Raw genomic sequence first — 45,708 nt, forward strand, 5'->3', positions numbered from 1 at the left:
GGATCAATCACTGGTCGAACGGGCCTTTCCGCTCGATGAATTACAGGAACGATATGAACGGTTCATTGCTGAGTACAGCCGACGTTACATCGTCCATCAAAGCCGGATCCAGCTCGGTGAAATGGATGAGGAACAGTGTTTTGTCGAACGGACGACACTCGTCCATGAATACCGGAAGTTTTTATTTACGGATCCCGGACTGCCGCAGGAGCTGTTGCCGGATGAGTGGAGCGGTCATCACGCGGCCTTGTTGTTTGAACAATACTACCGGCTGCTCGCAGAACCGGCGAGCCGGTTTTTTGAATCCATTTTTCGTGAAACCCACGATGTGACGCAAAAAAGTGCCGATTATGATGCTTCGGAACATCCGTTGTTCGCAGAACGCTAAAACAAAAACGCTCATCCCGAAGAAACGAGATGAGCGTTTTCGTGCCGATCATCAATTGTCAGCAAGCTGTTTTCGGAAGGCATACCCTTTATCGACGTAGGAATCGATCGATTCCTGAATCATCTCAAGATCGGCTGCCGTGAGTTCACGGACGACTTTACCCGGTGACCCGATAATGAGCGAACGGGGCGGGAATTTTTTGCCGGACGGGATTAAGGTATTGGCACCGATGATACATTCTTCCCCGATATCGGCATGATCGAGAACCGTCGCCCCCATCCCGACGATTGAGCGCCGGCCGATTTTACAACCGTGTAAAATGGCATTGTGTCCGACCGTCACTTCATCTTCGACGATGACCGGGGCTCCTTCGTAGAGGTGGATGGTCGCATTGTCCTGAATGCTGCAACGTTTGCCGATCGTGATCGGACCTTCATCGCCGCGGAGGACGGCATTAAACCAAATCGTCGACTCTTCCCCGACGGTCACATCGCCGATCAAAAAAGCGCCGGGAGCGACAAAGACATTTGTGGCGAGCTGCGGAGAACTATCACGGTACGGAATCTTCATGAAAACGCCTCTTTTCTAAAAAATGAATTAAAATTCAATCTTACTTAGTATACCATTCCTGACAACGGAAACGGAGGGAGACCATGTCTCGTCTATGCAGCAAATTAAAGATTGATGTCCCGATTATTCAAGGCGGGATGGGGAATATCAGCCATGCCGAACTGACCGCAGCCGTCTCAAATGCCGGAGGGCTTGGAACGATCGGATGCGGGACGATGACACTTGCTGAAGTCAGACAGTTAATCGAAGCAACACGCCGTTTGACATCACGTCCGTTTGCCCTCAACATCGCGATCCGCGTCTCGCCCCATGCCGAACAGTTGGTTGAGTTGGCGATTGAGGAACGGATTCCGGTCGTATCCTTGTCGGCCGGTAATCCGGCTCCTTTTTTGTCCAAGTTAAAGCAGGCGGGGATCCAGACGATCGGAGTCGTTGCTTCGGTCAAACAGGCGATTAAAGCTGAACAGGCAGGGATTGATGTACTGGTGGCGGAAGGCGTCGAAGCGGCGGGCATCAATTCACCGCTTGAGTTGACGACGATGACCTTGATTCCGCAAATTGCGGATCATGTCACGATTCCTGTCCTTGCCGCCGGCGGCATCGGCGACGGGCGTGGTCTTGCCGCTGCCTGGATGCTCGGAGCAGAAGGTGTGCAGCTCGGCACTCGATTGATTGCGACACAGGAATCCCGTGTGCATGAGCAGTATAAACAACATCTTGTGCAGGCGGACGATCTGGAAACACGAATCATCGGTCGTGAAGTCGGACAGGTTCGGCGGGTGTTGAACGGACCGTATGTCGAGGCACTGCAGCCGACGTCACTCACGGCTTTTCAGGAACAGACAAACGAATCGTTTCATATCAAAGGAGCCCTTGAGGGGGACGAGACGGCAGGATACGTCAATGCAGGTCTGATTTCCGGTTTGATTGACGATGTTCCGACCGTCGCGGAGCTGTTTAACCGGATGATGGATGATGCGTTCGGACGGATCGAACGCATGTACCGGACACTCCAGTAGCGTACAAGAAAAAGAAGCCGACCGATCTGGTCTGCTTCTTTTTCTTGTGGTTCAGGACATTTGTCCTTTCAAATGAGTGTAAAATACGTTCTACTCATAATTAGAGAAAAAGGAGGATGAAGATGCAAGGAATCGTTTTTGCTTTATTCAGCGGATTGTTCATCGCATTGCAAGGGATCTTTAATGCCCGGCTCGGTGACGCGGTAGGGCCATGGATCTCCGTGACGATCGTCCATTTCGTCGGTCTGATCGGCTGTTTATTAATTTACGGATTTGTCCGCGACCGAAAAATCGGCGGTTTCCGCACTTTGCCGCTGATTTACGCAAGCGGCGGATTGCTTGGTGTCCTGGTCGTCGTGACGGAACTAACGTCGATTCAATTGCTCGGGATGACATGGGCAATGTCGCTGTTGCTTGTCGCCCAGATTTTGTGTGCCTTTGTGATTGATTTGAACGGCTGGTTTGGAGTCATTAAAAAAAGCAGTAATACCGGGCAGTGGGTCGGTGTCGGCTTGATGTTGACCGGCGTCTTGATTTTTTCATTTGCCTGAATGGAATAGGAGGAATTAGAATGGGACTCGGAATGTTTTGTGCCATCGTCGCAGGAATGATGATCAGTTTACAGACCGTTTTAAATGCACGGATGAGTCATGCCTTCGGTGCTTGGGCGACGACGACATTAGTCTTTTTTGTCGGACTGCTCGGGTCGTTGCTCGCATTGATCTTCTTTCGGGGTGGAACGCTTGCGGGGCTGGCCGAAGTCGAACCGCTTTATCTGTTTGGCGGTTTCGTTGGTGTCGGGGTTGTCTTTTGTGTCATGCGGGGAATTCAGTTGCTCGGACCGTCGATTGCGATTTCCGTCGTCCTGATTTCGCAACTCAGTTTTGCGCTCTGTGTCGACGTCTTTGGCTGGTTCGGTTTACCGAAAGTCGAGTTGTCGTTCGGTCAAATCATCGGTCTGGCCGTCATGCTCAGCGGCATTTTTGTCCTGAAACGGTATCAGGTCGCAGAGGATACAGAAGAAGTGGAAGATGTTAAAGTCATTTCCTGAAGAAAAAAAGATATAAAAAAAGAGATCATTTCTTTCACGCCACTTCTACTGGTAAAGTGCGTGAAAGGGTGATCTCTTTTTGAAGCTGAATCAGACAGTGACTTCTTCTTTCCAGGCGACATCGATAAAGGCATCGCGACCGGATGCTTTCCGGTCTTTTTTGTAGTGCGTCGGATTTTTTTTGTGGAAGTCCTGATGGTATTCTTCCGCCGGATAGAAGGCGTGTGCCGGTTCGATCCGGGTGACGATTGGTTGTTTAAAACGGTTTGTCGCCGCTAAGGCGTCACGCGAAGCAATTGCTGCAAGGCGTTGTTCTTCCGTATGATAAAAAATCGCCGGAGCATACTGTGTCCCGCGGTCCTGGAATTGTCCGCCGGCATCGGTCGGATCCGTTTGCGGCCAGTACAGTTCGAGTAACCGTTCGTATGAGAACAGCGCCGGGTCAAATGTAATTTCGACGACTTCGGAATGTCCGGTCGTTCCGGTTTTGACTTGCTCGTATGTCGGATTGTCGACATGTCCTCCTGTATAGCCGGATACGATACTGTGAATCCCCGGCAGTTCCTCAAATGGTGTCACCATGCACCAGAAACATCCTCCTGCAAATGTTGCTTTTTCCATGTCATCTCTCCCTTTCCCTTGGCTTCTTGAGCCTTAATCCTGTCATGTCTGACAGTGAGAAAACGAAAACGACTCCTTTGCTTGGTTGCAAAAGGAGTCGCCGCTTTTTATCAACCAAAGCTTTCGCTTTGCTGGTCGTAGCACCTTGCTGTACGCAGGTTGCTGGGACGTCATCGATCCAGATCTCTCGGTCCACTCTTGATAAGTGTTATATGAAGTTGATGTAAGTTCGTTATCATTGGGATGATAATACCATTCATAAAAGTGGAAAGTCAATCCTTATGTTTGTAAGGCACGAAGAACGGTCGCTCCTAACGTTTTCGCTCCAATCAGCAGAGCCCGCTCATCAATTTCATATTTCGGATGGTGTTGCGGATAAATCGTCCGCCCATCCGTTTTTGCAGAGCCCGTGAAGAAATAACTGCCCGGTACTTTTTCGAGGTAATAGGCAAAGTCATCCGCTGCCATCATCGGTTTCATCTCGCGAACCTGTGCTTCCGGTAAAAAACCGGCGGCTTCCTGGACGAGCTGTGTTTCATCCGGATGATTCCAAAGCGACGGATAACCGGTCGTGAAATCGATCGAATAATCAGCGCCGACTCCGGTGCAGGTCGTCCGGGCGACGAGGTCCACCTGTTGACGTAACTGGTGCCGGAGTTGTTCATTGAACGTCCGGATTTCTCCGACGATCCGGGCTTCACCGGTGACGATGTTCGGAGCCGTTCCGGCGTGGAACGAACCGATCGCAACGATAGCCGGCTCAAACGGATCAACCCGCCGGCTGACGAGATGCTGGAGATTGCAGACAAGCTGGGCACCGGCGACGAGCGCATCCTGTGTCCGGTGCGGGGCCTGGGCATGACCGCCTTGACCATGAACAACGATTTCAAATTCATCGATCGCACATAACGTATGACCGCTGTGATAGCCGATTGATCCGACCGGAAGATCATTTTCGAGGTGGGTGCCGAAGATGGCATCGACACCGTCGAGACAACCGTCCTCAATCATCTGGATGGCACCGCCGGGGAACACTTCTTCACCGTGTTGATGAATGAAGACGACAGTACCTGCCAGTTCATCCTGTATGGCATGAAAAGCAGCGGCCAGTCCGAGAACAATCGCCGTATGACCGTCGTGTCCGCAGGCATGCATGACACCGGGACGAATCGAACGGAACGATAACTCGGTTTCTTCCTGCAACGGTAACGCATCAAAATCGGCCCGGATGGCGATTGTTTTCCCGGGACGTGTTCCTGTCAGCGTCGCGACGATTCCGCTGCCGCCGACGTTCGCCCGGTAAGGAATACCGAGGGCGTCATAAAAAGCGGCGATTTTAGCGGGAGTCCGGACTTCCTGAAACGATAATTCCGGATGGCGGTGAAAGTCGCGGCGTAAACGAATCATCTCTGATTCATACTCAGTTAAGTAGGTGAATAAATTTTCTTGCATCGAAATCATCCTTTTCGGTATGTCTTGAGTAAAAACGGGTACAGATAGAGGTAATCAATCAGAGGAGGAATCAACATATGGGTGAAATCATCGTCAATGCCGTTCTTACAGTCAAAGCAGGATTAGCCGATCAAGTCTTTCCGATTTTAAGCACAGTCTACAAAGCAGCACAAAATGAACCGGGTTGCTTGCGTTATACATTACATCAATCGATTGAAAATGAACATCAGTTCATGCTTTATGAAGTGTACCGGGACGAAGAGGCTCTAGAAGCGCATATCGCATCTGATCATTATAAAGCATACCGGGAACAAATCGAGTTATACCTGGAGGATCGTCAAGTGACGAAGTACGTCGAGATGACATTCTAAATCAAGGAAAGAAGGGCGCATGGATCCGAAAGGGGCCATACGCCTTTTTCGTTGTTACATCGATTTAAAGCCGAGGAAATGTTCCTGCCAACGTGGTTCGTAAATCGAATTGATTTGCAGTTGTGAGCCGCCGGCATGAATGAAATATTCATTATCGAGCATGATACCGATGTGTGACGGTCCATCCGTGTACGTATTTTCGAAGAAGACGATATCCGACCGTTTCCCGCTGCTGATTGTCGTCCGTCGATTCGTAAAGAACGCCCCGTACCAGTAGCCGCTGACGTTCGTCCGGCCACCGTATTTCCCGGCTTCATTCGTCGCGTAATGAATCAGTCCGGAACAATCAAACCCACCGTTGGCTGCTGTTTGCGAACCCCATGTATATGGTGTTCCCAAGTGTTTGGCGGCTGCCTGAATCAACTTTTCACCGCGCGATGTATTTTTCTGTGCAATCCGTGTATCCGTCTTGACCGTGACGGCACTGACCGGCAGATAAACAGGGGACCAGCCGGACTGGATGACATAAAAATTACCGACCCGGTACCGGGGATAAACACGTTTTCCCTGTTCCACCAATCCGGCACTTTTCGGACTGACCGGTGTCGCAAAATAAGACGATGTTGCTTTGACCGTATAGATTTTTTGACGGTTAATCGCTTGTTGGGTGTAACGCATATCCGGTTTTGTTGTTCCGATGTACGGATTGATGACATAACCGGTTGTTCCGTTCGGCAAGCGGACTTGCCAAAAGTCATCGTCGATTGCTTTCAGACCAATCAACTTTGTGCCTTTACTCAAATAACCGGCAGGGCGGCTGTAAGCGACATCGGCTGAGAAGAGCGGCGTCTGATCAAAGTGGACATAAAAGACGGTGCCGACTTTCGGGCGCGCGACCGGTTTGTTTAAGCCAAGTCTGCTCGAGTCGACGAAGCCAAATGTCGTTCCAATTTTGACCCGTGTGTAGTAGCCGCTTGTACCGTAAATCGACAGTTGTGCATTTTTCTTCAGAGTGCCGATTTTTCCTGTCAGACTGGCTTTTGGATGAACGACGACTTTATCATCGAGAACGTAACGGATTCCGGTGACATCATACAAATCCGGTTTTTTCGTCACGAGATCGGCTGTCTTGACGTAAGCGTAGACGGAACCAAGCTTAACGCGTGTGTAGGAACCGCTTGTGCCATAAATGTCAATCTGTTCTGCGCGCTTCATTGTACGGATAATCGTTTTTGCCGTCGTGTCTTTAAAAATCGCTGTTGATTTGCTCGCATACCGGAGACCTGTCTTGGCATAGACTTTTGTCGGAGCAAGCGTACTCGTTAAGACGTAGGCGTATTGTTCGCGGAACAGAATCCGGCTGTAGGCACCGCTTGTTCCGTAGACCGTTAACAGCGTGTTCATCTGATGCTGCTTGAGGACGGGACTGGATGCATTAGGTGCGGAACGGATTGCCGTCGGTGTCTGGACGTATAAACGAGCTGTTTTGGCATAGACTTTTAAAGGAGCAAGTGCGCTCGTCAGGACATAGGCATACTGTCCGTTGAATAAAATCCGGCTGTAGGCACCGCTTGTGCCATATACCGTCAGCAAGGTATTTGTCTGGTGTTCTTTTAAGACGGGACTCGATGCGTTAGGTGCTTGGCGGATTGGAGTAGGTGACTGGACATAAAGTCGGGCTGTCTGCGCAAAAAACTCCAGATCGCCTAACTGAGCTGTCAGGACAAATCCATAGACGCCGTTTAAGCGGACGCGTGTATAGGCACCGGATACGCCGTAGATGTCGACGAGTTGATTTTGGGACAATATGCCGAGTGGTGTCCCTGTCGTTGCGGCGGTTGGATAAACGTTGGCAGTTTGTTGGCTGTACTTTTTACCGGTTGCTTCATAGGAGACGACTGGTTTCGTCCCGAGGTGAGCCGTTAAGACGAAAGCATATGTACCGTTCCACTCAATCCGGGTAACATTCCCTGACGTCCCGAATGTCTTGATGGAATCATTTTGTTTCAACGTGGTGAGAGGTGTTCCAACCGTATCAGCTGTTGGATAAACCGACGTTTTCTGTTGGACGAACCGTTCTCCTGTCGCCGAATAGACAGGGGTTGTACTTAAATCCGCCGTCAGGACGAACAGATAATCGGCATCCTGTTTGACGCGGGTGAAGAGACCGACCTGACCATATGTATCGATTTTGCTGTTTGGCGCAAATGTCTGAGCGGTTGCTGCCGACGAATCTGCCGATGAATACAGGGCTGTCACTTTATTTGTATACTGACTGTCAATTTTCGGATACGTCGGAGTATCCGCCAGTTGGTCTGTCTTCACAAAACGGTAGACACCATCGAGTTTAATGCGGGTAAAGAGACCTTCGACTCCGAACGTCTCGACTTCAGTAGCGGCAGGCAGGGTGCTGACTGCGGCTGTACTTTCCGTTGTTTCAAAGACCGGGGTAGCAGTCTGGGTAAACTGTTTACCGGTCGCCACTTCTGTTTGCTCGTCGACAACGGCGGCTGAATCATTTCCTTCTGCCAGCGGACTGATCGGGAAAGAACTGAACAGCATGACGGAAGCAGCGAGTGACGTGAACCATTTTTTTGAAAGAGGCATCGTATATAAAACTCCATTTCTATAGAAAATTAATTTTTACTCCAATTAAAACTAAGTTTACCATGTTCATTTTTAATGGTGTAAAAAGATATCAAAAAAAGTAAATCATCATCCAAATGATACAAGAGACGGTATGACGTTAAAAAAACGGTACCTCGTGTTAAAGAGGCACCGTCTGAATTATGCGGGATCGTCTTCGTGATCGACTTGCCATTCCCAATCGAGCATGCCGTAAATGAGCGAATCGCGCCAATGATCTTCGAGATAGACGGTTTCACGCAGCTGTCCTTCTTTCGTCATCCCAACTTTCTGAAGAACACGTTCTGAAGCGACATTTCGCGGGTCACACGTGGCAGTAATCCGGTGTAACTCCAGTTTTTCGAATCCGAATTCGAGTAAAAATGCCGCAACGGACGTTGCATAGCCGTTTCCCCATTCATCGGGTGACAGGATATAACCAATTTCGGCAATCTTGTGTTCGGTATCGGTGATTACCAGTTCACCGGCTCCGATGACACGGTCGTCCGGGAAGGTGACGGCAAAGACATAACGGCGGCGTGGATTTTCAAGTTCGCTCTCGAGAGCATCATGAATAAACTGTTTACTGTCGCTTTCGGAGTTGGGTCCCCACGATTGATACTGACTGACAATCGGTTTTGAGGCATAGGCATGGACAGCTTCTAAATCTTCTGGAGTGAAACGACGGATTCGCAGTTGCTCGTTGATTTTATAGCGCATGATGGACTCCTCCTCTGTAGTGGACTCTCTATAAGATATTAGCTGTTCAGCCCGATTTTCCTGTTTGACAGGCAAAATCAAGCGTGCTAAAGTCGGTGTATCGAATGAACAGTATAAGTATCCTCTAGGGTTCCGTTCGGCTGGACCAAGGGAGGAACATAAGGGAAACCTTATGCAACGGAGGGATAAAAGCCCGGGAGTAAAGCGTTTTTACGCTTGCTCCCGGGCTTTTTTGTTTGATTCGAACTGAAGGAGGAAATGACATGGCAAAATATTGGTTCAGCATCATTCTGGCATCCTTTTTTGAAGTCGGCTGGGTCATCGGCTTAAAGCACGCTACGACACCACTTGAATGGGCGGCGACTGTGGTCAGTATCATTATCAGTTTCACGGTTTTAATCAAGGTCAGTAATCATCTGCCGGTCGGAACAGTCTATGCCGTTTTCGTCGGACTCGGCACAGCAGGAACGGTCGTGACGGATATCGTCTTGTTTGATCAGTCCGCCTCCGTCATCAAGTTGATCTTGATCGCGGTCTTGCTCGTAGGGGTGATCGGTTTGAAATTAGTCAGCGGGGAGGGGGAACAACAATGAGTTGGTTCTATTTGATTCTGGCCGGATTGTTTGAAATGCTTGGTGTCGTTTTGATCAATACGTACAATCAACAAAAAAACGTTAAAAATCTGTTGCTGATGTTCGCTGGTTTTGGGTTCAGTTTTTTATTCCTGACCTTGGCGATGAATGAGTTGCCGATGGGAACAGCCTATGCGGTCTGGACGGGCATTGGAGCGGCAGGCGGTACGATTCTCAGCATGATTTTTTACAACGAAGCGAAGGACTGGAAACGGATTGTCTGTATCGGTTTGATTCTCAGTGCGACAATCGGCTTGAAGCTTGCAGGCGAATAAACATATCATTTAGATTACTTTTCCTGTTTGAGCCGACTGGGTGGCATATTTTAGCTGAAAAAAGGAAATACTCCTTATAAGACAAGTACGTCATTAAATTCGTGCATAAGGGGATGGATGGATATGAAAACGAAACAGTATATCGGAACGTTTTATAAAGAAGAAGAACTGATTTCAAAAATGGATGAGTTGCATCAGCAAGGTCATCGCGAAGAAGATTTTTATATCATCGTTAAAGAAAAATCGAATCTTCAACTGGTCCGCAGTCAGATGGACGCGGAAATCGCGACGACGAAACCGTCGTGGATTGACCGGATTCGCGGGAATCAGGGACGCGATCAGGAAGTGGACGATCTGTTTGGTTCGCTCGATCTACCGGAAGATCAAGTTGAAGTCCATAAAACGGAAGTCGAAGGCGGCGGGTTCGTACTGTTGCTGGAAGTTCAGGACATTCAGTTCGATCCCCACTTAAATACGGACAATACACATCCGGACGTCAAAGTACGTTACGGCAGTTACGAAGAAACGCATACATCAGACGATGCCAATTCAAATGCACAACTCGGTTCGGGAAATCCGCTTGACGTCGATAAGGATTCGAAAGAGGAGCATGCGGAAATCGATTTGCATCGTGCCGGAACCGACAAGATGCCGCAAGACGAAGAGGCCATTCAGCATGCCAAACTGGACAGTAACCGTGAACCGGACATTGCGATGCGCCGGGACGACGATTTTAAACGTCCGGAGTGGGAAGAACAAAAGGAACGTCATGAGGAACATTCGGATGAGAAAAAAGAACAACTGCACCGTCCGACCCGTTCTGTGGATCACTCCGATGATGTGGCGAAACAGGATCACGGAAACGATTTGGATCGTTAATCTAAAAAAAGAGACTGACGGACGTGTCAGCCTCTTTGCATCAGGCGATGTTCACAGTGATGTGGGCATCGTCTTATTTTTTATGCATCTCGTCCGGATTCGAGCCGGTCCGCTCATTCCGATTGAGCTGATCGATTTGTCGCATGTCATCCGGTGATAACACAAAATCAAAGATGTCCAAGTTTTCCTGAATCCGGCTTGGTGTGACGGATTTCGGGATCGCGATGATGTCATGCTGAAGATGCCAACGGAGAACGACTTGAGCAGGTGTCTTACCGTGACGTGCCGCGATGTCTGTGATGACCGGGTCTGTTAAGGCATCGCGTCCCTTCATCAACGGGCTCCAGGCTTCGACGACAATCCCGTTCTTTTGGCAAAATGCGCGAATCGCTTCCTGACTTAAGAACGGATGCAGTTCGATTTGATTGACGGCAGGGACGACGGTTCCTTCTTCCAATACCCGTGTTAAATGCGGAATGTGGAAATTCGATACTCCGATCGCTTTTGCTTTGCCATCTCGATACAGCTGTTCTAAAGCACGCCACGTATCCATATACAAATCCTCGTCCGGCATCGGCCAATGAATCAAGTATAAATCAACGTAATCAACCCCGAGCTTTTGGAGACTGGTTTCAAACGCGGCCAGTGTCCGTTCATAACCTTGATCCTTATTCCAAACCTTTGTCGTCAAAAAGATATCTTCCCGTGGAATCCCCGAATCCTTTAAGGCGCGACCGACACCGGCCTCGTTTTCATAAATCATTGCCGTATCAATGGAACGGTAGCCGACCCGTAAAGCTTCCCGCACCGCTTCATACACTTCCTGTTCCGGGACTTTAAACACACCGTATCCGAGTTGCGGCATGACCAGCCCATTGTTCAACGTAACGAATTCCATTTGAATTCCCCCTTAAGATAATAATCCTGTCTTACCCAGTTTACGCTTTTCACTTTCGAAAATCGAATCAAAGGAAGGGTTGAATTGGCGCTAGGAAATCCGTATACTGAGCGTTAACAAATAATGGGAGGGATCAGGATGATTCGTCAAGCCGTTTTACAATACATACACGAAGAACAAGCCGTCGATCGGCTTTCAGAATTGTTACGGGGGAGAAAAGCGGTGCTGATTCACGGTGAACAGGCATTAAAATCGTCCGAACAGTATTTGCCGGAATTGCCGAAGCTGCTGTTTTCCGGACATTGTACAGATCAGCAGGTAATAGAGCTTACAGAACAATGTGCCGCGTACGACATCATCATCGCTCTTGGCGGCGGGTCCGTCATTGATACGGCCAAACAAGTGGCCGTCAAACGAAATTGCCCGTTGATTGTCATTCCGACGATCGTCTCGAACTGTGCCCCGTGGACACCCCTTAGTGTCATGTATGATGAACGGGGTCGGTACCTTCGTTTTGACACGATTCCTGTCGTCATTGAAGCATTATTGCTCGACCATCGGATTTTAGCAGCCAGTCCATATGATTATTTTGTTGCCGGACTGGTCGATACATTAGCGAAATGGTACGAAGCCCGGGCGCTGAGCGGATCGACTTCTGACCATCCTGTCGTCGAATCGGCCTTACGGATGGCAGAACACTGTAAACGATTAATTTTGCAGACACCGATCAGTCCAAAACAATTTCAGGAGTATTCGTCCCCGATTCAACATCTGGTGGAGACGGTCATTCCGCTTGCCGGAAGTGTCGGTGGATTCGGTGACGAAGCAACACGTGGGGCGATTGGTCACGGTGTTCATAATGCGTTATCTCCGTTCCCGTCGACGAACCGGATTTTACACGGAAGTAAAGTCGGTTACGGCTTGTTGATTCAGGAGTTATTGTTAGGTGAAACAGTGTCCTATACAGAGTTGCGAAAGTATTTGATTGAAAACAAACAACCGACGACGAGTACAAATCTAGGATTGACGGAAGCGGAGCGAGCCGACTTGGCGCAACGAATTGGTCAGGAACCGCTCTGTCAACTGATTGCGACGGATTGGTCGAAGGCGACCGTTCTTTCGGCCTTAATGAAAAATGACCGGGAAGCAGTACTCATATCTTGATGGAAATATAAGATAAAGCCCCTTTCCTCGAAGCGGAGGAGAGGGGCTTTACGATTACTGTGCTTTTGCCAGTTCTGAGTACGGTGCGGGACGGCCGAGCAGATAACCTTGTCCGAGATCAAATCCAAGTTCGCGGCAGAGATCGAGTTCTTCCTGACGTTCGATGCCTTCCGCAAGAATCTGAATCCCCATCTCTTTTGTTAAATGACGCGCTTTTCGTAAAAAGGCTTCATTTTCTGTTACAGTGTCACAGTTTGAGATGAAGGCACGATCAATTTTGACATAATCCGGTTGGAGTAACGACAACATATCAAGCGTCGAGAAGCCGGCACCGACATCATCGAGTGCTACTTGGATGCCTTGTTTTTTATATTGTTCGAAGACATGTTTCAAGTGATTGACGTCTTCGATTTTTTCCGTCTCGACGACTTCGAACACGAGCCGGCTTGGATCGACGTTATACCGTTCGACGATTTCGAACGTATGACGCAGGCAGTACTCCGGATTGTAGATGGTTGAAGGGAGGAAGTTAATAAAGGTTTTTTGCGTTCCACCGACCAGATGTGTTGCCCGAATCGCTTCTTCACGCGCCCGTTGATCGAGTCGGGAATGAAGCCCCATTTTGGAAGCCGTCGAAAAGAGCAGACCCGGGGACATCGGAATCGTTTGATCGGCGGCCCGAAGCAACGCTTCATTCGCAAAAAGTGAGTTGTCTTGAATGTTGAAGATTGGTTGCAGATGACTCGTCATGATGCCGTTTTGAATGAAATCAATGGCTTGTCGGCTCTTCAACTGTTCGAGCAAAACAGAAGCTGCAAGTACAGGTGTCACGAGACGTGATCCGTTCGCCCGGCAGGAAACCGGAAAATCCCCAATCTGTAACGTAGAGCTAAGGATTTGTTCCAACTGCTCAAATGAACTGTAAGAAAATACTTCTGGCGCAGGCGATTGAATATGTAAAGAACCGGCCTCGATAAAACGGATTGTTGTTGTACATTCGGCGCAAGGATGCCACATGAATGGGTGTCCACCTCTCTTGGTAAAATACGTCTGTAAAAGATGTATTTATTAAATTAGTTAAAGTCTTTACCCGAAGATAATCTATAAATAAACCTGATATCAACTATTTGTCTTTCAATTGACCAAAGTAAAAAAAAGACAGGTACAGTTCATCTTTTGATGAACCATCCTGTCTTTTTTATCGGTTAATCGGTACATAATTTAAAGGATTACGATCGAATCCACAAAATCCAAAGCGTCGCATGCAGTAAAATTGCTAACGGTACAAAGAGTTGGAATTTGGCGGTCCGTGTTTTATGCCGGACGAGTTGCATTGCCAAAAGCGTCCCGAGAGCGCCGCCCAAAAAAGCAATCATCAACAAGGTGGCTTCGGGCGTCCGCCAGGCATGTTGCTGGGCTTTACGTTTATCCCGCCACATCGAGATAAATCCGATAACGGTCATGATGCCGTAAAAGGCAGCGATAGTTGAAAAAATAGTCATGTCTGTTTATTACCTTTCCGCGCCGCCGCCGCCGGAACTTCCGCCGCCACCCCGGCTGCCACCGCCACCACCTCCACCGCCACGCATGATGGCGGAAAAGATATTGATGATGGCAAAGAAGAACATGCCCCCGGTGAACTTCATGTCGAGGAACAGCAAGAGGACAAGACCGGCACCGATCAGGACTTTTGCCCAAGTACTCAAACCGCCGTCCGTACTTTTCTTGACCGGATCCTGCGATTCAAGCGACTGTTCTTTTGACACGACGCTGACGACCGCTTTGTACGTTTCGGATGCTGCTTTGCCATAATCACCTTGATCCCGATACGGAACGGCGTATTTGTCCAGAATCCGTCCCGCTGTGATGTCGGTCAGAATTCCTTCGAGCTTATAGCCGACTTCAATCCGAAAATTCCGGTCTTTTTCGTTTGGTGCCACGACGACGAGAATCCCGTTATCTTTTCCGGCCTGCCCGATGCCTTGAGCCCGAAACGTTTCATTGGCATACGTGCTTAAATCCTGTCCTTTTAAATCCGGCACCGTCTTGAGAACGACCTGTGCTGTCGTGTATTGTTCGAGTTCTTGCCCGAGACGAGCGAGCTCCGCTTCTTCCGACGCGGTCAGCAGCTGTGCATCATCCTGGATGAAGAACGCTGCGCCCGTGCGTTCTGACACGGCTTCGGCAGTCGGAGTCAGAAGGAAGAAGACGAGGAACGCGGTAAAAAGCAGTCGCGTTCGCCGCCAAATCATTTCGAGTCACTATTGAAGTCGACCGTTGGATTTTCACGGTCACTTTCCGAGATTTCATAATATGGTTTTTTCTCGAAACCAAATGCCGAAGCATAAAGCGAAGTCGGGAAGCTGCGACGTTTTTTATTGTAAACGGTCACGGCATCATTATAATCTTTCCGAGCAATACCCAAACGGTTTTCCGTGCCTTCTAGTGTATCCATTAACGATTGGAATCGTTCGCTTGATTTTAATTCCGGATATGTCGTTTGCAACGCAATCAATCCGCGAAGTGAAGACGTGACCTGTTGATCGGCTTCAATCCGTTGTTCCGTCGAAGCGGCACGGGCAAGACCGGCTTGTGCTTCGGCGATATCGCCATAAACTTTTTGTTCCTGACCGGCGACCCCTTTGACGGTTTCGACGAGATTCGGAATTAAATCCGCCCGGCGTTTGATCTGATTATCGACTTGCGACCACTTATTCGAAACATCTTCTTCGACATTGACGAGACTGTTGTACTGTCCGATTGCTAAAAAGGCAATCAGGACGACGACTGCAATCCCGATGATGAGAGGTAACTTGGAACCTCCACGATTTCTACGAGCCATATTGATGACCACTCCTTTTTTCTGTATCTCAACTATCTATACCCTAATCCGCAACAATAAGTTTCAAGAAATAAAAAAACCATCAGCGAAAAGCTGATGATTTTTGGGATTACATATAGACGATAACGGCAAGAACCGCTGCCAGGACAAGACGGTAAATCGCAAACGGAACGAGTTTGATTTTATTGATCAGTTTCAGGAAGAAGCGGATCGACAATAACGCAAAGCCGAACGAAGCGATGAAACCGACTACATAAAATCCAAGATCTCCGACATTGATATATTCCCAGTTCTTGACGAGTGACAAGGCACTTGCCCCGAACATGATCGGAACCGCCATGATGAATGTAAAGTCCGCTGCTGTCCGGTGATTCATTCCGAGGAAAACACCACCGGAAATCGTTGAGCCGGACCGTGAGAATCCAGGCCAAAGCGAGATACATTGGAACAGACCGACGAGTGCTGCCTGACGATACGAAATTTGATCAAGCGACGTTGTCTTCGGTTCTTTTGGTCCGAGTTTATCGGCGGCAATCATCAGGATCGCACCGGCGGCAAGACCGATGATGACTGTATCGATCGAGAAAAGATTTTCGTCGATGAAGTCTTCAAACAACAGACCGAGAACGGCTGCCGGGAGTAAACCAATCAGGACGTGGCGTAATTTTAATTTATGCGTACCCGATGCATCGTGTTCACCTTCGATTTTATAAAGACCGATTAAACTGAACAGCCGTTTCCAAAAGACGACGATGACGGCTAAAATCGAACCGAGTTGGATGACGATTTTAAAGGTGTTCGCCGAGTACTTCCCTAAGAAGTCCGTTGTTTGAAGCCACATGTCATCAACGATGATCATATGTCCGGTCGAGGAGACAGGGGCGAATTCCGTCATTCCTTCGACGAAACCGAGTAAAAGTGCTTTAAGTAATTCAATGATAGTCATGTTATTCTCCTTCTATATTATTCTAAATAAAAACATATCATGTTTTATTCTTCTGAGATAGAACGAATCGAAATATCGGGCGCAGGACTGAGAGAAATCCGGCTTGTTGCAAGCATCAAAAAAGAGTACACTGAACTTATAATCAAACAAACGTTTGAATGAGGTGAGGGAATGGAAGCGAAAACAGAACGTCTGAAAATTACAGGAATTGATTGTGCCAACTGTGCGGCGAAGGTGGAACGGGGTGTCGCGAGCGTGGCAGGCATCGAGCAAGCTGATTTGGATTTTGCCGGTCAGAAACTCTATCTGACATATGAAAAGGGCGCTGCAAGCGACGATACGTATCAGGCAGTCGTCGAACGGATTCAACAACTTGAACCGGATGTCCACCTCGTCCGGACGGCGTCCACAGAAGCCGTCGATCCGCGTGAACACGCGGGACATGACCACAGCCATCCGCACGATCATGGTCCATTTTTGAACCGTACGAAAAAAATACAATACAGTGTCGGTATGATCTCGTTCATCAGTGCTTTTTTTGTTCCGGGATCAATTGACCTTCTATTTTTTGCGGTTGCCTATTTTTTAATCGGTTGGGATGTCCTTCGAACCGCTGTCAGAAATATCCGGCATGGTCAGGTGTTTGACGAGAACTTCTTGATGGTCATTGCGACGGTCGGTGCTTTTTTAATCGGAGAGTATCCGGAAGCCGTCGCGGTCATGTTGTTTTATCAAGTCGGGGAGTTTTTCCAACACCGTGCTGTCGATCAGTCGCGGAAATCGATTGCTGCGCTGATGGATATCCGGCCGGATATTGCGACGCTTGAGGATGGACGGCGTGTGAGTCCGGAACAGGTGAACATCGGTCAACGGATTATTGTCCGGGCAGGGGAGAAGATTCCACTGGATGGGACTGTTCTTGAAGGGGAAGCGTTCATCGATACGACGGCATTGACCGGTGAATCGGTCCCGCGGCGTGTCCGTCCGACCGAACCGATTTTAGCCGGGACGATTAATACCGATGGTCATCTGTTGATTCAGGTCGATCGACGATACAGTGAGTCGACCGTCGCTAAAATTCTCGATTTAGTCGAAAATGCGTCACGCCATAAAGCACCGACGGAAAAATTCATTACACGATTTGCACGGATTTATACACCGATTGTCGTCGTGATTGCAACACTGCTTGCCGTCGTGCCGCCGCTTGTCGTGACGGGAGCGGCTTGGAACGACTGGATTTACCGGGCACTTGTGTTCCTTGTCATCAGTTGTCCCTGTGCGCTCGTGATTTCAATCCCGCTCGGCTTCTTTAGTGGAATCGGTGCTGCTTCGAAACGCGGTATTCTTGTCAAAGGCGGAAATCATCTCGAAGCGTTACAACAACTCGATACGGTCGTCTTCGATAAAACGGGAACGTTGACGGAAGGGGTGTTTGAAGTCGTCGAACTGAAAGCCGTGCATGGATCGGAAGACGAACTGCTTCGCGTCGCAGCGACCGTTGAGCAACATTCCAATCATCCGATTGCTAAATCCATTCAGCGGATGTATGCCCGGCACGCTTCTGTTTCGACCGCTGTTCAAGACTATCAGGAAGTAGCCGGTTCCGGCGTCACCGGACGGTTCGGCACGGATCAGATTCAGGCCGGAAATGCCCGGTGGTTCAAAGAACTCGGCTTGACGCCGCTCGATCAGACCGAAGACGGGACCTACGTACATGTGGCCCGAAATGACAGCTACCTTGGATTTATCCGGATTGCCGACCGTATTAAAGACACGACGGTAGAAGCGTTGGACGGGCTGAAAGCACTCGGAATTCGTCAGACAATCATGTTGACCGGCGACCGCCGGGAAACGGCGGAGCGGATCGGGCGACAAATCGGGATAACGCAAGTGAAGGCGGAACTGTTACCGGATCAAAAAGTGGAACAATTAGAAGCTATCTTGTATCAAGCGAACGGCCGGGTCGCGTTTGTCGGCGACGGAATCAACGATGCTCCCGTGTTGACGCGGGCGGATGTCGGGATTGCGATGGGTGGACTCGGAAGTGATGTCGCAATTGAAGCGGCAGACGTCGTCCTGATGACGGATGAACCGAAACAGCTCGTCGAAGCGATTCGGATTGCCCGGGCGACACGCCGGATCGTTTACCAGAACATTGCATTTGCACTTGGTATCAAAGGCGTGTTCTTATTGCTTGGCGCCTTTGGTGTTGCGACGATGTGGGAAGCTGTTTTTGCCGATGTTGGTGTAACGGTGCTCGCGGTCTTAAACGCGATGCGGATTTTACGAAAATAAGAATGGATGCACAATAAAAACCTCTCCCGCGTAAAGATGGGAGAGGTTTTCTTCGTGTTCCATCAACCGAGAGCGACATCGAGAATCATCATGACCGTGAAACCGACCATCAGACCAAGTGTGGCCAAGTCGGACCCGTTTTCAGCCTGTGATTCAGGAATCAATTCTTCGACGACGACGAAAATCATCGCGCCGGCGGCAAACGCCAAGGCATACGGCAAAAGCGGTTGAATAAAGAAGACGGCAGCAGCACCGACCATGGCAGCAATCGGTTCGACGATTGCCGACAATTGTCCGTAGTTAAAGGCCCGCCGGCGTGACATACCTTCTCCACGGAGCGGAATCGACAAGGCCGCCCCTTCCGGCATGTTTTGAATCCCGATTCCAAGCGCCAGTGTCAAGGCACCGGCAACGGTCGCGCCATCCATGTTCAAAGCGGCAGCACCGAAAGCGACCCCGATCGCGAGTCCTTCCGGGATATTGTGGAGCGTAATCGCGAGAAACAGCAACGTCGTTTTTTTCAGACCGGTCGAAGGACCTTCAGCGGTTTCGAGCGGGGCGGATAAGTGGAGGTGGGGAGTTACGAAGTCCAGCAAGCGGACAAAAAAACCACCTGCGAGGAAACCGATTGCAGCCGGCAACCAGGCAATCCCGCCGTCTTTTTCCGTAAATTCAATTGCCGGGGCAAGCAATGACCAAAACGAAGCCGCAATCATAACACCGGCCGCAAAGCCGAGCATCATATTCATGACCCGTTTTTCAATCGTCGTAAAGACGAAGACAAGTGCGGCCCCGAGTGCCGTTAATCCCCAGGTCATCATGCCGGCAAGCAAAGCTTGCACGACGACCGGAAGTCCGGTAAACCATTCCATCATATCAATCAATCCTTCTTTCAATGCCAATTCTTAAAATAAGTGCGTATCGTACAGCAGCTTCTGTCTCTTCTACCCGTTTTCGATCCGGATGATTCGTCCGAGCGGAATTTCAATCCGTGAGGACCCGCGCAAAACAAGGTACGCGCGCTCACGGTGAACCTGCTCGATGAATCCGGATGTCGTGACATAGCCTCTTTCACTATAATACGTGATTTCGAGCTCGATTCCTTCTATTAATGCTTGTTCGAGTAAGAACTGCCAAGGATACTGCAATTGTTCATCGATGACAGGAAAATCGATTTGATGTGTTTCAAGATAGTAGGCTTTGAGGAGTTGAATGTGTTCCGGCATCAAAAAGGGAAGCCATTTGAGATTTCCGCGGTCACGATAACGTGTCATGTAAATCACCTCCCGGATGTCCGCCGACGAATCGGAGCCGGCGTTTCGCGACACTTGTATCGAGGAATGACACCGCCAAACGGATCGTTCCTTTACCGTAACGTAAATTGACGTGATCGATGGCTTTTAATAACCGTTTTCGGCGCCAGACCTTTGTATTGTCTTCAAACAAGGACAATTGAAGTGTTCCCTGATCCGGGGTGAGTTGTCCAAGAGCGACTGATAGAAAGCGAACCGGTTCACCGTCAAGCCAATTCGGTTCGAACAATTGAAGAATATGACGTAATAACAGCCGTTCATCGGCGGTCGGATAAGGCAATCGGAGCTGTTTTAAAAAGCCGTCACGGGCGACATGTCGAGAGTAGCGGACGCCAAGATGGACCGTCCAACCGACCTGATTGGAAAAACGGACCCGTGCCGCAACATCACTTGCTAATTCGGCGAGAACTAAACGAATCTGTTCGTACTGGTAATAGTCACGCATCAGGGTCACCCCATGTCCGATCGTTCGTTTGGTATCCGGTGCAGTCCGGAACAAGGTCATCGGATCAATGATTGTCGGAGAACCGTCGATTCCCCAGGCATGGTGCCAAAGTTCTGCCCCGATTACGCCGAACCGTTCGTGCAGATCTTCGACCGGGGCTGCTGCCAGGTCCCCAATGGTGTGGATTCCCATTACCGACAAGTGTTGCTCCATCATCCGTCCGACGCCCCACATCTTGCGGACCGGAAAATCATGCAACAACCGAGAGACATCCGCATAACCGCATTGTGCGATACCTTCACGTTTTCCGCGTAAATCGAGGACCAGCTTTGCAATGACGTTGTTCGGACCGATTCCGATCCGGACCGGAATGCCGGTCTGTTGCCAGATTGCCGTCTGAATTTTCCAGGCTGTTTCCGTGTCTGATCCGAAAAGCCGTTCCGTTCCGCTCATGTCGACAAAGTTTTCATCAATTGAATAGATCCGGATTGCGTCGGGCGGCGCAAACTGATGCAAGACGTCCAGCACTTCGATCGATGTTTTCATGTATGCCAGCATCCGTGGTTCGACGAGCACAATCTGTTTCCGCTCACGATAAGGCAACTGCTCAATCTGATAAAGACGACTAGCTGTCTTGATTCCGAGTTGTTTTAAAGCGGGACTGGCCGCAAGGATAACCGATCCGGATCGGGTTAAGTCCGATACGACAGCAAGTTTCGTCGTTAAAGGAGGTAAATTTCGATAACGGCATTCACAACTGGCATAAAAAGAGACACTGTCGACACAAAAAATCCGTCGGTCCGGAAAAGGTAGGATCGGATTCATAGAAAACACTCCTTACTACATAAAAGAACGTTTGTTCTTATTTTTGATTTGACTATATCATGGTCTCAAGCGGTCTCAAATCAAAAAAATAAAAAAAGAGTCAATCTTTGCTACACTGGAAAAGGTGAATGCGATGTAAAGGAAAGAAGGGGAAGTACATGAAAAAACAAATCATTCAATTACCCGAGTTACCGCAACAGTTGACATCGGAAACCTTTGCGGATGTCGAAATCGATGATCCGTATCTGTATCAAACGTTGTATGAGAAAGAGACGTTGCCGGTCGAACTGACGGAACGGCTCGACGTCAATCAAGTCTGTTTTCGGAATGTCTCGTTTGCAGGACTGGTCTTTGAGCGGGCTTCATTTGAAAATGTCCGTTTTGAACAATGTGACCTGACAGGATGTCAGTTTCAGGACAGTCGTTTTCATCGGGTTGTTTTTGAGGATTGCCGCCTGACCGGAATTCATTTTGAGTCGAACACGATCGATCACGTAACAATCAAAGACTGTCAGGCCAATTACGCCCAAGTCATCCGGACGGCGTTGCGTCATGTCACACTGGAACAGACATCGATGCGGGAAAGTCATTTCTTTGAAATGAAGCCAATCGATTTCCGACTGCATGAAGTTGATTTGTCGGAAAGTCAATGGGTCGAGACGGCATTAAAAGGACTGGATTTGCGACAAGCCGACTTATCCGGCATCACGATTGATCCACGCTTTTTGCCGGGGGCCATCGTTACGGAAAGCCAGGCTATCACCTTTGCCCGGTTACTCGGACTCGTCATTCCAAGTCATGGTTAACCAGTAAAAAAAACGAAGTCCACTGTCCCCGTCATATTCGGGAGAGTGGACTTCGTTTCGTTTAAAAGGAAATGGTTTCACCGTCATCCGGGATGAGAAAATGAGCGGACAGATGGTGGGCGGCCAGAAAATCAGCAATCATATCACGGCGCAACAGGCAATGGTTGACCGACTCGAGGTGAGAGACGATGATGGTCGCTTCAGCCGCCGCCTGATGAACAGCCAGCAAATCACGCTGGGACATCGTAATCGGTTCGCCGGTCAAAAATTGTGCCGCGCCGCTGTTGACGATGATGATGTCAGGCGCATGCTGCTCGATTGCCGTCTCAACTTCTTCACACCAAATCGTGTCACCGGCGATGTAAAGTGTCGGTTCGTCCGGGTGCGTCAAGACGAGACCGGAGACGGTGCCCATCCGTTGACCGATTTCCCCGACACCGTGCCGGCCTGACGTATGGTAAACGCGGATATCACCGAGCGCCAGTCCGTTTTCAAACGACGAGACGTTCGTGAATCCGGCTTCGCGGATTGTCGCCGCATCCGCCTGGTTTTGTGCATACAGCGGAATCTGTTTCGGCAGAATTTCTTTTGCTGTCTCATCAAAATGATCGGCATGGAGGTGGGTGACGAAAATCGCATCCGGATCAAGCAGTGTCGAGACATCAACGGGCAAGTCGACGAGCGGATTCGGAACGGCGTTCGGCGTCTCTCCGAACGGCGGAAGAGATCCTTTTTTACCGAGAAACGGATCGATCAAAAATACTTGATTGGCATAGGTGACGACGAGTGTTGCATTACGGATCTGTTGAATATCCACGGGCAGTCTTCCTTTCGGGTTGGGAATGTTTCACTGTTCGTTCATTTCCCATTCAGACGCCGTGTTAATCATATTTGATCGTCGATGGTTTTCGGGAGCAGCTTCTCCATCGCCAGGACGTCCACATAATATCCGTTGAGCATACCTTGTTCCTTAAACGTTCCGACAATCCGGAAGCCGGACCGGATGTACAGTTTTTGACCGATTTTGTTAAAGGGGAACGTAAACAGAATCAACTTATGGAAACCTTGTGTAATCGCGTGTTCTTCGATGACATGTAACAGCTGACGCCCGATGCCCTGTCCGCGATGGGTCCGGGTGATGTAGATCGACAGTTCACCGACGGATTGATAGACGGGACGAGGGTTATAAGGGTCAAGTGAGATGAAGCCAAGAATCGTTGTACCTTCATACGCTACAAAACCGGCATAACGGGGTGTCCGTTCCCGATACCAGTCTTCCATGAAAGACAATTCCTTCGTATCCGTTTCAAGCGTCGCGATCCGGTCTTCGATGCCTTCGTTATAGATGGCAAGGATGTCTTTTAAATCGTCTTCCTTAACAGGGCGAATCATCATACACGTGACCTCCAGTTAAAATAAGTCTTTTCTTCATTATATAGGAGGAAGGGGAAACAAGCGGTATGTTTGTAGGATAGGAATGGGACCGAAAAAACAGACGGCCGGATGATTCGGACCGTCTGTCTTCAGGATATTTTCTTAGTTTGCTGTTTCAATCGGATCCTTCTCATAAATCGGAACCCAGCCGTCCGTTGTCACGAAAATCCGGACCGCCACAACTTTTCGATCCTCTTGGAGCGTGAAGTAATGGCGTGTGTTGACTGGTACGGAAATCAAATCACCCGGGTTCAACTCAATGTTGTAATAGCCGACTTCGTCATCCTGGATCGCAAACACACCGTGCCCGCTGACGATGAACCGGACTTCGTCATCCGTATGGTGATGCTCCTTTTGGAAGTTGACGAGCAACTCATCCAAGTTCGGTGTTGCGTCAGACAGGGAGATGATATCAGCCGTCTGATAACCGCGTCGTTCCGAAACATCGGTGATTTCCGGTTGGAATGTATCAAGGATCGTTTGTTTGTCCGCATCCGTCAACGTGTACGTATCGACCAGTTCTACCGGGAGCTTCGAGACATCCCATTGTTCGTACAGGACACCACGTGAAACGAGAAAAGCAGATACCTCGTTTTGATCCGTATACCGTTCGTTTGTTTTTTGGAAAAGTACTGTTGCCATTGTAAATTCCTCCTTTTAATAAATCGCCTGTCGGCACGTTTGCAGTTTTAAAGTGTAGCTGAACAAAAATTCAAAGGCTTCCAACTGTTTTTTGGCTTCAAAAGCAGTCGGTGCCCAGACCGTGATGCCGTGATTGCGAATCAAAACGGCGCCGCTTTGCGTTTTTACATGGTTGGCAAACACTGCAGCAAGAGTGGGGATATCCGCATGGTTCGGGATAATCGGCACGACGACTTCCGCATCTTCTTCCCAACGGCCGAGTGCCTTGATGATTTCCTGACCGGTAAATCGGATTTCCCCACGGTCTCCGTAGAGTTCCGAAATGACATTGTTGTCGACCGTATGGACGTGAAGCGAGCAGCCGGCCGATGTCCGGTTAAACACTTCGACATGAAGTAAGGTCTCAGCAGACGGACGTCCATTTTGTTCGCCGATCAATTGACCGGTCGCGTCGACATGGACGAAATCGTCCGGCGTGTCCTGGCGTTTATCTTTGCCGCTTGCCGTCACAAGAAATTCCGTCGGACTGCTGTTCGTCCGAATGGCGAGGTTACCGCTCGTACCGGGAAACCAGTCGCGTGCAGCGAACTCCTGCTTGATCGCGCGGAGTTCTTCGTATCGTTTCAAAAATGTCATGCATGCACCCCCGTTGTCTGCAGATGATCCACAATGTCGTAAAACGTTTCAAACGGCGTGTACGGAATACCGTGCTGTTCGCACAGCGTAATCAGATAATCACGGGCGTAGACATGATCAGCCTGTTTCGCCAGTTCAAAATCCGTCACGGAGTCACCAATCGCGATGATCGTGTCACCGTCCTGCTTCAGCTTCCGGGCGATTGACGTTTTACAACAGCCGCATTGATTCGTACAGGCCGCATCACAGGCGTGTGGCCATTCAATCTGCACTATCTCCTCACTGAAGTCACTGCCGTTACAGTAAATCGCTTCATCTGTCAGTAAATCGGCAAGAATCGGTTCGACAAAAAAGTCGATCCCGCCGCTGACGATGGCAAAGTCGATTCCGTTCAATTTAGCAAAAGCGAGTAAGGTCTCAAAGCCGGGACGGATGACAGCCCGATCAATCAAAAAATCAACATAATCTTGTTTTCGATCTGATGGGAGCAACCGGAACATCTGTCCGACCCCGGATTGAATCGACAGCGAGCGGTCGAGCACACCTTCTTTCAACGGTTCAAACGCTGCCGGCGGGGCAAATTCCTTCATCAAGGCGATGATATTATCGTGTTCCGTCACGGTCCCGTCAAAGTCACATAATATCCGGATCGTCATTTCGTAATCCCCCAGGCGTCGAGAGCGACCCGAAGTTCTTCCTGCCGCGTGGCGGCACTCGTCAACGATTCACCGGCAAGTGCTGCGTCGAGGGCTTGGCGGAAAGCGAGGACACCGGCCGCAGCGCCCTGCGGATGACCGTGAACGCCGCCGCCGGCATTGATGACGGAATCAGTCCCGAAATCCCGAACGAGCTGAGCGACGAGACCGGGATGAATACCTGCCGAGGGAACCGGAAGAATCGTCTTCGTTTCTCCGATCCGTGTCGCTTCGACAGCAATTCCGCGCGCCAAGTCTTTGGCGAGGGCGACGTTTCCGTACGGCGACGGGAATAACGTCAAATCGGCACCGGCCAGCCGCGGTAAAGTCCCTAGTAAAACAGGGGCTGCAATGCCGTATTCGGGGCTTGCGATTAAGGCTCCGCTTAAGGCCGGATGATTAAAGATCGGAACGGAAATGTCCGGATCAGCCGCCAATTCGCGCAGGACATCGAGTCCATATGTAAACGTATTGAGCAGGAAAGCGGTCGCACCGGCTTCGATCAAACGTTTCGCCTGATCCTTTAAGCCGAAGACGGGACCACTCAACGTAATCGCGTAAAGCGCCCGTTTGCCGGTTTTTTCGTAATGGGCATTCAGGACTTCACGTCCGATCCGTGCCCGGTCAAGTGCCGGTGTCAACGGATTGTCGTATAGAATCTCATCATCTTTGACGAGATCGATGCCGCCCGCGAGCTGCGCTTCGAGTTGTTCCCGCAAAAAGGTGAGGTCCCGACCGATGACGCCTTTAAAGATGCTCATCAACAGAGGACGGTCGTGGACTTGAATCAATTGACGGACGCCCTCGATGCCGAATTTGGCGCCGGGGAAGTCAGTGGTGAATGAAGCCGGAAGCTGTAAATCTGTTAATTTGATTTGTCCGTCGAGCGACAGTTTGCCGAAGACCGTCGTTAAGATGGCGGAAAAGTCGCGTGAGACGTTGTGTTCCGGATAACGGATCGTGATGTAGCCTTTGCCGTCATGTTCTTCGGTATGAACAACTTGTCCTTTGAACGATTCAAGCTGCTGTTGTTCCAAATGATTTAAATCGGTCCACGAACCAACGGTCAAACCGAGCGCGATTTGTTCTGCCCGTTTTGGTAACTGATCCGTCGTTCCGAGTTGGTAGGTTGCGGTAATATACGTCATATCGACTGTCTCTCCCTTGTTGAAGAATACAAAAATGGTCCCTCGTCAATGACAAGAGACCATGAAAAATTGCGCGTGGACTCTTATCTGTCAGCGTAATAGCTGCAAGAATTAGCACCGTGCCAAGTGGTCGGTTGCTGCGACATCGTAGGGCTCGTCCCTCCGTCTGCTCTTGATAAGAATTGGATGAAATTGTGAAATCTAATTGCAATTTTTACATGAGATTCGTCACTTGTCAAACTATATTTTGAAAATTTATTTTTTTGAAAATACTTCTTCTATAGACGGTTCCGTTTTTGAAGCCACTTCACTAAAAAATGGAATTGACAGACGGCTAGCAACGCACGTAGTATTCAAATCAACATCAATCACACGACAACTACATATGACTCTTATCGTGAGTTGGCAGAGGGAATTGGCCCGAAGACGCCGCAGCAACCGACCATCCGGCACGGTGCTACATCCAACAGACATTCGTCTGAGAGATAAGAGGACGGAATATTCTGCCGCGCCTCTTTTCTTTGACGAAAAGAGGCGTTTTTTCGTGTGATCACCAAGGAGGAAAACAGAATGGGGTATCAAGCATTTACAGTACAGGACGCGATTGAACGGGTCCGGACAATTGGTTTGATCGGCAATGAACCGGTGACGGCAGAAGAAATCGGCGACGGGAATTTAAATCTCGTTTTCCGGATTCAGGCAGGAGAAAAACGACTGATTTTAAAGCAGGCGTTACCATATGCGAAAGTCGTCGGCGAAAGCTGGCCGCTGTCGCTCGAACGGGCCTGGATTGAACAATCGGCCCTAAAAGAATTCGCGAAAGTCGCCGTTCCGTTCGTCCCGCATGTCTACCATGCGAGCAAAGAAGAAGCATTCACAGTGATGGAAGATTTGTCGCACCTGACAATCGTCCGGGGCGGACTGCTTGAAGGGGAGGAGTATCCGTTGCTCGCGGAACACATCGGTTCGTATTTGGCGCGGACGCTGTTTTATACATCGGATTTTGCACTTGGACCGGTCGCAAAAAAACAAGTGGCGCGTAACTACTATAATCCGGATCTCTGTGATATCACGGAAAAATTAATCTTTACGGATCCGTTTTATGACGCGGAAACGAATGCGATTGAAGCAGGACTCGAAGCGGAGGTCGCCCGGATTTGGAACGACGCGGAGCTGAAACGGGAAGTCGCGAAGCTTGAAGCATTGTTCATCACGAAGGGCGATGCGTTATTGCACGGGGACTTACATACCGGAAGTATTTTTGCTTCAGCCGATGAAACAAAAGTCATCGATCCCGAGTTCGCCTTTTACGGACCGTTCGGTTTTGATGTCGGACAATTCATCGCGCATCTCTGCTTTGCCGCGTATCCGAACTATGCCGAGTTGCGGGAAGCACGGGTCAAGGATATCGACACGTTTTGGCTGACCTTTGCTTCGACGTTCAAAGCGTTATGGGAACGGGAAGCCGCCGAACCGTTCCGTTCAGCGGACGGGCTTGTTGACGATGTCCTCAGCACGATTTTACAGGACGCACTTGGCTTTGCCGGTTGTGAATTGATCCGACGGACGATCGGACTCGCACCGGTCGCCGACCTTGAGAGCATCACTGATGAAACAGAGCGACTCGAGCGGAAACGGCATGCGTTACGTCTTGGAGTGGCACTGATCAAACGCCGGACCGAATGCAAGACGTTCACTGATTTACGAAACTTCGATTTGACGGAGGAACTCAGCCGATGAGCCGATTCGTTCAGAGCATCATCTATGAAAACCGGACGGTGACGATTTTGGATCAGACCCGTCTTCCGGAAGAAGAACATTATGAAATCATTCATGACTTGGCGCAGGCGATTGACGCCATCAAACAATTACGGGTCCGCGGCGCACCGGCCATCAGTCTGTTCGGCGGATTCGTCCTCGTTCAGGAAGCGTTTCGGACGACAGGGACGCTGACTGAAGCAAAACAGGGGCTGTTGACGGTGTCGGCACAATTACTTGCGACCCGTCCGACGGCGGTCAATCTACGAAATGTCCTTGATGAGCTGAATCAGCTGATCGTTTCAGCTACGACGCTAAAAGAACTGCCGATACGTCTCGAACAAAAGGCATTGGAACTTTATACGACGGATGCCAAGACATCACGTCAAATCGGGGTTCATGCACTGGAATTGTTCGAGTCCGGTGATCGGGTACTGACGATTTGTAATGCCGGATCAATTGCGACAGCAGCTTACGGAACGGCGCTCGCTCCGTTTTATCTTGCGAAAGAACAGGGGATTCCGCTCGCGGTTTATGCTTCGGAAACGCGGCCTTTGTTGCAGGGTGCACGTTTGACGACATGGGAGTTGCAACGGGCAGGGATTGACGTCACCTTGATCACGGACAATATGGTCGCGCATACGATCAAAGAAAAAAAGATCACGGCAATCATCGTCGGAGCGGACCGGATTACCCGGAACGGCGATACCGCCAATAAGATCGGAACGTTTCAGCTGGCCTTGCTGGCCCGTGCGTTTGGCATTCCGTTTTACGTTGCCGCACCGCTCTCGACGTTCGATTTTACGAGCCTGTCAGGAGACGAGATCGAGATTGAAGAACGCGATGCACGTGAAGTGACACAACTTGCCGGAAAAGCGACGGCACCGGCCGGCGTAGCAGTCTTTAATCCGGCATTTGATGTGACACCGCATGAATTGATCACGGCGATCATTACGGAACTCGGAGTCATCGAGCATCCTTCCGTAGAAACGATTGAACAAATGGTTGGACAGCAAACAAACTAAACAGACAGGGGAGATCGAGATGAAAAAATTAGCATTGGCTGTACTGGCACCAGCGGTCTTACTGGCTGCTTGCGCGAACAGTGAAGCAACACCGATGAAAAAAATCAGCGGTGTACCGGAAGGGGTTCAGGGTGATGTCAAGATTGCCGTTATCCGTAACCTTGCTTCCGACGACCATACAAAACAGTTTTTGGACGGCGCCCGCTCGGAAGGGGAAGCACTTGGTTTTCAAGTCAACACGTTTATCTCGGAAGGGAATGACGTCAAGTTCAAGGAGTTGGTCGCCCAAGCCGTTCAGCAGGATTATGACGGATTGATCATCTCGCACGGCAAAGAGGATTATGCCTATGACATGATCAAACCGGCCATCGACAAAGGCATCAAAGTCGTGACATTTGATACGGTGACGAAGAAAAAAGACCAGACATTAAAAGGTATCACAGAGACATTCCAGGATGACCATAAACTGGCCCAGCTGTCGCTCGATGAAGTGACGAAAGTGAAGGACGACAAGCCGGTCCGTGTCATCAAACTATGGTTTGGTCCGGGATTTGCCCCGCTTGACCGCCGTCAGGAAATCTACAAAACGTATGAAGCGGACGGCAAAATCAAGACGCTTGAAACCGTCGGACCCACGAACTTCCAGGATGTCCAAGGGGATATTGCGACGAAGATGAACGCGATTCTCGCCAAGTACCCGAAGGGCAGCATCGATGCCGTCTGGGGCGCCTGGGATGAAGTCGCCAAAGGAGCTTATAAGTCTTTAAAAGACAACAAGCGTCAGGAAATTCCGCTGATTTCGATCGATGTCTCGAATCAGGACATCAATCTGATGCGTGAAAAGGGCAGTAACTGGGTCTCAACGAGTGCCGTTGATCCGCATTTGATCGGGCAGACGGATATGCGCCTGCTTGCGAAAAAGCTGGCCGGCGAAAAAACACCGGATAGTTTTGATCTCGATGCCAAACTGGTCGAACAAAAAGCACTCAAGGCGGATACGACGATGTACAATCTCGATACCATCATCAAAGGCTGGAGTACATCCGAAAAATTCAATGAGCCTTGGATGGATCAGTTGCGGAAAGCGAATGACGGGAAATGACGCCTCCGGTGAACGAACAACGACTGGAAATGCGGGGGATTTCAATGGAATTCCCCGGTGTCAAGGCGCTGGATGACGTTCACTTTTCCGTGAAACGCGGGGAAATCCACGCGCTTGTCGGAGCGAACGGAGCCGGTAAATCAACGCTGATGAAAGTCTTGGCCGGCGCCTATGCGTCATACGAAGGAACGATTTTGTTCGACGGTGTACCGCTTGCGATTGATTCACCAAATGCCGCGAAACGGGCCGGGATTGAAATCGTCTATCAGGAAGTCGATACGGCACTGGTCGATTATTTGACCGTCGCCGAAAACATCTGTCTCGATATGCTGGCGAGCGGACAGTTGAAAGGAGTCATCCGACGCCGGCGGTATGAAGAAATCGCCGAGCGTGCTTTACAAAAATTGAAAGCATCGATTGATGTCCGCCAACGGGTCAGTGAGTTACGGTTGGCCGAGAAACAACTCGTCCTGATTGCCCGTGCCCTCGTGCAGGAAAGCCGGTTTTTGATTTTGGATGAACCATCCGCTCCACTCAGCGGCCGGGAAACGGAACAACTGTTTCGGATCATTCGCGAGTTGGCGGAGAAGGAACATCTGGGTGTCATCTTCATTTCTCACCGTCTGCAGGAGTTGTTTGAGATTTGTGAATCGATTTCCGTCATGCGCGACGGCAAGCTGGTATCGCGGCAACTTCTTGCCGGACAAACGAAAGAAACGGTCGTCGAACAGATGCTGGGCCGGCGTTTGCAAAAAAGCAGCCGCGAGGCGCGTCCGGCTGGTGCCCCCTCACTTGAGCTTGACCGTATCACGGTCGCGGGACAACTGGACGAGATCTCGTTAACGGTCCGTGCTGGAGAAGTAATCGGGATTGCCGGATTGGTCGGTGCCGGAAAAACAGAACTGTGTAAAACGATTTTCGGATCGATTCCGGTCACTTCGGGATTGATGCGTCTTGCGGGAGAAACACGGCGTATCCGTTCGGCGTATGATGCGGTCCGGCTGGGCATCGGACTCGTGCCGGAAGAACGACGGAAAGAAGGAATTTTGGTCGCGGATCCAATTGAACAAAATATGACGGCGGCCAGCCTCAAACAATTCGTCAACCGATTCGGGTTTGTAGAGAAGAAAAAAGAACGGGCAGCGGCAAACCGGATCGTACAGCAACTGTCGATTAAAGTCAGTGATACCCGACAACGTGCCGCTGAGTTGTCCGGTGGTAACCAGCAAAAAGTTGCCATCGGGAAATGGTTGCTGGCCGACGCTTCCGTCCTCGTATTGGATGAACCGACAAAAGGGGTCGATGTCGGGGCGAAAGCGGAAATTTTCCAAGTGATTGATCAACTGGCAGCAGAACGGAAAGCCGTCATCTATGCCTCGAGTGAACTGGATGAACTGCTGGCAGTGACCGACCGGATTTATGTCATGTATGACGGACAGATCGTATTCGAGGCGACCACTTCGGAAACAACCGAAGAACAATTATTGTGGTATGCAACAGGAGGACAACAACATGAATGATGTATTGCACGAACCGGCTGCACAGCCGGAAGCGCCGCGAACAGCAGCGGGAAAACCGGTGCTGCGTTTCTTGAATGACTGGGGCATCGTCCTCGCGATTCTTGCACTGATCCTGTTTTTTTCCATGACGGCACCGAACTTTTTACAGGGGACGAATCTAGTCAATATTTTACGAAGCATTTCAATTGTGACGATCATCGCCATCGGCTTGACGGTTTCGTTGACAGTCAACGGGTTTGACTTATCCGTCGGTTCGACCGCGACGTTTGCCAGTTCACTAGTCGTCTCGTTTTTTGTCTGGTACAGTCTGCCGCTCGGCGTATCGATTGGTCTGGCTCTCGTGATTGCCTTGGCGGTCGCACTCGTCAACATTCTGTTAATCGTGAAGTTCAAGATTCCGGATTTGTTCGCAACGCTTGCGACGATGTTCATTTTTGAAGGTGTCGCGATGACGTATACCGGCGGCGGCTCGATCAGTGCCGGGATGCCACGTCTTGATGGGACACCAACGGTCGGACTGATCCCGGAATCGTTCTTAAAAATCAGTCAGGCGCCTTGGATCATCCTCATAATGCTTGTCGTCGTAGCGGTGACACATGTCTTTTTGAACCACACACGGCACGGACGTTTTTTGTATATCATCGGTGGAAATCCGGAAGCAGCGCATCTGACGGGAATCCGGGTGAACCGGTATCGCGCAGTCGCGTATCTGATTGCCGGATTACTGGCGGCCGTTGGCGGTATTTTACTGGCGTCACAAGTCGGTTCTTCCCAAATTAACGCCGGATCGGGTTATTTGATGCCGGCTGTCGCAGCAGCCTTCATCGGTTCCTCATTTGCCGGCCAAGGGAAACCGAATGCGCTCGGCACACTCGTCGGTGCCTGTCTCGTCGGAATTCTCGAGAATGGACTCGTCATGTTATCGGTACCATATTATTCCCTAAACATCATCAAAGGCGCCGTCCTGGCGATTGCTTTAGCGTCGACCTATTACCGTTTCAAAAAAAATTAAAAAAAGTGGTTTAAGTTCTAATAGAATCGGTAATATTCAGTATATGAAAGGATGGTGATGCACATGAATGATTATCAATGTATAGGGAACGATCGCATGTCGCTTCGAGAAGAAGAGGATCACCGGACTTGACGGACGCAACATGACAATAGACACGAAGTGATTCGTGTTTTACGTGCAGATTGCACGGCTCAAGAACGGTTTACGATATGTGATCGTTCCTGAAAGCAGGAAGGGGGAGTCGCGAACAGCGGCGCCCCCTTTTGTGCGTATTCAGCTACCCCCATGCCTTTAAAAGCATTGAAAAATATGAGATGATATAAAAAGTCAGAAAATTCAACTACTAAACAGCAAGGGGCCAGACAATGCGAACATATACGAAGGAGATTCAAGCGATCATCGACAACGTAGAAAAAGTCATTATCGGAAAAGAGAATGTCATTACACAATCTTTAGCCGCGTTACTTGCCGGAGGTCACGTCTTACTGGAAGACGTACCGGGTGTCGGGAAAACGATGCTCGTTCGTGCATTCAGCCGTTCGATCGGTTTGACATTTAAGCGTGTCCAATTCACACCTGATCTGCTGCCGTCCGATTTGACGGGGGTTTCGATGTACAACCAGAAGACGAGTCAATTTGAGTATCGCCCGGGTCCTTTGATGGGAAACATTGTCCTGGCAGATGAAATCAACCGGACCTCACCGAAAACACAATCAGCCTTACTCGAAGGGATGGCGGAAGCGAACGTAACGGTGGATGGAGAAATTCACACGCTTCCTAATCCCTTTTTTGTCATGGCGACCCAAAATCCGATTGAACACGAGGGGACCTATCCGCTTCCGGAAGCCCAACTCGACCGGTTTTTAATTAAGGTCAAGATGGGGTATCCCGATTTTCAACAGGAGATGAAGCTGCTGACACGGTTCGAGCGGGATGAACCGATCGAGACGCTGGAGTCCGTCATCACACGCGACGAATTGTTACGGATGAAAGAAGACGTCAAGGCTGTGCATGTCTCGCAACCGGTCAAAAAATATATCGTTCATTTGGTTCAGGCGACCCGGACCCATGCCTCGCTTTATCTCGGAGCCAGTCCACGATCTTCGATTGCCCTGATGAAAGTGGCACAAGCGTGGGCGTATATGGAAGGACGGTCCTTCGTCTTACCGGATGACGTCAAGGAACTGCTGACTCCCGTACTCTCGCACCGTTTGATCTTAACGGCGGATGCCCGCTATCATGGGCAGACGGCAGAACGAATTCTGGAACAAGTGAAAAAAGAAGTCGCCGTGCCGATCCAGCAAGACGTGGAGTCCTTATGACAAAATGGCAAATCGGTTGGCGTTACGCCGTCTTGCTGATTACAGTCACAGCTCTGTGGATCTATGCCCGGATTGACGGCGGAAACGTCGCTTCACTGTTGGTTTATATCATGGCAGGGTTAACCGTCTACTGGACGCTGTTTTTGATCTGGCCGGTCACACAAGCAATCGCGACGCGGGAAGTTTCAAATAAGATGTTGATTGCCGGAACCGATCTTCCGGTTTCACTTCGAGTCCGGCGGAAATATCCGTTTCTCATCGGTGCCGTCGATGTCACGGAAGCCGTACCGGACACACTCAGTGAAGAACCGCTCGATATCCGGCATCCGCTCCGGGCACATTACCGGAAAGTCGAGCACATCGATTATCTGATTCCTTCCATCCGCCGGGGACTGTATCAAATTCCCGGCTGTGTGCTCGAAATCCGTGATCCGTTCGGCTTGTTCATGCGGAAAAAACTCTATCCGGTCGAAACGTATCTGGCCGTCGAACCGGCTCGGTTAGCGGTTCAACTGCCGCATGAGGATGATCGCGGCGACGGCGGGATTTCACCCGTCTCCCTGGATCTCCGGCAATCCTCCTTTACGGTCGTTGGTGTCCGTGAGTACGTCAGCGGAGACCGGATGAATCAGATTGACTGGAAATCGACCGCGAAACGCCAAGGATTGATGACGAAAACGTTTGAGCGGGAACAGGAACGCGAGACGACGATCGTCTTTGACGAAGGAACCGTCAGCGATGAAAACTTTGAAAAAAGTATTTCCATGCTGGCTGCCGCAACGGATCAATTGAATAAACGTCATCTGAATTACCGGATTCATCTCGTCGGACATGGTGTGCAGTCGTTGTCGTTGCCGCTTGAAGGCGCAAAACTGACGCATTACCTGATGACGGCGCAACCGAGCCGGACCCGGTCGTTCATTGAATCCTGGGAATACTCTTCCAAAGCGTTACGACTGAGCGGAAATGTCCTGTTCATCACACCGGACCTTGAATCCAACAATGAAATGTGGATTTCGAAAATCCGGCAGGAAGCAAGCGTTCATGTCTATACACCAGAGAGGAGGACGACCGGATGATGCGACGACTGATTTGGAATCTGCTCGCCGGACTGCTGTTCGCGAGTTTCATGCCGCCGCTGCTTGAGCTGACGACGTTTGAGAGTGTCATTCCGTTTCTGCCGCTTCTGTTGACACCACTTTTGCTGTCGCATGTCCGACGCAGTTGGTTTTTACTCGGCAGTTTACTGGCATTGCTCGTTTCGTTCTACTTGATTTTGATTCCCGGCGAAGCACCGTGGAACCTGTTCCGTGAAATTACCGGCGACATCAACCGTGTCATCAACGGTGAATTACCGGGACGTCCGGCTTTTGCGTTCTCGATCGGACTGATCAGTTTCCTGATCGGCTATCTGGCGCGGCGGACGTTTCCGAACCGCGGATTCGTCTTCGGACTGGCACTTGGCGTCATCGGTTTTATTGCCTATTGCGACACGTGGACGGATTACTCCGGTGAACAGTTCATCATCTATCCGATTGTGCTGGCTCTGTTTTTGTTATATGCGACAGAAGTCAGTGAACGGCCGATGGCGTCTTATGTCCGTCCGTTCAGCGCCTTGCTGATCATCGGAGCGACGGTGGTTGCCGCAGTTCAGAGTCCCGTCATCAATGCAACATGGCAAGACAGCTGGTATGACTGGACTGACGGTTTTGAGAGTGAGGGCACGTCGTCGAGCCAGATTCAAAAAGTCGGATACGGCAACAACGACGAACAGTTGGGCGGTCCGTTCCAGATGGACGACCGGGAAGTCTTTCAGGTCGAAAGTGAAGGCAGCCGTTACTGGCGTGTCGAGACAAAAGACGTCTATACCGGCAAAGGCTGGGTCCTGTCGAAATCGGAACCGGAAGTCGATGCGCGGGGATTTTTCTCGCACTTCGGAGATGATGTCAAGACACGGGAAGAACGGGCGACATTTGAACTGTCACGGGAGCTGCCGTTTGTCCCGTATAACGGGGACAATGTCCGTTTGAGTGTAGATAAGCAACGGCAAAATCTGTTGATTGATCCGGAAAATCAAAAGGTCTCGTACCTTGATGATGCGGAACGCCAGCAAAATTATCAGATTCAATACACGTATCCGTTGTTTACGGAAGAATTGCTCCAGACGGATGAGCCGATTACATTGTCGGAGATGGAGCAGGACCGGTATTTACAGTTACCGGATACGTTACCGAATCGTGTCCGAGATCTCGCGGAAGAGATCGTCGCGGACGAAGACAGTCCGTGGGACAAAGCGAAGGCGATCGAAAGTTATTTTGAGCAGGAAAACTTCGAATACAATACGGAAGAAGTCGCCGTACCGGAAGAAAATCAGGATTATGTCGATCAATTTTTATTTGAGACGAAACTCGGCTACTGTGATAATTTTTCGACGTCCGCGACCGTGTTATTACGCGCTGTCGGTTTGCCGGCCCGCTGGGTAAAAGGATTTACGGGCGGCGAATCGGATGTCATCGGGGCAGCCGTGACGAGTTATACGGTCCGCAATAAAAATGCCCACTCGTGGGTCGAAGTCTATATCGAAGGACCGGGTTGGGTACCGCTCGAACCGACCGTCAGTTTTGACGGAGCCGGACAATATACGATTGATCAGGAAACGAATAATGAGACCGAACAAGCGAATCCGCAACGCGATACGGAGACCGATACGGAAACCGCAACACCGGAACGTCCGCAGGAGAATCTGCTGGATGAAGAACAAACGACGACAGCAGCGCAGACCGAACAACAATCGTTTCCGATTTGGCCGGTTGTCGGTGTAATCGTCGGACTGGTATTCTTGTATCTGTTCCGGAAACCGTTGACCCGGACCGCGGCGATTTTATTTTTCCGCAACCAGCTTCATCGTCCGGAAGGATTCAAGCGGATGTACCGTTTCTTATTGCGCCGTCTCGACAAACAAGGCTTCCACTACAAGGACGGCCGGACACTGACGGAACTTGCGCATGAGGTTGACGGATATTACGAAACGTATGCGATGCGTCCGTTGACGGATGCCTATGAACGGATGGTCTACGGAGGCGAATCGTTATCGGTTGATAAAAAACGTGAATATTTCGAAAATATCATTCGACGTATAGAGGGTTGATATTTTCGAATTGATACAGTTACAATGGGAACAACGTAAATCATACATGCATCTCCTTTGTATATACTCGCGAATATGGCGTGAGAGTCTCTACCGGGTCACCTTAAACGACCTGACTATGAAGGAGCAGACCCTTCGTATACACTTTTTTGTGAAGCGGCCTGCTCTTTTTCCATTTATCTATGGGGGAAGAGTGGGCTTTTTTCATCGGGGTACGCATGAAATTGGAAAGGCGGGAATAGATTTGGAAGCACATTTGGACCAAGAAATGATCCTCGTCCTCGACTTTGGAGGTCAGTACAATCAATTGATCACACGCCGCATTCGTGATCTCGGAGTTTACAGTGAACTGCATTCGCATAAGATCACTGCAGCGGAAGTAAAAGACATCGCACCAGCCGGTATCATCTTCTCCGGGGGACCACGGAGTGTCTACGCAGAAGACGCGTACCGCTGTGATCCAGAAATCTTTGACCTCGGCATTCCGATTTTCGGAATTTGTTACGGTATGCAATTGATGTCGCAACACTTTGGTGGAACGGTTGAACGCGCCGGACACCGCGAGTACGGAAAAGCGACGTTGACACTCAACGATCCATCGCCGATGTATGCGAACCTCCCGCTCGAACAGACGGTTTGGATGAGCCACAGTGACCTCGTCACATCGGTACCAAACGGTTTCGTCGTCGATGGAACAAATGTCTCGTGCCCAATTGCTTCAATCAAAAACGAAGAGCTAAAGATGTACGGCGTCCAGTATCATCCGGAAGTCAACCATACGATGTTCGGTAAAGAACTCTTGAAAAACTTCCTCTTCGAAGTCTGTCAGTGTACGGGCGACTGGTCGATGGAAAACTTCATCGAAATCGAAATCGCAAAAATTAAAGAAGAAGTCGGCGATAAAAAGGTCCTTTGCGCCCTTTCAGGCGGTGTTGATTCATCTGTCGTCGCGGCACTCATTCACGCAGCAATCGGTGACCAGTTGACATGTATGTTCGTCGACCACGGTCTCTTGCGTAAAGGGGAAGCCGAAAGTGTCATGAAAACATTTGCGGATCACTTCCACATGAACGTCATCAAGATTGACGCGCAGGACCGCTTCCTCAACAAGTTAAAAGGCGTTTCGGATCCGGAAGAAAAACGAAAAATCATCGGGAACGAATTCGTTTATGTATTCGACGAAGAAGCGTCGAAGCTGACGGATATGGACTTCCTGGCTCAAGGAACGCTTTATACGGATATCATCGAAAGCGGAACAGATACGGCCCAAACGATTAAATCACACCACAACGTTGGTGGATTGCCGGAAGACATGCAGTTCAAGTTGATCGAACCGATCAACACGCTGTTCAAGGACGAAGTCCGCGAACTCGGAAAAGAACTCGGTTTGTCGGACGAAATCGTCTGGCGTCAGCCGTTCCCGGGACCAGGTCTCGGGATCCGTGTCCTCGGTGAAATCACAGACGAGAAACTTGAAATCGTCCGCGAATCCGATTTCATCCTCCGTGATGAAATCAAAAAAGCCGGTCTTGAACGCGAAATCTGGCAGTACTTCACAGTCTTGCCGCCGCTTCGTTCAGTTGGTGTCATGGGTGACGAGCGGACATACGACTATGCCGTCGGAATCCGTGCCGTTACATCAATCGACGGGATGACATCGGACTGGGCACGCATCCCGTGGGACGTGCTCGAGAAGATTTCTGTCCGGATCGTCAACGAAGTTCAGAACGTCAACCGCGTCCTGTACGATGTGACGTCGAAACCACCTTCAACGATTGAGTGGGAGTAAGAACTAGACTTACTGAGGGGATTTGTCTCATGAAGCCTGTCCTACCAACGTGTTAAAGGACACAGGTGAAAGGAAATCCGTTTCACCTTCAACAATTGTATTTCAAAATGAAGCTCTCTTTTGTTCACATGATTTGTGAATGAAAGGGAGCTTTTTTCGCGACTAAAATCATGGAACTGTTGAGTGACGTCAAACTGAACCAACAAATTCTAAGGAGTAAAATAAGACACACCGAGCTGTGTATCGTACAGTTGATATAATATGAAGTCAGTAATGAAATGGAATAGGTGGCGAACCACTATGATTGATTGGACATGGCCTGAAGTTGATCGATTAGAGCATCAAGAGAATTGGAATGAAGCAAAAGAATATCTTATAAAAGCATGGCAACAAAATCCGACGGACTTAAAAACGACTGTACGACTTGGCTTTTTTTGTTGGTATGTCGTAGTCGAACAAGGGCCGCTTGGGATTACAGATGCAGATATAGATACGGATGAATTAGAGTCTGTGTTGACTGAAGTGACAAATTTCGGTTTGGCTCATTTTATAACGCATGAAGATTTTCTCTGGTGTTTTGGTTATATGATTTCCATGTTTCCTTATTACTTTGGAGACTATGAACAGTGGGAAGAAAAAGGGATTTCCATGTTAAAGCATGCTTATGAATTGTATCCTGAGGAACCTATATATAAATATTCTTACTTAGGATCTTTCACGAATACTTATCGAACACGTCGAACACGTAAGAATGAATTAAAGCGGGTAAAACCTGTTTTAGAAGATCGATTTAGAGGAGAAGGCCTACTGTCTGAGTACTTTAAAAGTATATTTAGCTAACATTCCAGATGATTTTTAATCCTCATTTTTTTGCATGAGATCTGATGTATAAAAAATGTGAAGAAGTATAGAGGGGTTAAGGCGAAATATTAGTTTTTTTGTTGATTAATGCAAAACATGGAATGCCAGAAGAAAGTCTGTTGCTAAACCAGCGCGGACTTTCTTTTAATTAAACATGTGAAAAAAAAGTTTAATTAAAAAAGAAGTAGGGGAAATTCAAAATGTTGGCATTTAAAATTACTTGTAAGCGTTTGATATTTGATTTTAACATTGAATTTTAAACGCTGTTTATCCCAAAGGAGGAGAAGGTCATGAGTAGAAAAGAAAATACATTTATCGACGTGTTTAATACCCAAGCGGAAGTATTAAGTAAAGTGAATGAATTAAAGGCACAGGGTTACAATGAAAGCGATATGTATGTCGTCGCACAAGATAAAGATTCGTTTTCTATGTTAAAAGACCAGACAGACGTCCATGTGGATACTACGGGTGAAGAGCAGCATCAAGGATTCATGGGAAAATTCATGGCCGCCTTCTCTGAAGATTCTTCTACGGAAGCATTCAGTGGTATGGGACTTGATCGTACTGAATCGGAAGAGTACCGTCGTCAAGTACAAAACGGCAAATTAGTATTATATGTAGACAGTGATTATGGGGATTCTTACGAAAAACACAATCAGAGTTACGGTCAAGGGTACGGCGTTGCTTCGGATGTGAACGAGGATGAAAAATACGGCGCAACTTCAGGAGTGGACCGGAATCAAGATTACAATAATTCTTCAGAAATGGATCGGACATCTACTACTTCACCAGATGTCGGGACAGAAGAAGAACGGATTCGCCTGCATGAGGAACGTTTGAATGTTGATAAAGAAAGAGTACAGACTGGAGAAGTAAATGTCAGCAAACGTGTAGTCGAAGATCAGCAATCCATTGAAGTCCCGATTGAGCGTGAAGAAGTGTATGTAGAACGTCGTCCTGTCAATGAAAGTGAAACAAGAACAGATGCGTTTGTAGATGAAAATGACTCGATTCATGTCCCGCTTTCTGAAGAACGCGTTGTCGTTTCAAAACAAGATGTTGTTTCTGAAGAAATTGTTGTTGGTAAACGGAAAGTTCAAGATACTAAAACTGTCTCGGAAACAGTACGTCATGAAGAGGCAGACATCGATGATGGTACGAATACGACAAACAATCTTGATCGGGATAATAATGGAGATGAAAGACTTGAACGAGATAACAATCTTGATCGAAACAACGGACTTGATCAAGGAGATAGAAGATAATTCTATAGCTAATTGCTAAAAAGAGAGTGGCTCATCAGCTACTCTCTTTTTTTTGATCCGATACGATATATCGCGTTTTTATTTCTTTTCTTCAAAAAAACGTGTGTTTAAGTGTAGATTTTAGTAACGTAAAAAAGAGTCCGATGATTAACAGATAGAAAGAGGAGTTGGAAGAAGATGAACGGACGAAATCCGGTTTATGATCACGCCAAATTGACCTTGATTTTTTTGGTGGTTCTGGGTCACTTAATCGAACTTTTTATTGTGAAAAGCCGAATGCTAGAAGGTGTGTTTAATTTTATTTACGTGTTTCATATGCCGGCCTTCATCTTCATTTCCGGTTATTTTTCAAAGGCGGAATTAACCGTCAGAACCGGACTAAAACTTTTTTTTGATTACCTCGTACTGTTCGTACTCATTCAACTGATATTTGTGGCAGTCATGAAGGAAATCGGAATGGATCAATATCAATTTTTGACCTTCCAACCGGCTTATATTTATTGGTATTTGTTTGCGATGTTCGCTTGGAGTTTAATGCTGCCAGCAGTTCTTCAGTTGGCGCGATTTACTAAACTCGGAGTTGGACACATCGTGGTCATCAGTGTTCTGATTGCTTTAGTTGCCGGTTACGTCGAACAGATCGGCTGGATGTTCAGTTTGTCACGGATTTTGGTGTTCTTTCCGTTTTTTGTACTCGGTTATTATTTCAAGAGTCAAGGTTGGAAAATCTATCAAGCATTCCCGAATCGTAAAATAGCTGTAAGTGTCATGATGATCGTTGCTCTGATGATGTGGATTTGGCCGAACCTTTTTCAGTTTGGTTTGCTGAGTGGAGCGAATTCGTATTCCAAGATTGGATTAACCGATACAGGACCAATCGTACGACTTGTTCTGTATATGGTGCAGTGCGTCATGATTGTAGCGTTCTTCACACTAGTGCCGCGAAAACCGTTCTTATTTTCTCATCTTGGAACAAAGACGTTGACCATCTATATTCTTCATGGATTCATCGTCAAAGGACTTGTTGCCGCTGCATATTTTAATGAGCTTACCGTAGAGAGAGTATTACTCCTGCCGTTTTTGGCATTCTTGCTTGTAGTGGTCTTAGGGAGAGTTCCGCTTCGGTTTCAGTTATCACGGATTATTTTTAAGAACGACAAGCATAATCAAAAAAACTTAGGAAATGTCAGCTGATCGAAAAAACGCTTCCAAAACCGAACGTTCGGTTTATTTAAACGACTAAATTTCGCTTTTATGGTTGACCGGTGATTTAGAGCGTGCTACGATGTGTCTGTTCTTATCTTAATCATCCACTAAAAAAACAAAAAATAATGCCGTATAATTCTGGGGATATGGCCCGGAAGTCTCTACAGGAACACCTTAAAGGTTCCTACTACGGCGTGCACTGATTTCCGGTGTGCGCTTAAAGAAACGGCTTTTACCGCTTAGGTAACTGCCGTTTTTTTCGTTTCTTGAGACGGCTTATTTGGAAAGAGGGCAACCATGAGCACACAGATGAAACCGCAACAACCAAAACAAAAGGAGAATGCGATTGCGCGTTACTTCGACTTTAATGGACTCGGTACGAATATGCGGACAGAGTTCATCGCCGGTATGACGACGTTCTTCGCGATGGCTTACATCTTGTTCGTCAATCCGAACACACTCGCAGAAGCGGGAATGGATGCCGGAGCGGTCTTCGGTGCAACAGCACTCGTTGCGATCATCGGTTCGGTCACGATGGGCTTACTCGCCAATTATCCGATTGCCCTGGCACCCGGTATGGGACTAAACGCGTTCTTCGCTTACAGCGTCGTTATCGGAATGGGTATCCCGTGGCAAACAGCTTTATCCGGTGTTTTAGTATCCGGTCTGGTTTTCATGGTGTTAACAGCGTCTGGGATTCGGGAAACCATCATCAATGCAATTCCTGAACCTCTTAAAATGGCAGTAGCTGCCGGAATCGGTTTATTCATTGCTTTCATCGGTTTAAAAACGGGTGGCATCGTCGTCGCCAACGAAGCGACACTCGTCTCACTCGGTAACCTCGGTCAGGGGACAACATTACTTGCTGTCTTCGGCTTAGTCATCTCAGCTATCTTAATGACACGTGGCATTAAAGGGGCGATCTTCTTCGGAATGATCATCACAGCAATCGCCGGTATGATCTTTGGTTTAATTCCGGTGCCGTCAAGTCTCGGTGAAATCGTCTCAGCTCCGCCAAGTATCGCCCCGACATTCGGTCAAGCGTTCTTACACTTTAACGAAATCTTTACGGTTCAAATGGCAGTCGTCATCTTAACGTTCTTCTTCGTTGATTTCTTCGATACAGCAGGAACACTAGTTGCGGTCGCTAACCAAGCAGGACTGATTAAAGAAAATAAAGTCCCGCGTGCCGGTCGTGCCTTGATTGCGGATTCAACAGCAACAGTTGCCGGTTCGATTCTCGGAACGTCAACGACAGTCTCTTACATTGAATCAAGTGCCGGTGTTGCAGCAGGTGGTCGCTCAGGTATGACGGCGATCGTGACAGGATTATTCTTCGGACTTGCTTTGTTCTTCTCACCGTTGCTCGCGATTATCACAGCACCGGTCACGGCGCCAGCGTTAATCATCGTCGGTGTGTTGATGGCTTCATCACTTCTCCAGATCGACTGGAAGAAGTTCGAATATGCAGTGCCGGCTTTCTTGACAGTCATCATGATGCCGCTGACGTATTCGATCGCAACCGGGATTGCTTTCGGATTCCTGTTCTATCCGATCACGATGATTGCAAAAGGACGCGCGAAAGAAGTCCATCCGATCATGTACGCCATGTCACTCGGATTCCTGGCTTACTTCATCTGGTTACATTAATTTTTTGATTGCTCATGACGTCTTTCTTCTATATAGAAGAGAGGCGTTTTTTTTATGCAGGAGGGAAAGGGGATTAAGAGGAGGTGTTCGTATGATGAAAAACCCGACAGGTCCGGTTTTTGAATATTTAGCCGAGCACAATGGATTGATTCAGACGGCACGGAAAATCGGTCTACCGTTAGGCGGAACCTTTTTTGTCGGAGGGCAGGAAACGGAAGAAACGATTCAAACGGTCCGGGAATTAAATAAAGACGGACGGGCGGTAACGGTTGATTGTCTCGGTGAATTCATCGAAACAGAACAAGATGCAATCGGGATTGCTGACGAATGCATCAAAGTCATCTACTGCATTGCGGAAGAAAAGTTAAATGCCCAAGTCTCTTTAAAACTGACATCAGTCGGATTACGGCTTAATCCGCAAATCGCGGAGAAGCAGATGACAAAGATTTTGGAAACGGCAGAACTGTTCGATATGCGTGTGACCGTTAATATGGAAGAAGAAGCGGTGTGTGAAACGATCATTCAAGTTTTTGAACGGTTGCACGGTCGTTTTTCAAATGTCGGGATTGCTTTGCAAGCCAACCTATATCGGACGCGCTTTGATCTTGAACGATTGCAGTCGACAGTTCGTGTCGTTAAAGGAGCATATACAGGCCCGGCAGATATTTATATTGAGCGGAAAGAAACGGTTGATGCAACATATCTGCAACTCGTCAAACAAAATCTTTTGCAAGGCTGTTATACGCAAGTTGCGACACATGACGAAGATATGATCCGGGAAGTCGTTCGCTTTGTTCACCAGCATAGCATCGGATCCGAACAGTTTGAGTTTCAAATGCTTCAGGGGATGCGGCCGAAGCGTCAACAGGAATTAGTGAAAGAAGGATTCCGTGTCGTCATTTATGTTCCGCATGGCGTCGACTGGTATACGTATCTGATGAAACGGTTGGCGGAACGACCGGCTAACATTGGATTTACCATGATGAGTATGTTGAGACTTTAAATCCTTTACAAAGGGTTTTTAAATCCTTTGTAAAGTTTTTTTAAAATAATGCTTGTGTTTGTCGAATTTTGTTGTTATATTAATAAATGTTCCAGCGAGACGCCTTTTATAAACGGTTTGTTGGGGCTGAAAAATCTTTTTCTCAAACATGGTTGACATAATCATAAGAACCTGTTAATCTATTGAAGTCGCTAATACGACGCGAAAGAAATGACGAACTTTGAAAACTGAACGATGAGGCAAAAAACGTATCTTCGGATACAAATAATGAATGAAGCGCAAGCTTCGTCAACGTGACTCCGGTCACAAAAACGAGCAAGTCAAACACTTTATGGAGAGTTTGATCCTGGCTCAG

General features: G+C 48.8%; 45 protein-coding genes and 5 riboswitches (1 of these 50 cut by a window edge). Of the genes, 25 read left to right on the forward strand and 20 right to left on the reverse strand.

Annotated elements, in window-relative coordinates; all coding sequences use genetic code 11:
- On the forward strand, positions 1 to 388 hold the 3' end of the coding sequence (gene paaX, locus KNP91_RS14025; RefSeq protein WP_214766252.1) for a phenylacetic acid degradation operon negative regulatory protein PaaX. It extends 497 nt beyond the left edge of the window; only the last 388 of its 885 coding nucleotides appear in the window; the start codon falls outside the window, past its left edge; the stop codon is at positions 386 to 388.
- A 51-nt stretch (positions 389 to 439) separates the two neighbouring features.
- Here the strand turns inward: paaX and KNP91_RS14030 are convergent, their stop codons facing one another.
- Positions 440 to 958, reverse strand: coding sequence for a gamma carbonic anhydrase family protein (locus tag KNP91_RS14030; protein ID WP_012369308.1), 519 nt, complete (start codon positions 956 to 958; stop codon positions 440 to 442).
- A gap of 83 nt (positions 959 to 1,041) precedes the next feature.
- On the opposite strand from KNP91_RS14030, the gene KNP91_RS14035 reads away from it, so the two are divergent.
- From KNP91_RS14035 to KNP91_RS14045, 3 genes are all read left to right on the forward strand, one after another.
- Positions 1,042 to 1,977 carry an NAD(P)H-dependent flavin oxidoreductase gene (locus KNP91_RS14035; protein WP_214766250.1) on the forward strand — a complete coding sequence of 312 codons (936 nt, stop codon included), beginning with the start codon at positions 1,042 to 1,044 and terminating at the stop codon, positions 1,975 to 1,977.
- Between the two features lie 122 nt (positions 1,978 to 2,099).
- Complete coding sequence (locus KNP91_RS14040; protein ID WP_214766248.1) at positions 2,100 to 2,528, forward strand: DMT family transporter; 429 nt, start codon at positions 2,100 to 2,102, stop codon at positions 2,526 to 2,528.
- A 20-nt stretch (positions 2,529 to 2,548) separates the two neighbouring features.
- The gene (locus KNP91_RS14045) at positions 2,549 to 3,028 is read left to right on the forward strand and encodes a DMT family transporter (protein ID WP_012369311.1); all 480 of its coding nucleotides are present in this window, start codon (positions 2,549 to 2,551) and stop codon (positions 3,026 to 3,028) included.
- A gap of 90 nt (positions 3,029 to 3,118) precedes the next feature.
- On the opposite strand, the gene msrA is transcribed toward KNP91_RS14045, so the two are convergent.
- Both msrA and KNP91_RS14055 read right to left on the reverse strand, forming a co-directional pair.
- Positions 3,119 to 3,649 (reverse strand): peptide-methionine (S)-S-oxide reductase MsrA, encoded by a 531-nt coding sequence (gene msrA, locus KNP91_RS14050; protein WP_214766246.1) that lies wholly within the window; start codon positions 3,647 to 3,649, stop codon positions 3,119 to 3,121.
- 104 nt (positions 3,650 to 3,753) lie between these two features.
- Positions 3,754 to 3,857, reverse strand: a riboswitch (SAM riboswitch).
- A 71-nt stretch (positions 3,858 to 3,928) separates the two neighbouring features.
- Positions 3,929 to 5,101 carry a M20 metallopeptidase family protein gene (locus KNP91_RS14055; protein ID WP_214766244.1) on the reverse strand — a complete coding sequence of 391 codons (1,173 nt, stop codon included), beginning with the start codon at positions 5,099 to 5,101 and terminating at the stop codon, positions 3,929 to 3,931.
- Between the two features lie 77 nt (positions 5,102 to 5,178).
- Between KNP91_RS14055 and KNP91_RS14060 the strand changes: the two genes are divergently transcribed.
- The gene (locus tag KNP91_RS14060) at positions 5,179 to 5,472 is read left to right on the forward strand and encodes a putative quinol monooxygenase (RefSeq protein ID WP_012369313.1); all 294 of its coding nucleotides are present in this window, start codon (positions 5,179 to 5,181) and stop codon (positions 5,470 to 5,472) included.
- 54 nt (positions 5,473 to 5,526) lie between these two features.
- Here the strand turns inward: KNP91_RS14060 and KNP91_RS14065 are convergent, their stop codons facing one another.
- Positions 5,527 to 8,079 carry an SH3 domain-containing C40 family peptidase gene (locus KNP91_RS14065; RefSeq protein ID WP_251136072.1) on the reverse strand — a complete coding sequence of 851 codons (2,553 nt, stop codon included), beginning with the start codon at positions 8,077 to 8,079 and terminating at the stop codon, positions 5,527 to 5,529.
- 180 nt (positions 8,080 to 8,259) lie between these two features.
- A complete protein-coding gene (locus KNP91_RS14070) occupies positions 8,260 to 8,817 on the reverse strand; it encodes a GNAT family N-acetyltransferase (protein WP_012369315.1) in 558 nt (185 codons plus the stop codon).
- 263 nt (positions 8,818 to 9,080) lie between these two features.
- Between KNP91_RS14070 and KNP91_RS14075 the strand changes: the two genes are divergently transcribed.
- The 3 genes from KNP91_RS14075 (at position 9,081) to KNP91_RS14085 (ending at position 10,603) form a co-directional block, all read left to right on the forward strand.
- A complete protein-coding gene (locus tag KNP91_RS14075; RefSeq protein WP_214766242.1) occupies positions 9,081 to 9,410 on the forward strand; it encodes a DMT family transporter in 330 nt (109 codons plus the stop codon).
- On the forward strand, positions 9,407 to 9,724 hold the full coding sequence (locus tag KNP91_RS14080) for a DMT family transporter (RefSeq protein ID WP_012369317.1): 318 nt from the start codon (positions 9,407 to 9,409) through the stop codon (positions 9,722 to 9,724). Before KNP91_RS14075 ends, KNP91_RS14080 begins: the two co-directional genes overlap by 4 nt.
- Before the next feature lie 123 nt (positions 9,725 to 9,847).
- Entirely contained in the window at positions 9,848 to 10,603 is a 756-nt protein-coding gene (locus KNP91_RS14085) for a general stress protein (protein ID WP_251136073.1), read from the forward strand.
- Positions 10,604 to 10,676: 73 nt separating this feature from the next.
- Here KNP91_RS14085 and KNP91_RS14090 read toward each other — a convergent pair whose 3' ends face one another.
- Positions 10,677 to 11,501: an aldo/keto reductase gene (locus KNP91_RS14090; RefSeq protein WP_012369319.1), complete on the reverse strand. Its 825-nt coding sequence runs from the start codon at positions 11,499 to 11,501 to the stop codon at positions 10,677 to 10,679.
- A gap of 138 nt (positions 11,502 to 11,639) precedes the next feature.
- Between KNP91_RS14090 and KNP91_RS14095 the strand changes: the two genes are divergently transcribed.
- Positions 11,640 to 12,665 (forward strand): iron-containing alcohol dehydrogenase family protein, encoded by a 1,026-nt coding sequence (locus KNP91_RS14095; RefSeq protein WP_214850626.1) that lies wholly within the window; start codon positions 11,640 to 11,642, stop codon positions 12,663 to 12,665.
- A 54-nt stretch (positions 12,666 to 12,719) separates the two neighbouring features.
- On the opposite strand, the gene KNP91_RS14100 is transcribed toward KNP91_RS14095, so the two are convergent.
- From KNP91_RS14100 to KNP91_RS14120, 5 genes are all read right to left on the reverse strand, one after another.
- Positions 12,720 to 13,682 (reverse strand): EAL domain-containing protein, encoded by a 963-nt coding sequence (locus KNP91_RS14100; protein WP_131503407.1) that lies wholly within the window; start codon positions 13,680 to 13,682, stop codon positions 12,720 to 12,722.
- A 212-nt stretch (positions 13,683 to 13,894) separates the two neighbouring features.
- Complete coding sequence (locus KNP91_RS14105; RefSeq protein WP_214850630.1) at positions 13,895 to 14,167, reverse strand: DUF1294 domain-containing protein; 273 nt, start codon at positions 14,165 to 14,167, stop codon at positions 13,895 to 13,897.
- Positions 14,168 to 14,176: 9 nt separating this feature from the next.
- Positions 14,177 to 14,917 carry a TPM domain-containing protein gene (locus KNP91_RS14110; RefSeq protein WP_012369323.1) on the reverse strand — a complete coding sequence of 247 codons (741 nt, stop codon included), beginning with the start codon at positions 14,915 to 14,917 and terminating at the stop codon, positions 14,177 to 14,179.
- Positions 14,914 to 15,507, reverse strand: a complete 594-nt coding sequence (locus tag KNP91_RS14115) for a LemA family protein (protein WP_012369324.1) — start codon at positions 15,505 to 15,507, stop codon at positions 14,914 to 14,916. The genes KNP91_RS14110 and KNP91_RS14115 overlap by 4 nt, the downstream gene beginning before the upstream one ends.
- Positions 15,508 to 15,616: 109 nt before the next feature.
- A complete protein-coding gene (locus tag KNP91_RS14120) occupies positions 15,617 to 16,453 on the reverse strand; it encodes an undecaprenyl-diphosphate phosphatase (RefSeq protein ID WP_214766232.1) in 837 nt (278 codons plus the stop codon).
- Positions 16,454 to 16,624: 171 nt separating this feature from the next.
- Between KNP91_RS14120 and KNP91_RS14125 the strand changes: the two genes are divergently transcribed.
- Entirely contained in the window at positions 16,625 to 18,748 is a 2,124-nt protein-coding gene (locus tag KNP91_RS14125) for a heavy metal translocating P-type ATPase (RefSeq protein ID WP_214850633.1), read from the forward strand.
- A gap of 62 nt (positions 18,749 to 18,810) precedes the next feature.
- Here KNP91_RS14125 and KNP91_RS14130 read toward each other — a convergent pair whose 3' ends face one another.
- The 3 genes from KNP91_RS14130 to KNP91_RS14140 all read right to left on the reverse strand — a co-directional run bounded on the left by KNP91_RS14130 (position 18,811) and on the right by KNP91_RS14140 (position 21,331).
- On the reverse strand, positions 18,811 to 19,623 hold the full coding sequence (locus KNP91_RS14130; RefSeq protein WP_034770070.1) for a ZIP family metal transporter: 813 nt from the start codon (positions 19,621 to 19,623) through the stop codon (positions 18,811 to 18,813).
- A 69-nt stretch (positions 19,624 to 19,692) separates the two neighbouring features.
- A complete protein-coding gene (locus KNP91_RS14135; protein ID WP_012369328.1) occupies positions 19,693 to 20,022 on the reverse strand; it encodes a YolD-like family protein in 330 nt (109 codons plus the stop codon).
- On the reverse strand, positions 20,006 to 21,331 hold the full coding sequence (locus tag KNP91_RS14140; protein WP_214850636.1) for a Y-family DNA polymerase: 1,326 nt from the start codon (positions 21,329 to 21,331) through the stop codon (positions 20,006 to 20,008). The genes KNP91_RS14135 and KNP91_RS14140 overlap by 17 nt, the downstream gene beginning before the upstream one ends.
- Positions 21,332 to 21,489: 158 nt before the next feature.
- On the opposite strand from KNP91_RS14140, the gene KNP91_RS14145 reads away from it, so the two are divergent.
- Complete coding sequence (locus KNP91_RS14145; RefSeq protein WP_012369330.1) at positions 21,490 to 22,137, forward strand: pentapeptide repeat-containing protein; 648 nt, start codon at positions 21,490 to 21,492, stop codon at positions 22,135 to 22,137.
- A 61-nt stretch (positions 22,138 to 22,198) separates the two neighbouring features.
- On the opposite strand, the gene KNP91_RS14150 is transcribed toward KNP91_RS14145, so the two are convergent.
- From KNP91_RS14150 to KNP91_RS14175, 6 genes are all read right to left on the reverse strand, one after another.
- A complete protein-coding gene (locus KNP91_RS14150) occupies positions 22,199 to 22,954 on the reverse strand; it encodes an MBL fold metallo-hydrolase (protein WP_214850638.1) in 756 nt (251 codons plus the stop codon).
- A gap of 68 nt (positions 22,955 to 23,022) precedes the next feature.
- Entirely contained in the window at positions 23,023 to 23,532 is a 510-nt protein-coding gene (locus KNP91_RS14155; RefSeq protein WP_214767800.1) for an arsinothricin resistance N-acetyltransferase ArsN1 family A, read from the reverse strand.
- 141 nt (positions 23,533 to 23,673) lie between these two features.
- Complete coding sequence (locus KNP91_RS14160) at positions 23,674 to 24,213, reverse strand: 1,2-dihydroxy-3-keto-5-methylthiopentene dioxygenase (RefSeq protein WP_214767803.1); 540 nt, start codon at positions 24,211 to 24,213, stop codon at positions 23,674 to 23,676.
- Positions 24,214 to 24,228: 15 nt separating this feature from the next.
- Complete coding sequence (locus KNP91_RS14165; RefSeq protein ID WP_214850646.1) at positions 24,229 to 24,849, reverse strand: methylthioribulose 1-phosphate dehydratase; 621 nt, start codon at positions 24,847 to 24,849, stop codon at positions 24,229 to 24,231.
- The gene (locus KNP91_RS14170; protein ID WP_214850650.1) at positions 24,846 to 25,505 is read right to left on the reverse strand and encodes a 2-hydroxy-3-keto-5-methylthiopentenyl-1-phosphate phosphatase; all 660 of its coding nucleotides are present in this window, start codon (positions 25,503 to 25,505) and stop codon (positions 24,846 to 24,848) included. The genes KNP91_RS14165 and KNP91_RS14170 overlap by 4 nt, the downstream gene beginning before the upstream one ends.
- Positions 25,502 to 26,692, reverse strand: coding sequence for a 2,3-diketo-5-methylthiopentyl-1-phosphate enolase (locus KNP91_RS14175; RefSeq protein ID WP_214850653.1), 1,191 nt, complete (start codon positions 26,690 to 26,692; stop codon positions 25,502 to 25,504). The genes KNP91_RS14170 and KNP91_RS14175 overlap by 4 nt, the downstream gene beginning before the upstream one ends.
- Before the next feature lie 80 nt (positions 26,693 to 26,772).
- Positions 26,773 to 26,874, reverse strand: a riboswitch (SAM riboswitch).
- Positions 26,875 to 27,081: 207 nt separating this feature from the next.
- A riboswitch (SAM riboswitch) is annotated at positions 27,082 to 27,184 on the forward strand.
- A 78-nt stretch (positions 27,185 to 27,262) separates the two neighbouring features.
- Here KNP91_RS14175 and mtnK point away from each other — a divergent pair.
- The 14 genes from mtnK (at position 27,263) to KNP91_RS14245 (ending at position 45,353) form a co-directional block, all read left to right on the forward strand.
- A complete protein-coding gene (gene mtnK / locus KNP91_RS14180; RefSeq protein WP_214767815.1) occupies positions 27,263 to 28,432 on the forward strand; it encodes an S-methyl-5-thioribose kinase in 1,170 nt (389 codons plus the stop codon).
- Positions 28,429 to 29,475 (forward strand): S-methyl-5-thioribose-1-phosphate isomerase, encoded by a 1,047-nt coding sequence (gene mtnA, locus KNP91_RS14185; RefSeq protein WP_214850657.1) that lies wholly within the window; start codon positions 28,429 to 28,431, stop codon positions 29,473 to 29,475. The genes mtnK and mtnA overlap by 4 nt, the downstream gene beginning before the upstream one ends.
- A gap of 19 nt (positions 29,476 to 29,494) precedes the next feature.
- Complete coding sequence (locus tag KNP91_RS14190) at positions 29,495 to 30,577, forward strand: sugar ABC transporter substrate-binding protein (RefSeq protein WP_214850660.1); 1,083 nt, start codon at positions 29,495 to 29,497, stop codon at positions 30,575 to 30,577.
- Positions 30,574 to 32,097, forward strand: coding sequence for a sugar ABC transporter ATP-binding protein (locus KNP91_RS14195; protein ID WP_214850662.1), 1,524 nt, complete (start codon positions 30,574 to 30,576; stop codon positions 32,095 to 32,097). The genes KNP91_RS14190 and KNP91_RS14195 overlap by 4 nt, the downstream gene beginning before the upstream one ends.
- The gene (locus KNP91_RS14200) at positions 32,090 to 33,109 is read left to right on the forward strand and encodes an ABC transporter permease (RefSeq protein WP_214767827.1); all 1,020 of its coding nucleotides are present in this window, start codon (positions 32,090 to 32,092) and stop codon (positions 33,107 to 33,109) included. The genes KNP91_RS14195 and KNP91_RS14200 overlap by 8 nt, the downstream gene beginning before the upstream one ends.
- Positions 33,110 to 33,474: 365 nt before the next feature.
- Entirely contained in the window at positions 33,475 to 34,431 is a 957-nt protein-coding gene (locus KNP91_RS14205) for an AAA family ATPase (RefSeq protein ID WP_012369342.1), read from the forward strand.
- Positions 34,428 to 35,510, forward strand: a complete 1,083-nt coding sequence (locus KNP91_RS14210; RefSeq protein ID WP_214767830.1) for a DUF58 domain-containing protein — start codon at positions 34,428 to 34,430, stop codon at positions 35,508 to 35,510. Before KNP91_RS14205 ends, KNP91_RS14210 begins: the two co-directional genes overlap by 4 nt.
- Positions 35,507 to 37,579 carry a transglutaminase TgpA family protein gene (locus tag KNP91_RS14215; protein ID WP_214850664.1) on the forward strand — a complete coding sequence of 691 codons (2,073 nt, stop codon included), beginning with the start codon at positions 35,507 to 35,509 and terminating at the stop codon, positions 37,577 to 37,579. The genes KNP91_RS14210 and KNP91_RS14215 overlap by 4 nt, the downstream gene beginning before the upstream one ends.
- Positions 37,580 to 37,616: 37 nt before the next feature.
- Positions 37,617 to 37,718, forward strand: a riboswitch (purine riboswitch).
- A 129-nt stretch (positions 37,719 to 37,847) separates the two neighbouring features.
- The gene (guaA, locus tag KNP91_RS14220) at positions 37,848 to 39,368 is read left to right on the forward strand and encodes a glutamine-hydrolyzing GMP synthase (RefSeq protein WP_035387773.1); all 1,521 of its coding nucleotides are present in this window, start codon (positions 37,848 to 37,850) and stop codon (positions 39,366 to 39,368) included.
- A gap of 300 nt (positions 39,369 to 39,668) precedes the next feature.
- The gene (locus KNP91_RS14225) at positions 39,669 to 40,208 is read left to right on the forward strand and encodes a hypothetical protein (RefSeq protein WP_214767834.1); all 540 of its coding nucleotides are present in this window, start codon (positions 39,669 to 39,671) and stop codon (positions 40,206 to 40,208) included.
- A 311-nt stretch (positions 40,209 to 40,519) separates the two neighbouring features.
- Positions 40,520 to 41,494, forward strand: coding sequence for a YsnF/AvaK domain-containing protein (locus tag KNP91_RS14230; RefSeq protein WP_214850666.1), 975 nt, complete (start codon positions 40,520 to 40,522; stop codon positions 41,492 to 41,494).
- A 177-nt stretch (positions 41,495 to 41,671) separates the two neighbouring features.
- A complete protein-coding gene (locus KNP91_RS14235) occupies positions 41,672 to 42,688 on the forward strand; it encodes an acyltransferase family protein (RefSeq protein ID WP_214850669.1) in 1,017 nt (338 codons plus the stop codon).
- Between the two features lie 120 nt (positions 42,689 to 42,808).
- A riboswitch (purine riboswitch) is annotated at positions 42,809 to 42,910 on the forward strand.
- A gap of 135 nt (positions 42,911 to 43,045) precedes the next feature.
- A complete protein-coding gene (locus KNP91_RS14240; protein WP_026829315.1) occupies positions 43,046 to 44,350 on the forward strand; it encodes an NCS2 family permease in 1,305 nt (434 codons plus the stop codon).
- A 91-nt stretch (positions 44,351 to 44,441) separates the two neighbouring features.
- Positions 44,442 to 45,353 carry a proline dehydrogenase family protein gene (locus KNP91_RS14245; protein ID WP_214850671.1) on the forward strand — a complete coding sequence of 304 codons (912 nt, stop codon included), beginning with the start codon at positions 44,442 to 44,444 and terminating at the stop codon, positions 45,351 to 45,353.
- Positions 45,354 to 45,708: the final 355 nt, after the last annotated feature.

The organism is Exiguobacterium sp. s138 (assembly GCF_018618775.1).
Taxonomy (GTDB): Bacteria; Bacillota; Bacilli; order Exiguobacteriales; family Exiguobacteriaceae; genus Exiguobacterium_A; species Exiguobacterium_A artemiae.

What these genes read in the sequence shown, in the direction of transcription:
- KNP91_RS14030 (WP_012369308.1), bottom strand. Translation starts at nt 958, where the DNA reads ATGAAGATTCCGTACCGTGATAGTTCTCCGCAGCTCGCCACAAATGTC.
- KNP91_RS14035 (WP_214766250.1), top strand. Translation starts at nt 1,042, where the DNA reads ATGTCTCGTCTATGCAGCAAATTAAAGATTGATGTCCCGATTATTCAA.
- KNP91_RS14040 (WP_214766248.1), top strand. Translation starts at nt 2,100, where the DNA reads ATGCAAGGAATCGTTTTTGCTTTATTCAGCGGATTGTTCATCGCATTG.
- KNP91_RS14045 (WP_012369311.1), top strand. Translation starts at nt 2,549, where the DNA reads ATGGGACTCGGAATGTTTTGTGCCATCGTCGCAGGAATGATGATCAGT.
- msrA (WP_214766246.1), bottom strand. Translation starts at nt 3,649, where the DNA reads ATGGAAAAAGCAACATTTGCAGGAGGATGTTTCTGGTGCATGGTGACA.
- KNP91_RS14055 (WP_214766244.1), bottom strand. Translation starts at nt 5,101, where the DNA reads ATGCAAGAAAATTTATTCACCTACTTAACTGAGTATGAATCAGAGATG.
- KNP91_RS14060 (WP_012369313.1), top strand. Translation starts at nt 5,179, where the DNA reads ATGGGTGAAATCATCGTCAATGCCGTTCTTACAGTCAAAGCAGGATTA.
- KNP91_RS14065 (WP_251136072.1), bottom strand. Translation starts at nt 8,079, where the DNA reads ATGCCTCTTTCAAAAAAATGGTTCACGTCACTCGCTGCTTCCGTCATG.
- KNP91_RS14070 (WP_012369315.1), bottom strand. Translation starts at nt 8,817, where the DNA reads ATGCGCTATAAAATCAACGAGCAACTGCGAATCCGTCGTTTCACTCCA.
- KNP91_RS14075 (WP_214766242.1), top strand. Translation starts at nt 9,081, where the DNA reads ATGGCAAAATATTGGTTCAGCATCATTCTGGCATCCTTTTTTGAAGTC.
- KNP91_RS14080 (WP_012369317.1), top strand. Translation starts at nt 9,407, where the DNA reads ATGAGTTGGTTCTATTTGATTCTGGCCGGATTGTTTGAAATGCTTGGT.
- KNP91_RS14085 (WP_251136073.1), top strand. Translation starts at nt 9,848, where the DNA reads ATGAAAACGAAACAGTATATCGGAACGTTTTATAAAGAAGAAGAACTG.
- KNP91_RS14090 (WP_012369319.1), bottom strand. Translation starts at nt 11,501, where the DNA reads ATGGAATTCGTTACGTTGAACAATGGGCTGGTCATGCCGCAACTCGGA.
- KNP91_RS14095 (WP_214850626.1), top strand. Translation starts at nt 11,640, where the DNA reads ATGATTCGTCAAGCCGTTTTACAATACATACACGAAGAACAAGCCGTC.
- KNP91_RS14100 (WP_131503407.1), bottom strand. Translation starts at nt 13,682, where the DNA reads ATGTGGCATCCTTGCGCCGAATGTACAACAACAATCCGTTTTATCGAG.
- KNP91_RS14105 (WP_214850630.1), bottom strand. Translation starts at nt 14,167, where the DNA reads ATGACTATTTTTTCAACTATCGCTGCCTTTTACGGCATCATGACCGTT.
- KNP91_RS14110 (WP_012369323.1), bottom strand. Translation starts at nt 14,917, where the DNA reads ATGATTTGGCGGCGAACGCGACTGCTTTTTACCGCGTTCCTCGTCTTC.
- KNP91_RS14115 (WP_012369324.1), bottom strand. Translation starts at nt 15,507, where the DNA reads ATGGCTCGTAGAAATCGTGGAGGTTCCAAGTTACCTCTCATCATCGGG.
- KNP91_RS14120 (WP_214766232.1), bottom strand. Translation starts at nt 16,453, where the DNA reads ATGACTATCATTGAATTACTTAAAGCACTTTTACTCGGTTTCGTCGAA.
- KNP91_RS14125 (WP_214850633.1), top strand. Translation starts at nt 16,625, where the DNA reads ATGGAAGCGAAAACAGAACGTCTGAAAATTACAGGAATTGATTGTGCC.
- KNP91_RS14130 (WP_034770070.1), bottom strand. Translation starts at nt 19,623, where the DNA reads ATGATGGAATGGTTTACCGGACTTCCGGTCGTCGTGCAAGCTTTGCTT.
- KNP91_RS14135 (WP_012369328.1), bottom strand. Translation starts at nt 20,022, where the DNA reads ATGACACGTTATCGTGACCGCGGAAATCTCAAATGGCTTCCCTTTTTG.
- KNP91_RS14140 (WP_214850636.1), bottom strand. Translation starts at nt 21,331, where the DNA reads ATGAATCCGATCCTACCTTTTCCGGACCGACGGATTTTTTGTGTCGAC.
- KNP91_RS14145 (WP_012369330.1), top strand. Translation starts at nt 21,490, where the DNA reads ATGAAAAAACAAATCATTCAATTACCCGAGTTACCGCAACAGTTGACA.
- KNP91_RS14155 (WP_214767800.1), bottom strand. Translation starts at nt 23,532, where the DNA reads ATGATGATTCGCCCTGTTAAGGAAGACGATTTAAAAGACATCCTTGCC.
- KNP91_RS14160 (WP_214767803.1), bottom strand. Translation starts at nt 24,213, where the DNA reads ATGGCAACAGTACTTTTCCAAAAAACAAACGAACGGTATACGGATCAA.
- KNP91_RS14165 (WP_214850646.1), bottom strand. Translation starts at nt 24,849, where the DNA reads ATGACATTTTTGAAACGATACGAAGAACTCCGCGCGATCAAGCAGGAG.
- KNP91_RS14170 (WP_214850650.1), bottom strand. Translation starts at nt 25,505, where the DNA reads ATGACGATCCGGATATTATGTGACTTTGACGGGACCGTGACGGAACAC.
- KNP91_RS14175 (WP_214850653.1), bottom strand. Translation starts at nt 26,692, where the DNA reads ATGACGTATATTACCGCAACCTACCAACTCGGAACGACGGATCAGTTA.
- mtnK (WP_214767815.1), top strand. Translation starts at nt 27,263, where the DNA reads ATGGGGTATCAAGCATTTACAGTACAGGACGCGATTGAACGGGTCCGG.
- mtnA (WP_214850657.1), top strand. Translation starts at nt 28,429, where the DNA reads ATGAGCCGATTCGTTCAGAGCATCATCTATGAAAACCGGACGGTGACG.
- KNP91_RS14190 (WP_214850660.1), top strand. Translation starts at nt 29,495, where the DNA reads ATGAAAAAATTAGCATTGGCTGTACTGGCACCAGCGGTCTTACTGGCT.
- KNP91_RS14195 (WP_214850662.1), top strand. Translation starts at nt 30,574, where the DNA reads ATGACGCCTCCGGTGAACGAACAACGACTGGAAATGCGGGGGATTTCA.
- KNP91_RS14200 (WP_214767827.1), top strand. Translation starts at nt 32,090, where the DNA reads ATGAATGATGTATTGCACGAACCGGCTGCACAGCCGGAAGCGCCGCGA.
- KNP91_RS14205 (WP_012369342.1), top strand. Translation starts at nt 33,475, where the DNA reads ATGCGAACATATACGAAGGAGATTCAAGCGATCATCGACAACGTAGAA.
- KNP91_RS14210 (WP_214767830.1), top strand. Translation starts at nt 34,428, where the DNA reads ATGACAAAATGGCAAATCGGTTGGCGTTACGCCGTCTTGCTGATTACA.
- KNP91_RS14215 (WP_214850664.1), top strand. Translation starts at nt 35,507, where the DNA reads ATGATGCGACGACTGATTTGGAATCTGCTCGCCGGACTGCTGTTCGCG.
- guaA (WP_035387773.1), top strand. Translation starts at nt 37,848, where the DNA reads ATGATCCTCGTCCTCGACTTTGGAGGTCAGTACAATCAATTGATCACA.
- KNP91_RS14225 (WP_214767834.1), top strand. Translation starts at nt 39,669, where the DNA reads ATGATTGATTGGACATGGCCTGAAGTTGATCGATTAGAGCATCAAGAG.
- KNP91_RS14230 (WP_214850666.1), top strand. Translation starts at nt 40,520, where the DNA reads ATGAGTAGAAAAGAAAATACATTTATCGACGTGTTTAATACCCAAGCG.
- KNP91_RS14235 (WP_214850669.1), top strand. Translation starts at nt 41,672, where the DNA reads ATGAACGGACGAAATCCGGTTTATGATCACGCCAAATTGACCTTGATT.
- KNP91_RS14245 (WP_214850671.1), top strand. Translation starts at nt 44,442, where the DNA reads ATGATGAAAAACCCGACAGGTCCGGTTTTTGAATATTTAGCCGAGCAC.